Origin of the sequence: Mammaliicoccus sp. F-M27, assembly GCF_022387115.1 — a bacterium.
In the GTDB taxonomy this organism is placed as follows: Bacteria; Bacillota; Bacilli; order Staphylococcales; family Staphylococcaceae; genus Mammaliicoccus; species Mammaliicoccus vitulinus.
Window position 1 is genome coordinate 56,659 of record NZ_JAJNIE010000006.1, and the last position, 57,671, is coordinate 114,329.

General features: G+C 32.0%; 57 protein-coding genes and 2 pseudogenes (2 of these 59 only partly in view). 17 read left to right on the top strand and 42 right to left on the bottom strand.

Translation table 11 applies throughout. The annotated features are described in order from the left end of the window. On the top strand, positions 1–805 hold the 3' portion of the coding sequence (locus LQ598_RS07730) for an SDR family oxidoreductase (protein WP_119596035.1). Its footprint begins 236 nt before the window's first position; the window shows 805 of its 1,041 coding nt (coding positions 237–1,041); its start codon lies off the left edge, out of view; the stop codon is at positions 803–805. Between the two features lie 94 nt (positions 806–899). Here the strand turns inward: LQ598_RS07730 and moaA are convergent, their stop codons facing one another. Genes moaA through LQ598_RS07760 form a run of 6 tightly spaced genes read right to left on the bottom strand, consistent with a single transcriptional unit; the run spans position 900 to position 4,956 of the window. Next, positions 900–1,922, bottom strand: coding sequence for a GTP 3',8-cyclase MoaA (gene moaA / locus LQ598_RS07735; protein ID WP_107556952.1), 1,023 nt, complete (start codon positions 1,920–1,922; stop codon positions 900–902). A 27-nt stretch (positions 1,923–1,949) separates the two neighbouring features. Next, complete coding sequence (mobA, locus tag LQ598_RS07740; protein WP_107536408.1) at positions 1,950–2,540, bottom strand: molybdenum cofactor guanylyltransferase MobA; 591 nt, start codon at positions 2,538–2,540, stop codon at positions 1,950–1,952. Between the two features lie 7 nt (positions 2,541–2,547). Continuing rightward, positions 2,548–2,781 (bottom strand): molybdopterin converting factor subunit 1, encoded by a 234-nt coding sequence (moaD, locus tag LQ598_RS07745; protein WP_239745406.1) that lies wholly within the window; start codon positions 2,779–2,781, stop codon positions 2,548–2,550. Further along, positions 2,781–3,230, bottom strand: a complete 450-nt coding sequence (locus LQ598_RS07750; RefSeq protein ID WP_016911495.1) for a molybdenum cofactor biosynthesis protein MoaE — start codon at positions 3,228–3,230, stop codon at positions 2,781–2,783. The genes moaD and LQ598_RS07750 overlap by 1 nt, the downstream gene beginning before the upstream one ends. 8 nt (positions 3,231–3,238) lie before the next feature. Continuing rightward, entirely contained in the window at positions 3,239–3,700 is a 462-nt protein-coding gene (gene mobB, locus LQ598_RS07755) for a molybdopterin-guanine dinucleotide biosynthesis protein B (protein WP_239745407.1), read from the bottom strand. Continuing rightward, positions 3,697–4,956 (bottom strand): molybdopterin molybdotransferase MoeA, encoded by a 1,260-nt coding sequence (locus tag LQ598_RS07760; RefSeq protein ID WP_239745408.1) that lies wholly within the window; start codon positions 4,954–4,956, stop codon positions 3,697–3,699. The genes mobB and LQ598_RS07760 overlap by 4 nt, the downstream gene beginning before the upstream one ends. A 68-nt stretch (positions 4,957–5,024) precedes the next feature. Here LQ598_RS07760 and moaC point away from each other — a divergent pair, with 68 nt between their 5' ends. After that, on the top strand, positions 5,025–5,504 hold the full coding sequence (gene moaC, locus LQ598_RS07765) for a cyclic pyranopterin monophosphate synthase MoaC (RefSeq protein WP_016911492.1): 480 nt from the start codon (positions 5,025–5,027) through the stop codon (positions 5,502–5,504). On the opposite strand, the gene LQ598_RS07770 is transcribed toward moaC, so the two are convergent. The 6 genes and pseudogenes from LQ598_RS07770 to modA all read right to left on the bottom strand — a co-directional run bounded on the left by LQ598_RS07770 (position 5,505) and on the right by modA (position 11,547). After that, positions 5,505–6,005: a MogA/MoaB family molybdenum cofactor biosynthesis protein gene (locus tag LQ598_RS07770; protein ID WP_016911491.1), complete on the bottom strand. Its 501-nt coding sequence runs from the start codon at positions 6,003–6,005 to the stop codon at positions 5,505–5,507. Between the two features lie 11 nt (positions 6,006–6,016). Then, complete coding sequence (locus tag LQ598_RS07775) at positions 6,017–7,018, bottom strand: ThiF family adenylyltransferase (RefSeq protein WP_107536404.1); 1,002 nt, start codon at positions 7,016–7,018, stop codon at positions 6,017–6,019. 285 nt (positions 7,019–7,303) lie between these two features. Continuing rightward, positions 7,304–9,289, bottom strand: a pseudogene (locus LQ598_RS07780) (molybdopterin-dependent oxidoreductase); the annotation flags it as partial. A gap of 204 nt (positions 9,290–9,493) precedes the next feature. Then, the gene (locus tag LQ598_RS07785) at positions 9,494–10,093 is read right to left on the bottom strand and encodes an ATP-binding cassette domain-containing protein (RefSeq protein ID WP_107536399.1); all 600 of its coding nucleotides are present in this window, start codon (positions 10,091–10,093) and stop codon (positions 9,494–9,496) included. A gap of 6 nt (positions 10,094–10,099) precedes the next feature. Further along, positions 10,100–10,768 (bottom strand): molybdate ABC transporter permease subunit, encoded by a 669-nt coding sequence (gene modB / locus LQ598_RS07790; protein ID WP_107556943.1) that lies wholly within the window; start codon positions 10,766–10,768, stop codon positions 10,100–10,102. Positions 10,769–10,779: 11 nt separating this feature from the next. Beyond that, positions 10,780–11,547, bottom strand: a complete 768-nt coding sequence (gene modA / locus LQ598_RS07795; RefSeq protein ID WP_107556942.1) for a molybdate ABC transporter substrate-binding protein — start codon at positions 11,545–11,547, stop codon at positions 10,780–10,782. A 242-nt stretch (positions 11,548–11,789) separates the two neighbouring features. Here modA and fdhD point away from each other — a divergent pair, with 242 nt between their 5' ends. Further along, a complete protein-coding gene (gene fdhD / locus LQ598_RS07800) occupies positions 11,790–12,584 on the top strand; it encodes a formate dehydrogenase accessory sulfurtransferase FdhD (RefSeq protein ID WP_107556941.1) in 795 nt (264 codons plus the stop codon). 59 nt (positions 12,585–12,643) lie between these two features. Here fdhD and LQ598_RS07805 read toward each other — a convergent pair whose 3' ends face one another. The 5 genes from LQ598_RS07805 to LQ598_RS07825 form a co-directional block, all read right to left on the bottom strand. Then, positions 12,644–13,390 carry a GNAT family N-acetyltransferase gene (locus tag LQ598_RS07805; RefSeq protein ID WP_107556940.1) on the bottom strand — a complete coding sequence of 249 codons (747 nt, stop codon included), beginning with the start codon at positions 13,388–13,390 and terminating at the stop codon, positions 12,644–12,646. A gap of 14 nt (positions 13,391–13,404) precedes the next feature. Beyond that, entirely contained in the window at positions 13,405–13,956 is a 552-nt protein-coding gene (locus tag LQ598_RS07810) for a biotin transporter BioY (RefSeq protein ID WP_016911814.1), read from the bottom strand. Positions 13,957–14,029: 73 nt separating this feature from the next. After that, the gene (locus LQ598_RS07815) at positions 14,030–14,890 is read right to left on the bottom strand and encodes an ROK family protein (RefSeq protein ID WP_107556939.1); all 861 of its coding nucleotides are present in this window, start codon (positions 14,888–14,890) and stop codon (positions 14,030–14,032) included. 9 nt (positions 14,891–14,899) lie between these two features. Beyond that, positions 14,900–15,538: a FadR/GntR family transcriptional regulator gene (locus LQ598_RS07820; RefSeq protein WP_107556938.1), complete on the bottom strand. Its 639-nt coding sequence runs from the start codon at positions 15,536–15,538 to the stop codon at positions 14,900–14,902. Continuing rightward, positions 15,538–16,221: a FadR/GntR family transcriptional regulator gene (locus LQ598_RS07825; RefSeq protein ID WP_016911817.1), complete on the bottom strand. Its 684-nt coding sequence runs from the start codon at positions 16,219–16,221 to the stop codon at positions 15,538–15,540. The genes LQ598_RS07820 and LQ598_RS07825 overlap by 1 nt, the downstream gene beginning before the upstream one ends. Positions 16,222–16,372: 151 nt before the next feature. Between LQ598_RS07825 and LQ598_RS07830 the strand changes: the two genes are divergently transcribed. Both LQ598_RS07830 and LQ598_RS07835 read left to right on the top strand, forming a co-directional pair. Next, entirely contained in the window at positions 16,373–17,242 is an 870-nt protein-coding gene (locus LQ598_RS07830; RefSeq protein ID WP_103323552.1) for an N-acetylneuraminate lyase, read from the top strand. Between the two features lie 30 nt (positions 17,243–17,272). Next, complete coding sequence (locus LQ598_RS07835; protein ID WP_103323551.1) at positions 17,273–18,781, top strand: sodium:solute symporter family protein; 1,509 nt, start codon at positions 17,273–17,275, stop codon at positions 18,779–18,781. Positions 18,782–18,888: 107 nt separating this feature from the next. Here LQ598_RS07835 and LQ598_RS07840 read toward each other — a convergent pair whose 3' ends face one another. Continuing rightward, positions 18,889–19,824, bottom strand: coding sequence for an ABC transporter substrate-binding protein (locus LQ598_RS07840; RefSeq protein ID WP_107556936.1), 936 nt, complete (start codon positions 19,822–19,824; stop codon positions 18,889–18,891). A gap of 196 nt (positions 19,825–20,020) precedes the next feature. Next, complete coding sequence (locus LQ598_RS07845) at positions 20,021–20,392, bottom strand: YbaN family protein (protein WP_016911821.1); 372 nt, start codon at positions 20,390–20,392, stop codon at positions 20,021–20,023. Between the two features lie 143 nt (positions 20,393–20,535). Between LQ598_RS07845 and LQ598_RS07850 the strand changes: the two genes are divergently transcribed. Continuing rightward, on the top strand, positions 20,536–21,474 hold the full coding sequence (locus LQ598_RS07850) for a DMT family transporter (protein ID WP_107556935.1): 939 nt from the start codon (positions 20,536–20,538) through the stop codon (positions 21,472–21,474). Between the two features lie 50 nt (positions 21,475–21,524). Here LQ598_RS07850 and LQ598_RS07855 read toward each other — a convergent pair whose 3' ends face one another. The 14 genes from LQ598_RS07855 to LQ598_RS07920 all read right to left on the bottom strand — a co-directional run bounded on the left by LQ598_RS07855 (position 21,525) and on the right by LQ598_RS07920 (position 35,619). Beyond that, positions 21,525–22,694, bottom strand: coding sequence for an acyl-CoA dehydrogenase family protein (locus tag LQ598_RS07855; protein ID WP_107536388.1), 1,170 nt, complete (start codon positions 22,692–22,694; stop codon positions 21,525–21,527). A gap of 151 nt (positions 22,695–22,845) precedes the next feature. Continuing rightward, positions 22,846–24,237: an L-cystine transporter gene (locus LQ598_RS07860; RefSeq protein WP_103323548.1), complete on the bottom strand. Its 1,392-nt coding sequence runs from the start codon at positions 24,235–24,237 to the stop codon at positions 22,846–22,848. A gap of 167 nt (positions 24,238–24,404) precedes the next feature. Then, positions 24,405–25,073, bottom strand: coding sequence for an ABC transporter ATP-binding protein (locus tag LQ598_RS07865; RefSeq protein ID WP_107556933.1), 669 nt, complete (start codon positions 25,071–25,073; stop codon positions 24,405–24,407). An 11-nt stretch (positions 25,074–25,084) separates the two neighbouring features. Then, complete coding sequence (locus LQ598_RS07870) at positions 25,085–26,005, bottom strand: ABC transporter permease (protein WP_107556932.1); 921 nt, start codon at positions 26,003–26,005, stop codon at positions 25,085–25,087. Then, complete coding sequence (locus tag LQ598_RS07875) at positions 26,002–27,168, bottom strand: ABC transporter permease (protein WP_107556931.1); 1,167 nt, start codon at positions 27,166–27,168, stop codon at positions 26,002–26,004. Before LQ598_RS07875 ends, LQ598_RS07870 begins: the two co-directional genes overlap by 4 nt. Positions 27,169–27,187: 19 nt before the next feature. Continuing rightward, the gene (locus LQ598_RS07880) at positions 27,188–28,687 is read right to left on the bottom strand and encodes a DUF6583 family protein (RefSeq protein WP_239745409.1); all 1,500 of its coding nucleotides are present in this window, start codon (positions 28,685–28,687) and stop codon (positions 27,188–27,190) included. A gap of 77 nt (positions 28,688–28,764) precedes the next feature. Further along, complete coding sequence (locus LQ598_RS07885; protein WP_107557282.1) at positions 28,765–29,373, bottom strand: C39 family peptidase; 609 nt, start codon at positions 29,371–29,373, stop codon at positions 28,765–28,767. 91 nt (positions 29,374–29,464) lie between these two features. Beyond that, a complete protein-coding gene (locus tag LQ598_RS07890; RefSeq protein ID WP_016911830.1) occupies positions 29,465–29,821 on the bottom strand; it encodes a transcriptional regulator, SarA/Rot family in 357 nt (118 codons plus the stop codon). Positions 29,822–30,162: 341 nt separating this feature from the next. Beyond that, positions 30,163–30,516, bottom strand: a complete 354-nt coding sequence (locus LQ598_RS07895; RefSeq protein ID WP_016911831.1) for a DoxX family protein — start codon at positions 30,514–30,516, stop codon at positions 30,163–30,165. Beyond that, positions 30,516–31,568, bottom strand: coding sequence for an LLM class flavin-dependent oxidoreductase (locus LQ598_RS07900; RefSeq protein WP_016911832.1), 1,053 nt, complete (start codon positions 31,566–31,568; stop codon positions 30,516–30,518). Before LQ598_RS07900 ends, LQ598_RS07895 begins: the two co-directional genes overlap by 1 nt. 304 nt (positions 31,569–31,872) lie before the next feature. Next, on the bottom strand, positions 31,873–32,238 hold the full coding sequence (locus LQ598_RS07905) for a hypothetical protein (protein ID WP_107557280.1): 366 nt from the start codon (positions 32,236–32,238) through the stop codon (positions 31,873–31,875). Between the two features lie 29 nt (positions 32,239–32,267). Further along, positions 32,268–32,816: a tubby C-terminal domain-like protein gene (locus LQ598_RS07910; RefSeq protein WP_107557279.1), complete on the bottom strand. Its 549-nt coding sequence runs from the start codon at positions 32,814–32,816 to the stop codon at positions 32,268–32,270. 33 nt (positions 32,817–32,849) lie between these two features. Next, positions 32,850–33,596 carry a transcriptional regulator, SarA/Rot family gene (locus LQ598_RS07915; protein WP_107557278.1) on the bottom strand — a complete coding sequence of 249 codons (747 nt, stop codon included), beginning with the start codon at positions 33,594–33,596 and terminating at the stop codon, positions 32,850–32,852. 13 nt (positions 33,597–33,609) lie between these two features. Continuing rightward, on the bottom strand, positions 33,610–35,619 hold the full coding sequence (locus tag LQ598_RS07920) for a helix-turn-helix transcriptional regulator (RefSeq protein ID WP_239745412.1): 2,010 nt from the start codon (positions 35,617–35,619) through the stop codon (positions 33,610–33,612). 489 nt (positions 35,620–36,108) lie between these two features. Between LQ598_RS07920 and LQ598_RS07925 the strand changes: the two genes are divergently transcribed. Then, entirely contained in the window at positions 36,109–36,900 is a 792-nt protein-coding gene (locus tag LQ598_RS07925; RefSeq protein ID WP_016912152.1) for a CHAP domain-containing protein, read from the top strand. Between the two features lie 54 nt (positions 36,901–36,954). Here LQ598_RS07925 and nhaC read toward each other — a convergent pair whose 3' ends face one another. Continuing rightward, positions 36,955–38,349, bottom strand: coding sequence for a Na+/H+ antiporter NhaC (gene nhaC / locus LQ598_RS07930; protein ID WP_239745413.1), 1,395 nt, complete (start codon positions 38,347–38,349; stop codon positions 36,955–36,957). Positions 38,350–38,709: 360 nt separating this feature from the next. On the opposite strand from nhaC, the gene LQ598_RS07935 reads away from it, so the two are divergent. The 3 genes from LQ598_RS07935 to LQ598_RS07945 all read left to right on the top strand — a co-directional run bounded on the left by LQ598_RS07935 (position 38,710) and on the right by LQ598_RS07945 (position 41,306). Beyond that, entirely contained in the window at positions 38,710–39,261 is a 552-nt protein-coding gene (locus LQ598_RS07935) for a CHAP domain-containing protein (RefSeq protein ID WP_107557276.1), read from the top strand. A 117-nt stretch (positions 39,262–39,378) separates the two neighbouring features. Further along, positions 39,379–39,777: a DUF4870 domain-containing protein gene (locus tag LQ598_RS07940; RefSeq protein WP_199183085.1), complete on the top strand. Its 399-nt coding sequence runs from the start codon at positions 39,379–39,381 to the stop codon at positions 39,775–39,777. A gap of 227 nt (positions 39,778–40,004) precedes the next feature. After that, on the top strand, positions 40,005–41,306 hold the full coding sequence (locus LQ598_RS07945) for a cation:dicarboxylate symporter family transporter (protein ID WP_016912156.1): 1,302 nt from the start codon (positions 40,005–40,007) through the stop codon (positions 41,304–41,306). 41 nt (positions 41,307–41,347) lie between these two features. Here LQ598_RS07945 and gmpC read toward each other — a convergent pair whose 3' ends face one another. Genes gmpC through LQ598_RS07960 form a run of 3 tightly spaced genes read right to left on the bottom strand, consistent with a single transcriptional unit; the run spans position 41,348 to position 43,906 of the window. Beyond that, positions 41,348–42,190: a dipeptide ABC transporter glycylmethionine-binding lipoprotein gene (gene gmpC / locus LQ598_RS07950; protein WP_016912157.1), complete on the bottom strand. Its 843-nt coding sequence runs from the start codon at positions 42,188–42,190 to the stop codon at positions 41,348–41,350. Positions 42,191–42,227: 37 nt separating this feature from the next. Further along, complete coding sequence (locus tag LQ598_RS07955; protein WP_016912158.1) at positions 42,228–42,887, bottom strand: methionine ABC transporter permease; 660 nt, start codon at positions 42,885–42,887, stop codon at positions 42,228–42,230. After that, positions 42,887–43,906 (bottom strand): methionine ABC transporter ATP-binding protein, encoded by a 1,020-nt coding sequence (locus LQ598_RS07960; protein ID WP_103322665.1) that lies wholly within the window; start codon positions 43,904–43,906, stop codon positions 42,887–42,889. Before LQ598_RS07960 ends, LQ598_RS07955 begins: the two co-directional genes overlap by 1 nt. A gap of 260 nt (positions 43,907–44,166) precedes the next feature. Between LQ598_RS07960 and LQ598_RS07965 the strand changes: the two genes are divergently transcribed. After that, entirely contained in the window at positions 44,167–44,478 is a 312-nt protein-coding gene (locus LQ598_RS07965) for a DUF485 domain-containing protein (RefSeq protein ID WP_103322664.1), read from the top strand. Further along, positions 44,475–46,022: a solute symporter family protein gene (locus LQ598_RS07970; protein ID WP_107557275.1), complete on the top strand. Its 1,548-nt coding sequence runs from the start codon at positions 44,475–44,477 to the stop codon at positions 46,020–46,022. The genes LQ598_RS07965 and LQ598_RS07970 overlap by 4 nt, the downstream gene beginning before the upstream one ends. Before the next feature lie 67 nt (positions 46,023–46,089). Here the strand turns inward: LQ598_RS07970 and LQ598_RS07975 are convergent, their stop codons facing one another. The 4 genes from LQ598_RS07975 to fdhF all read right to left on the bottom strand — a co-directional run bounded on the left by LQ598_RS07975 (position 46,090) and on the right by fdhF (position 51,674). Next, positions 46,090–47,217: an FAD-dependent monooxygenase gene (locus LQ598_RS07975; RefSeq protein ID WP_107557274.1), complete on the bottom strand. Its 1,128-nt coding sequence runs from the start codon at positions 47,215–47,217 to the stop codon at positions 46,090–46,092. A gap of 109 nt (positions 47,218–47,326) precedes the next feature. After that, entirely contained in the window at positions 47,327–48,094 is a 768-nt protein-coding gene (locus LQ598_RS07980) for an N-acetylglucosaminidase (protein ID WP_016912163.1), read from the bottom strand. A gap of 170 nt (positions 48,095–48,264) precedes the next feature. Then, positions 48,265–48,735 (bottom strand): helical membrane plugin domain-containing protein, encoded by a 471-nt coding sequence (locus LQ598_RS07985; protein WP_016912890.1) that lies wholly within the window; start codon positions 48,733–48,735, stop codon positions 48,265–48,267. Next, entirely contained in the window at positions 48,735–51,674 is a 2,940-nt protein-coding gene (gene fdhF, locus LQ598_RS07990; RefSeq protein WP_107557273.1) for a formate dehydrogenase subunit alpha, read from the bottom strand. The genes LQ598_RS07985 and fdhF overlap by 1 nt, the downstream gene beginning before the upstream one ends. A gap of 221 nt (positions 51,675–51,895) precedes the next feature. On the opposite strand from fdhF, the pseudogene LQ598_RS07995 reads away from it, so the two are divergent. After that, positions 51,896–53,343: pseudogene (locus LQ598_RS07995) on the top strand (carbon starvation CstA family protein). Between the two features lie 214 nt (positions 53,344–53,557). On the opposite strand, the gene LQ598_RS08000 reads toward LQ598_RS07995, so the two are convergent. Then, entirely contained in the window at positions 53,558–54,091 is a 534-nt protein-coding gene (locus LQ598_RS08000; RefSeq protein WP_107557271.1) for a PadR family transcriptional regulator, read from the bottom strand. Between the two features lie 118 nt (positions 54,092–54,209). Between LQ598_RS08000 and LQ598_RS08005 the strand changes: the two genes are divergently transcribed. The 4 genes from LQ598_RS08005 to LQ598_RS08020 form a co-directional block, all read left to right on the top strand. Then, the gene (locus LQ598_RS08005) at positions 54,210–54,725 is read left to right on the top strand and encodes a phenolic acid decarboxylase (RefSeq protein WP_239745415.1); all 516 of its coding nucleotides are present in this window, start codon (positions 54,210–54,212) and stop codon (positions 54,723–54,725) included. 302 nt (positions 54,726–55,027) lie between these two features. Then, complete coding sequence (locus LQ598_RS08010) at positions 55,028–56,326, top strand: D-serine ammonia-lyase (protein ID WP_107557270.1); 1,299 nt, start codon at positions 55,028–55,030, stop codon at positions 56,324–56,326. Beyond that, positions 56,323–57,255: a DMT family transporter gene (locus LQ598_RS08015; protein WP_016913084.1), complete on the top strand. Its 933-nt coding sequence runs from the start codon at positions 56,323–56,325 to the stop codon at positions 57,253–57,255. Before LQ598_RS08010 ends, LQ598_RS08015 begins: the two co-directional genes overlap by 4 nt. Positions 57,256–57,279: 24 nt before the next feature. Further along, positions 57,280–57,671, top strand: partial view of an NUDIX hydrolase gene (locus LQ598_RS08020; protein ID WP_016913085.1) — the 5' portion only. The gene runs 70 nt beyond the window's last position; the window shows 392 of its 462 coding nt (coding positions 1–392); it begins with the start codon at positions 57,280–57,282; its stop codon lies off the right edge, out of view.

Here is a 57,671-nt window from a genome sequence, read left to right on the forward strand (position 1 = left end):
TAAATTTTATCATTTAGCTGCATTAGTGAAATTCAACTTTGAATTAGCAGATGAGCTATACCACATTAATTATATTGGAACAAAACATGCTTTGGATTTAGCTGAACGATTACAAACGAAACATTTCCTTTATGTCTCAACCGCTTATACAGTTGGCAAAAAAGACAAAGCTGAAGAAACATTACATTCACTTGAGTCGCCAACACATAACCCTTATGAAGCAACAAAAATAAAAGCAGAACACATCGTGGCACAGTGCACAACTATGGCAACTTCAATCATTAGGCCAGCAATTATTATAGGAGATTCTAAAACTGGAGAAGCGGATTCTAACTTTACTTTATATGGTTTTATGAAAGCATTAAAAGTATTTAAACGTAGAGTTCAAAGACAACAAGACAATAATTCTTATAGATTATTTGGAGATGCGAGCCATTCATCCAATTTCGTTCCAGTTGATTACGTTGTTGACGTACTGACTGTAGCGTGTGATTATGCTGAAAATCATAAAATATATCATGCAACCAATAACAATCCGCCATCGAATGATTTTATATTCCAAACAATTAAGCATCATTTAGACTTTCATCAATTAGAAGTTGCGCCTCTTACAGAGATTAATACAATTACAGATGATGAAAGAGTTCTTAATAGTTTTATCGATGTATTCGCACCATACTTCTCAAAGTCCATTGAGTTTAATGATGACAATACAGCAGCAATGATGGAAAAAGCAGGACAAAGCACATTGAACCTTACAGATGATACTTTAGATATGATAATTGGAATGTATTTCAAAAAATAATACAATAAACAACAAACCTAAGATGGGCTACATCTTAGGTTTGTTGTTTATTGTGTCAGTCGTTTAGAAAATAATATTACTTGAAATACATTTCTTATCCGCCTATATAATTCATATTAATTTTATTGTTTTTTCGTCTCGCTACGGTAGCTTCTGTACGTTCATCTGAATATTTATCATCTCTAATGTTCCATAAATGTTTCAATATAGATAATATTTCATCGTCTGTTTTACCGCTTCTTAATTCGGACTTAATGTCATATCCATTTTTCTCAGCAAATAAGCATCCGTAAAATTTACCGTCTGATGAAATTCTTGCTCGCGTACATGATGAACAAAATGAAGCAGACACACTCGTAATGAGTCCAAACTGTGCACCGTTATCTTTATGACGATAATACGTTGCAACTTCGCCAAAATAATTAGCATCTACTGGCTCTATTTCAAATGTTGACGCTATTTCATCCAGCATTTCTTTTTTAGTTACTACTTTATCAAAGTTCCATCCATTATCATTTCCTACATCCATAAATTCAATGAATCTCACAATAATATTTTTATCTTTAAAATATTGAACGAGTGGCAATATTTCTTGATCATTGATCCCTTTTTGAATGACAACATTAACTTTAACTTTCAAACCAATAGAGACAGCATAATCAATTTGTTCAAGTATTTGAGATGCCGATATATTTCGATTATTAATAGATTTAAACAACTCATTATCAAGCGCGTCTATACTGACATTGACTCTTCTTAACCCAGCTTGATATAAATTCAAACCATGCTTTTTTAATAAAAGGCCATTTGTTGTTAAACCTATATCTTCAATACCTTCGATGTTGTTTAACTCTTGAATCAATTTATATAAGTTACGTCTTAATAGTGGCTCTCCACCCGTAATTCTTATTTTTTCAACACCTAAAGTGCTATACAATTTAGAAAGCCTTACAATCTCTTCAAAGCTGAGCAATTCTTGTTTAGGTAAAAATACAAAATCGTCTCCAAATATTTCTTTTGGCATACAATAATCACAGCGAAAATTACAACGATCAGTAACAGATATTCTTAAATCTCTAATCGGTCTTCCTAATTTATCTTTGATAGGTTGATTCATCGTAACGCCTCCTTACCTAAACAATAGCTAAAGTTCTGTTGTTTCTAGGTCTTCAATGTAATTAATATTTTGATACCAATTCGTTGGATCATTAATAAAGTCTACATTTAACCACTGTGAAGGTTTCTTTTGATATATCTCTTTCATTCTATACTCTTCTTGATCTAGAGCATCTTTAATATCCTCTACTACACGATGACTGTAAAAAGCTAATGTCGGCATCTTCTTACCATCAGCTTCATATCCAGCAATATCTAGCTGTTCTTCCATTACGCGTGATATGAAAAATTGATACAGATGACTAATTGCTTTTTCTGTTATCTTCGGTGTATCACAAGCGATAACAAAGTAGCATTCTGTATCATATTGTTGCATCACGCTGTATATACCGCCTAAAGGTCCATTGTTCTCATATTCAGGAAGATCTACAACAATGTCTTGATAATCAAACGAATCTTTCATCTCTTCACTGGAACTAATAACGATTTTTTCGAATAAATTCGTTTGATTTAAAGTTCGAATGATTTTTTCATAAAATACTTCCCCGCTTATTGTTGCTAATGCTTTTGGTGAACCAAATCTACTGGATTTTCCTCCAGCTAGAATTATTGCTATCATTTTCTCTTTACCCTCCACTAACTGGTGGAATAAGTGCAACGACGTCTTGATCTGATACAACATTTGTATCTTGCACAAATTCCTCATTTACAGCAATTTGAAAAGCTTCATCCTTTAATTCAGGATGCTTTTCAAATAAATATTGCTTAAATTTTAACACAGAGTATGCCTCGTTAAGAGAGATTTGCTCTTCATTTATGTTCATTATTTCTTTTAAATGAGCAAAATACAATACTTTCATCATTCACCCTCCATTTTAATCGAAGAATGGTACCTTTTTTGACTGCCTTGCCATTCTTCTCCATCTTCCCATATTTCTTTTTTCCATATAGGGACTATTTCTTTAATTCTTTCAATTGCATATTCATTAGCTTCATACGCATCATGTCTATGAGGTGATGAAACACTAATAACAACGGCAATATCAGAAATTTGTAATTCACCAATTCGGTGCGCAATTGCCACAATAGTTCCTGGCCATCTCTCGCATATTTCATCACCTATTTGTGACAATTTTTTCTCTGCCATTGGTACATATGCTTCATAAGCTAAATATTCAGTTTTAATACCTTGCGTCCATTCTCGAACATGACCTGTGAATACAACAATTGCACCTTGTTTTTCATTTAATGTCCATTCTCTATATTCTTCTGGATTTATAGGAGCGTGAACAACTTCAAACTGTTTCATATCGTCACCTACTCTTTTTCTAACCAATTTTGAAACCATTTTATAAATATTTTGTTTTCCTCAATATCAAACGCATTTAATGAATATATAACATTTTCCAATTCTTTTTCTAAAGTATCCGCTTCTTTTGTTAATAATACTTTTGGATACTGCTCATGTTTAAATCCTTCAATTAGAAGTATATCTGGTATCACAGATAAATCTTCAGCTATTATTTTTTCTAATGATTTATCTACTTTAGTGACTCTCTCCATTAATTGTTTTCCGAGAACTATACTTTCCTGTGCACCATTTTTTATAAAAGATAAACTATCTACTTCTTTATGGTCCATTGAAATATCTTCAACGCCATGTCCATGATGTTTGATGGTCGTTACCGTTAGTTGGTTATCATGGCATACTTTAATTAATTTATTAATTAAAGTTGTTTTACCACTATTCTTATACCCTACTATTTGTAAACATTTCATAGATTCAATGCTCTTTCATATGATTGATGATCGGTTAATAATACTTTTACTTTATCACCTTTAGCATATCCTCTAGTCCCACTCGGTAATATAATCATGCCGTTACTTTTTGCAATTGCAACGACTGCATTTGATTTGTTAAAACCAGACGGTTCCGCATATACACCATCGTTAGAGAATGAGATTTTTGCTCTTATAAATCTCGTGAAAGGGTTAGCTTTCTTAAAATCCTCATTAAGAGTCGCTTCTATTATGACTGGATAAATTTCTTGAGCTGCCATCATTTTTTGTATAGCCGGCTTCGTAAATAAATGAAATCCTGAATAGCATGCAGATGGATTACCAGATAAACCAAATAATATATGATTATCTTTATACGCTACCGTCGTTACACTACCTGGTCTCATTTGTACTTTATTAAATAACACTTCTGCATCGATTGCTTCATAAACTTTCGGCAAATAATCAAAGTCACCTACAGATACACCGCCAGTTGTTATTACAATGTCATGCTGCATCATTGCCTTTTTCACGATATCTATACACCCTTGAAGATTATCTTCTTGAATTTCATATGTAGTTGTTTCAATATTTATATCACGACATAAGGCTTCTATCATTGGACCATTAGAATTTCTAATCTTTCCTGGTTCTAGTGGGTCTTTTGGACCTACTAACTCGCTTCCTGTTGCAATGATAGCTACTGTAGGCTTTTGAAAGACTTTAACATGTTGGTATCCAAAAGTTGCTAATATAGCAATAACGCCACTATTGATTTGTTGTCCTTTATCCAAGACAATATCCTGTTCTCTACATTCTTCACCTTTAAATGAAATGTTTTCACCTTGTTCAAAAGACTTACGAATGGTAAAACCATGTTCATTTTCAACCGTTTGTTCAAACATGACAACTGCATCAGCGCTATCTGGTATAGGCGCACCAGTCATAATTCGAACAGCTTCCCCATTTTTCAGTTTTACATTTGATCGTGTGCCAGCTCCAATATGGTCAACAACTTTAAACGCAATTCTGTTATCTCCAGTGGCCCCTTGTGAGTCTTGACTATTTATAGCGAATCCATCATAAGGTGATTTATTAAACCTTGGAATATCATATGTTGCTTTTACATCTTCAGCTAATATATAATTCAAGCTTTCTTCTACAGGTAGCGTAAAGGGTTCTTTATGTTTTACGACTTGAATGACGCTTTCTATTGCTTCTTTAACAGGTATTGGTGTTCGCATTTCAACTGACATTTATTAACGCTCCTTGTCATTTTATCTTTGCTTACATGTTATAATATTTTTTAGAAAGGATGATCATAATGTCTGATTTCACACATTTTAATGAGCAAGGCCATGCAAAAATGGTCGATGTTTCAGATAAAGAAACAAGTACACGCATTGCAATCGCAAACTCTAGTATTAAAGTTAATCAAACCATTTATAACCAAATAAAAAATGCAACTAATAAAAAGGGAGATGTACTTGGTACAGCTCAAATTGCAGGTATTATGGCTGCTAAAAATACGAGCCAACTCATACCAATGTGCCATCCTCTCCAATTAACAGGTATTGATATCGAATTTGACTGGGATAATGAACATTCATACACATTAAACATCGCTGCCACTGTTAAGACAAAAGGTCAGACAGGTGTAGAAATGGAAGCATTAACTGCAGCAAGTGTAACAGCTTTAACGATTTATGATATGTGTAAGGCTGTAGATAAAGGCATGATCATCGGTGAAACGTATTTATCACATAAATCCGGTGGGATAAACGGTGATTTCAATCGACAATAATTATTTATTAAGCTCATGTACTAAATGATTGATTTCTTTAGTGATGAGCTTTTCCATTGCCAATTTAACAGCACCGGTTGATCCTGGAATAGAAATGATGACTTGTTTACCTTTAGTTCCAGCAATTGCTCTAGAAAGCAAAGCTCTAGAACCTACATCTTCTGTGTAACTTAAATACCTGAATAATTCACCAAAACCTTCAATTTCTTTCTCTAATAAAGGTTTAATTGCTTCAATCGTTACATCTCTCTGACTTATGCCAGTTCCACCTGTCGTGATGATGACATCAAGTTCTGCATTTAACCACTTCGTAACTTGAGATTGAATTGATGCGATATCATCTTTAACAATTTGATAATTTTCATCAGAGAGGTTAACGTTTAAAGGCTTTAAATAGTCTTGAACAAGTTGACCACCTTTATCCGTTTCTTTCGTTCTCGTATCACTTACAGTCAATATTGCGACTTTAATATCTCGCTCTATTCTATCAACGACACTCATCCCAACAGCTCCTATCCAAACATATTCTCAACAAATTGTCTTCCTTCTTCAACAGATTCAATATCATGAATTAATAATCTTCCATTACTAAAAGCGACAACTCTATGATCATCATATAAATATTGAATCATATAAGCATTGGATCTATGTAACAATCCATTTTGCGCAACAAACTTTTCAATTGCTGGGCGATTTAATTTTTCATTTATATATTGGACAGTATGACGACCACATAATTCTGTAATTTGTTGATCTGACGCAGCAAGTTTTGAATATGTTGGATGCTCTCCACACGTTTCACAATCTTTTCGTCTCATTTGTTCAAAACCAAATGTTTGATGTTCACCATCCCAAACATCACCATAAGTGATTTTAGGCGTAAATTTATAACCAGATAATATTTTTAATGCGTCTGCAACTTGTAAACTTGTTGCCATCGTTACAGCTGGATTGATGACACCAACTGTGTCACACGTTCGATTGATAACGGGTAACTGAGGTAGTACACAATCAAAACAAGGTGTTTCGCCTGGTATAAATGTAGCTTGAACATAAGTAGATTCTAAGCAAGCACCATAAATCCAAGGTATGTTCATTTTAAAAGCAAAGTCGTTGATCACAAGCCTTGTATTAAAATTATCCGTTGCATCTATAATAATGTCAGAATAACTCGCTACTTCTTGTAATAACTTTGCATCACACTGCGCTATATATGTTTTTATTTGGATATCTTCGCGTATCTTTTTTAAATGTCTTTCTGCTGCCACGACTTTTGGCAACATTTCTTTAATATCTTTTTCTACAAATAATGTCTGTCTTTGTAGATTAGAAGATTCTACATAATCTCTATCAATAATGTTAAGTCTACTTACACCTGATCTTGCAAGCTGTTCTGCAACGTGAGTACCTAATGCACCCATTCCCACTATAGTGACGTTGCTCTTTTCAATTCTTTCTTGTCCTTGTTCTCCAATTTTATCGAATAAAATTTGACGAGAATAACGTTCGTTCATTTTTATCAACCTTTCACGAATCTCTTTAACTCTATTATAGATTGAAAGCACTTTATCCTCAATTAATAGATAACCTACTCTTCCTTAAAAGAGCAGATTATACTATTATAATATCTTTTTTTCTAGTTTTGTCATATGCATCATCGTAATAAGTGCAATAATTCCAAATAAAGCTAACAAGAAAAATGCTAAATGATTTGAACCTGTTAAACTCGTCACGAATGTAATGATTAGAGGTGGGAAAAATCCTCCTAGTCCACCCATCATAGAAACAATGCCATTCACAACACCTGCTTCTTTCGCTTCTTCGCCAAATAATAAACTATTACAATCAAATTGTGGATATGATGGTAACCAGCCTAATCTCGCTGCCAACACATTGTAATCTGCAGGATGCTGATGCTTTAATTCATTTGATAACGGTGATTGTAATTTATCGACACCCGATTCTTCGTATTTCCATTGGTCAGTAGCAAAATAAAACCAACTTGTTGCATTCTGTAATCTTGGTGGACCTTGCCAATCTTTTGCGAAGGCAATTGTTGACCAACCTTCTATAGGTCTACACTTTTCTTGTCCTACATAGTACGCCCATCCACCACCATTTACACCTTGGCAACCACACAGCATAACGAGGTTTAAAATCGAACGATATATTGTATCTGAGTTAAACCAATGATTGATGCCAGCTCCCATAATAATCATTGAACGCCCTTGTGTATCAATTGCATTTTGAGCAAACTCTCTTGCAACTTGAGTGACAACAGAAGATTTAACACCTGTTATTTTTTCTTGCCATTTAGGTGAATAGAATGAATTTTCATCTTCATAACTTGAAGCTTCAAGAGGATGATTAAATCTTTTTACACCGTATTAGCTTGTCATTAAATCATATATCGTTGCTATATAAATTTTTTCACCGTGTTGATTTTCAATTTCTTTAGCTAAAATCGGTCTTTCAAAAATACCATTTCCTGTATTATCAAAATAAGGAAATTGAATCGTCATCAATTTTGAATTGTGTTCTTTCAACGTTAATGCTGGATCAATCTTTGAACCATCTTCGTTTTCTAAGTTAAGATTCCACTTAACGCCTTCTTCATATCGTTGTCCCATTGTGCCATTAGGTATCACAAGCTTTTCAGTGTTTTGATCATATACAACAGGTTTCCATTCAGCATGTTCAGTTTCCATACCTAAATCACTGGATCTTAAAAATCTGCCTGCTTTATATCCTTCTCCATGCTTTTCTAATTGAATAACGAAAGGCATATCTGTATATTGTTTCGAATAATTTATAAACATTTCTTCTTGCTTATCTTCATAATATTCTTGAAGTATGACGTGTGTCATCGCTTGAGCCAATGCTGCATCAGTACCTGGATTTGGAGCTAACCAATTATCAGCGAATTTCACATTTTCAGCATAATCCGGTGCTACTGATACAACTTTTGTACCTTTATAACGAACTTCAGTCATAAAATGCGCATCAGGTGTTCTTGTAAGTGGCACGTTTGAGCCCCACATAATAATATAACCAGCGTTATACCAATCACTAGATTCAGGTACGTCTGTTTGTTCACCCCATATTTGTGGAGATGCTGGTGGCAAATCGGCATACCAATCATAAAAGCTCAACATTTCTCCACCTAATAAAGAGATAAAGCGAGCACCAGAAGCATAACTGATCATAGACATCGCAGGTATAGGCGTAAATCCAGCTATTCTATCAGGACCAAACTTTTTAACCGTATAAATAATTTGTGCGGCGATGAGTTGTGTAACGTCTCTCCAATTAACTCTTACGTGCCCACCTTTACCTCTAGCGCTTTTGTATATTTCCGCTTTGCTTTCATCTTCTACAATGGAAGCCCAAGCAACAACAGGATCACCGAATTCACTTAAAGCAGCTTTCCATAATTTCCAAAGTTTCCCTCTAACATAAGGGAATTTCACACGTAACGGGCTATATTCATACCATGAAAAAGAAGCACCACGAGGACATCCTCTCGGTTCAAATTCAGGCATGTCAGGTCCACATGAAGGATAATCAACCTGTTGATTTTCCCATGTTATAACACCATTTTTCACGAAGACTTTCCACGAACATGATCCGGTACAGTTAACACCATGTGTAGTCCTAACCACTTTGTCATGACTCCATCGCTCTCTATACATCTTTTCCCATTCTCTACTTTTCTCTTCTAAAATTGACCAGTTACCATTAAACCTTTCAGTTGGCTTAAAGAATTTCAAACCTAATTTAGACATCGATAGAACCTCCTAATAATTGCCCTTTATTATCTAAATTAATTGTAATTTTTTTCACAAACTTATTATATTAGGGGATTACCTATAGTTCCTTATGAAATCCCTATTCTCATGATTTTGTATAATGCTGTCTGAGGAATACGTGCGCAAAAAAGACTGCCAACAAGTTCACTTTAAGTGACTTTGTCGACAGTCTGAGGTTTTTTATTTTATTTCTATTATTTCATCTGCTAATGTTTGAACTTCTTTTTTAGAATGAGATACAAGAATAATTGGAATTTGCCACGTTCTAAATATAGATTTTATAAGTGCCATTCCTTCTTCTTTAGTCTCATCATCCAAACTCGAAAATGGCTCATCTAATAACAGCAAGTTCGGCTTTACGCTTAATACCCTACATAATGCCACTCTTTGGGATTCTCCACCCGATAACGTTGAAGGGTATTGATTTAAACAATTACTGATTCGTAACTGATTGATCAACTGTTCCGTTTCTTTGTTTGCTGGCTTCATATAATGAATATTTTCTTGAACGGTCATATGTGGAAATAGTTGATAGTCTTGAAATAAATATCCAATTTTTCTTTCTTGAACTTTTATAAGATGGTTACCATCACTTAATGTTTTGTTCTGTATAATAATTTTACATTCATCTGCTTCTGTCAGACCTGCAATGATATTTAACAAAGTAGATTTGCCAATACCAGATTTACCTACAACTGCATAAATTTTAGGTTGTGAAGACTCGATATTTAATTTGATTGTTCTATCTTTAATGGATTTTTTTATAGAAATATTAATCATAAATATCTACTCCCACTTATGATGCTTTTGATTTAATAAATTAATCGTACTTATTACACATATAGCAAAAGTTATCAATACAATTACCCACAACCATGCCTTATGTTCTTCGCCTGACTGCACTAAGAAATATATTTCTAAAGGAAGCGTGTTCGTTAATCCTGGAATGTATCCAGCAATCATAAGTGTAGCGCCAAATTCTCCGAGTCCTCTAGCAAAACTCATGACAACACCTGAGAATATAGACCGCTTCGCCAAAGGTAATACAATCGTTCTAAATATCTTTCCTTCACTCGCTCCCATAGTTCTAGCTGAATTGAGCATTTTTGGATTTATCGCTTGAAAACCATTGATAACATGTTGATACATTAAAGGTAAGCTCACAATAATGGCTGCAATGACAGCACCAATCCACGAAAAAATGACATTAATATGAAATACATTATCTAACAGTTGTCCGAAAAATTGATTTTTTGAAAATATAATAAGTAATATAAAACCCATAACAGTTGGTGGCAATACAATTGGTAACATGATGATACTTTCAATAATGGGCTTTAATTTACCTTTATAGTTAAACATCAGTTTAGCCAGAGTGATACCTAGGATACATACGATGATCGTACTAATTAATGTTACTTTAACGGATATCCATAATGGTGTTAAGTCTGGCATAGCTTTATCTCCTAACCTTCAAAGTGATATTCTTTTAAAATTTCTTTCGCTTCTTTAGATTTTAAGAAATCAAACCATTCTTTCGCTTCTTTATTATCTGTAACGAGTCCTGCTCTATATATAATTGGTTCATTTAAAGGTGCATCTGATAATTTAACAACATTATCTGCTTTTTTATCTTTTCCTTTATATAAATCAGTTTCATATACAAAACCAGCTTCGGCATTTTCTTTTTGAACGTAATTCAATACTTGTTTCACGTCTTTAGCAAATACAAATGTACTCGTCATACCTTCATACAAATCTTCTTTTTTCATATACTCAAGAGCATAATGGCCTGCTGGCACACTTTTTTCTTCTCCAAGAGCCACTTTTTTAGGTGAAGTAATATCTCTCAATTCTTTTATATCAGAATTTTTATATTTTATAATAATTAATTTGTTTTTAGCATAATCATAAACTTCAGATACTTTATCATTATCTTGTAGTTTATCGACATCTGATGTATTTGCTGACATTATAACGTCTACATCTGCTCCAGCCTCTACTTGTTTACGTAAACTTCCTGAACCACCATAATTAAATTTAATATGCGTATTAGGATGCTTTTTATTGAATTCCTTTTCTAGCGCTTTCGATACACCTGTTAAACTTGCTGCTGCCGAAACTGTTAAAGTCTTACTTTCAGTTTCTTTTTTAGCTTTATCCTGATTAGATTCCGTACTACAACCAGCTAATACAAGAAGTAATGCTACGGCAAATATTAATAACTTTTTCATTTTCTCGTTCCTCTCTCATGTAAAATATGTATAAACTTAATTTACACCTTTCAATATATTAATGAAAGCCTTGTGTTTATTTTTTCACAAATACTCCTTAATTGATATAGCTTATTTATAAAACAAGGGATATCCCCTACACATTTATTGCATGGTTCGTTCGAAAGTGCTTTCACTTTATATATGCTTCTTTTAACAGTAAAATTAATATATATTAATTAATGACTAAGTGAGGAATTCTTATGAAGCATAATATGGCTTACAATCAACCTATTTTAAAATATCAAAACAATAAGTTTATAGAAACAACCGATTGCTACGTTACAGAATTCCCTCTCACAATCATGATAAACGGTGAAGAGTTTGCGACAATCATATGTTCTCCAAATAATTTAAGAGAACTCGTTATAGGTTTTATAGCATCAGAAGGCGTCATCATGAAAAAAGATGAAATCAAAAGGATCACAATAGACGATTCAAAAGGATTTGCTCATATAGAATTAAGTAAAATAATAGATCCTAATTATAAAAAGTACACGCAAAGAATGATTTCATCATGTTGCGGAAAAAGTAGAGAATTCTATTTTAATAACGATGCCGCTACAGCCAAAATTTCTCATTCAAAGTTAAAAATAAATCCACAACAAATTATCTCAATGATGGATAAACTGCATACAGAAAGCAAAACATTCAAAGAAACTGGTGGATTACACAATGCAGCAATCAGTGATGGTGATAACTTTTATGAACATCGCTCAGATATCGGCAGACACAACGCTCTCGATAAATTGTATGGACACTGTATAGAATACAATATTCCAATTCGAAATAAAGTGCTCATTTTTAGTGGTCGTATTTCCTCGGAAATATTGATTAAAGCTGCGAAAATTGGTGTAGGCATTATTCTGTCTAAATCCGCACCAACTAACTTAGCAATTGACTTAGCAGACGATTTAAATATCACATCTGTCGGTTTTATTAGAGACGGTAGCTTCAACGTTTATAGTCATTCAGAAAGAATCATTAGAAGTCGTTAAATGAATCAAACAACTAAGCGCCTACTAAACCCTATAAAGGTAAAGTAGGCGCTTATTTATTATTCATATTCTTTTAAAGCTTCGTATTGATAGCCACTATATACATAACCTTGTTTCTTGTACATATCTTTTGCAGTATCTTCTCCGTCTGCTACTAATATAATCAGCTTGTCTTGAGCAAAATCCGCAACGAAAGCTTGCATCTTAGTACCGATACCGAGCTTTCTATAAGGTTCTCTTACTGCGAAACTATCTAATTCTACATATTTCTCATGGTTCCAAATGAGTAATGTACCAACTGGCTTGCCTTGATAATATGATAATACTTGTACAGGATTATCTTCATATAATTGATTTTTACTCACTTCAATTTTAAGTTCTGCATAATCTGTACCGTACTTCTTATCATATTCATAAGATACATTTAAAAAATCTACAAGATTATCTTCATTAGTTGTCACAACATCTATATTGTCATTATCTTTACTCACAAAATCTTTATCTACATTAATATATAATTCAATCCAACTATATTCATAACCATTTTCTTTTAAGTATCGTTCTAATTCAGAATCTATTGAATGATTTTCAGGAAACACAAATTTTAGAAAAGGTTGTTTATGTTGCTCATGTAACGTTTTCAACATCTGTTCGTCTTTTTTAAAAGTATTTAAATCAGGCATAACTTTGTACACTATTTTATTAGAGTCATACTGAATACGTTTATTCAAAGTATGATATTGGATATATCGATCTGTCTCATTCAATATGTCTCCATCTGTTACTATGTCTATAAATGAAACCATGTTAAGTCACCTCATTAAGTATTTCTTAACCTTTTAATTTCAGGTATGTTCTTCAAACTAAATAATAACATAGTTGCCAATATTGCTTTAACAATATCCCCAGGAAGGAAAGTGGCAGCTAGTATATATCTTTTAGAAATTGATATATTCATGAATTCTCCCATGAAATAACCACCAACTAAGTTGAGTAATAACACACCAATAATGATATTAACGGTTAATGCATATGTAAATGTTAGCTTATTCCATTTTTTATCTATCAATAAACCTATTAAAAATGCCACAACTGGATACCCAAATATATAACCTGCAGAAGGTCCAAAGAATACACCTAAGCCGCCTCTTCCTCCAGATAATAACGGTAGACCAGTAGCTACAAGTAGTAAAAATATAACAACGCTCAATGTACCTCTCTTATAGCCTAGTAAACAGCCAGCCAATATAATTCCAAGATTTTGTAATACAATTGGCACTGGCATAAATGGTAATGGTATCGGTGGTATGAATGCCATTACTGCAATAAAAGCTGTAAACATTGCTATCATAACGATATCTTTAGTCTTCACTTTCTTCACTCCTAATATTAAGATATCGTAAATTATACCATATTGTTAACCTATTAGTAATATAAGTTAACAATTAATCGAAAAATGTTGAGACTGCTCCATAGAGTGCCGAATCATTACCTTTAGAAGTTGTTTCTATTTTTGCATGCCCATATGCTTCTGGAAGAAAATTATCGATAAATGGTTCAATTAAACTTATTAATTTCCCTTCCTGTTTAGAAATACCACCACCAATTAATATGACTTCTGGATCAAACATTATTTGAACTTGAGCAATACCTTCAGCAACATATTTAGCCCATTCGTTTAATATTTTCAGCGCTTTGTCATCTTGTTCATATGCTCTATCAAATAAATTTTCAACCGTGACAACTTCTTTATAATGCTCTTGAATTAATGCTTTCAAAGCGGTAGTTGATCCTCTATCTTCATATGTCTTATCAGTTTGTTCATCATATAATAAGTATCCAATTTCACACGCTCTATATTGTTTGCCTTCTAGTAATTTATCTTCGTAATAAGCGCCCCCAATACCAGTACCTATTGTCATTAAAAATATAGATTTTACATCTGTACGATATTCTAATAATTCACCTAGCAATGCACTAGAAACATCATTATTTATCACAACATTTCCTGCTATATCTGCTAACGCTTCTTTGAAATTTGTGCCATTATAATATGGAATTGTAGGTCCTGCATATGTAATTTCACCTTTTTCAGAATCAACCACACCTGCTGTAGAAATACCAACATCTGGGTTATTTAAGTGAAAGGTTTCTTTATAATCTTGAATGATGCGTATAACCTCTTGAAGAATACCACCATTTTTATTGTGAGGTGTCTTTACTTTCTGATAACCATGTAAGCTTTGAGATTTATCTATAACACCAGACTTTATAAAAGTGCCTCCAATATCAATTGCAATTTTCATAATATCCTCCTATTTAGACAAGTGCTGTGTCATGAGTTCTTTCGCTAATTTAACATCTTTATTCGATATGGCATCTACAATTTGTTTATGTGTTTCGTTTGTTTGAATATAATCTATATCCTGTCCTTCTTCTTCAATATGATAAAAATATGAATGAATAACTGAACTTAATTGTTCAAACAATACATTGCCAGTCGAATGCAAAATAGATTGGTGGAATGCTTTATCGTTCTCATAATGATTTGTAACATCTTCGCTAACGATAGCTTTCATCTGACTGATGTCTTTATTTAATTTTACGATTTCTTCGATAGCAGCACATTCAAAAATAATTCTTAGCGAGAGCAAATCTTTTTTCGATCCATTCGCAACTTGGAAACTAAATAAGAAACCTTCTACTAAACTGGAAACATCAGGCGCTTTAATTAACGTGCCTCTACCTTGTACCGTCTCGATAACACCAGTATGTTCAAGATAACTCAACGCTTCCCTTACAACCGATCGACTGACGCCATACATTTCCGTAAATGCCCTTTCTGTCGGTAATCTATCCCCTTCAGTTAAACCTTGATCTAAAATATATTGTTTGATTTCTTGTAAAACTTGAGTCTTTAAACTTTGAACTTCAATTTTATTTAATTTTCCCATCATTTTTGCTCCAATTCTTCTATCCATTCAATAACTCGAGACAGATGTTTATTAATAATTGTATGTGCTAAAGACAAATCTCTCGATTCTATTGCTTGTATAATATCCCTATGTTCTTTATAAGATTTTTTGATATCTTCTTTATCAACCACTTGATTGAATTGATTTTTTACAAAGTACTCTTTGATAACTTTACTCATTGTAATTAACGTTTGATTTTCCGTGAATAATATAATCGTTTCATGAAAAGCTGAATCATATTGAGCTAATTTTTGAGAATGCTCTATAGATTTATAATAAACTTCATTTATTTCTTTTAACTTATTGGCATCTATCGGAATTGCATTTTCGATGAGTAGACGTATCGCACCTAGCTCTAATATTTTACGAACTTCTAACAACTCTTTTATTTTGAAGCCGTGTACTTTCATATGTGACTCAAATAACATAGATAAATGTTTATTTTTCTCTGTAATAAACATACCACTTCCTGACTTAACTTGAATAAGTCCACTTTGTTGCAAACGACTAATAGCTTCTCTTACTACAGTTCTACTAACACCTAATTGGTCTATAAGCATTTTCTCTGAAGGCAGTTTATCCCCATTTTCAAATTGATGTTCAGCTATATATTCTTTTAAATTTTCTACTGCTACATCAACTAACGATGTTCGTTTCATCATGATTTTCTACCTCCCTTTAATAATGTATTTTATCATAATTGCCATGACAAATAATAAAAACGATTGACATAGACAAATGTATTCGCTTACAATATGATTATAAATTGGTCTGACAATATTATCAATATATAAATAAAAAGGAGTTTTTTAAATGAAAGGTTTATATTCAGCGTTATTAGTACCATTTGATGAAGAGGGAAATATTTTAGAATCAGGATTAAGACAAATCATTCGTCAAAATATCGAAGAACAAAAAATTGATGGCTTATATGTAAACGGTAGTTCTGGAGAAAATTTCTTAATGAACACTATTCAAAAGAAAAAAGTATTTGAAATTGTTAAAGATGAAGCTGGCAATGAAATAAAACTTATTGCACAAGTTGGTGCCTTGGATTTAAAAGAAGCCATTGAATTAGGTCAATATGCGACTGAATTAGGTTATGATGCTTTATCAGCTGTTACACCTTTCTACTATCCATTCAACTTTGAAGAAATCAAATATTATTACGATGCAATAATTGAAGCAACTGGTAACGATATGATTATCTATTCTATACCTGCTTTAACAGGTGTTAACTTATCTATTCAGCAGTTTGATGAATTGTTTAAAAATGAGAAAGTTATTGGAATTAAATACACTGCAGCTGACTTCTTCTTATTAGAAAGAATTAGAAAAGCATTCCCAGATAAACTTATACTTTCTGGATTTGATGAAATGCTCATACAAGCAGCTGTTTCAGGTGTAGATGGTGCAATTGGATCTACTTATAACATTAACGGTCGTCGCGCTAGACAAATTTTTAACTTAGCAAAAGAAGGAAACATTCAAGAAGCATATGAACGCCAACACGAAACAAACGATATCATCGAGCAAGTCCTAGCTTTAGGTATCTATCCAACATTAAAAGCTGTTCTATCAACTAAAGGTATTGAAGCTGGCTCTGTAAAACGCCCATTAGCACCATTAGACGATGATTCATTAGAAAAAGTTAAAGAACTCGTTTCTAAATACAACTTATAATTTATTGATGAACGAAGGGGATGTCATACTATGAATGAAGTAGGTTTTGGTACAGGAAACTGGATAGCGTTATGCATCTATTTATTAATAACGTTATTCATCGGTGTATATTTCTCGAAAAGAGCCGGGCAAGATACAGAAGCATTTTTCAAGGCAAAAGGGAGAGTCCCAGCTTGGGCAGTAGGTTTCTCTATATATGCGACAACTTTAAGTGCTATTACATATATGGGAACACCTGAAAGAGCATTTAATACGGATTGGTCATATGCGGCAGGTAATATAGCAATCATAGCTATTATACCTTTACTTATATACTTCTATATTCCGTTCTTTAGAAAGTTGGATGTTACAACTGCTTACGAATATTTAGAAGAAAGATTTGGCATCGTTATGCGTGTCATCGGTTCACTCGCATTTACTTTATTCCACATTGGTCGTGTTGCAATCGTTATTTATTTACCAACACTCGCCATTACATCAGTTTCAGATATTAATCCATATTTAATCGCTGCATTAGTAGGATTACTTTGTATGATTTATACATTTATGGGTGGTATCGAAGGGGTTATCTGGAGTGATGTTATTCAAGGGATTATTTTAATCGGTGGTGCCGTTGCCGTGATTTTCTTAGGCGCATTTCAAATCGACGGAAATTTTGCAACGATCGCACAAGAAGCTATGCAAGATAAGAAATTGATATCAGTAGAGAATTGGAAATTTGGAACAGCTGCAGCTGCCATTCCAATTATATTCATAGGCTCTATCTTTAATAACTTACATCAATATACAGCCAGTCAAGATATCGTTCAACGTTATCAAACAACTGGTTCTATATCATCAACAAATAAATCATTATGGACTAACGGATTTCTAGCTCTTATTACAATTCCAATTTTCTATGGAATGGGAACAGTACTGTATTCTTTTTATAATAATGTTTCTTCATTACCAGAAGGATTTAACACTTCAGCAATCGTACCGTATTTCATTTTGACACAAATACCACCATTTGTTGGAGGATTATTAATAGCAGCAATATTCGCGGCAGCACAATCTACAATTTCATCAAGCTTGAACTCAATTTCAGCTTGTGTTGTAGTAGACTTGAAACAAAGATTTTCTAAAAATAACAACTCTAAAAATGATGTGCTATTAGCTAGAATCATCATCATTATCGCAGGCATTTTTGGTACGTTAGCATCATTATACTTAATCAATCAAGAAACAAACGAGACATGGGATTTATTCTTACTTGTAACCGGATTATTCGGAGTACCAATTGCCGGAGTATTTGCAGTAGGTATCTTTACTAAGAGAGCAAATACGTATGGTGTTATAATCGGATTAATCGTAGCAGCAATCGTATCTTACTTTATTGGAAAAACTGAAATCACACCATTTACAGTATCCGTGATCGGTTTCTTCATAGCATTTATCGTAGGATATTTAGCAAGCTTACCATTCTCAAAACACAATAAAAATATCGTAGGTTTAACTATTTATACAATTAATGATCAATACGTAAAAGAAACTAAATAGCTTTGATTATACCGAAAGAAAAAACAGAGAAAATCCTTGTTCTCCCAGGATTTTCTCTGTTTTTGTATATTTATATTTGAGACTGGATTGTTCAACCTCATAACACTTTATTTATCAGCGTTTTTAAGTAATTGTTCTTTTAAGTATTTACGTTGCATTTCTAATGAGTACGGATCATTGTACCAGAATGTTTGTGCATCTAATTCTATTACTTTGTCATTCTTAACTGCAGGTATAGATTTCCAAGATTCTGTCTTAGTGAATTCTGGTTTAGCTTTTCCTTTAGTTAATGGTAAGAATAAATAGTCTCCTGAGTATTTTTCAATTTCTTCTTGAGATATTTTTTTCCAACCATCTTTCTTAACGTCTTTTTCTACACTTTCAGGCATTTTCAAATCAAATGCTTGGTATAAAATTTCTGTTCCTCTACCCCAGTTTTCACCATAGCTGTAAATATCTTTTTCGAATGCTTCAATAACTGAAACTGTTGTATCTTCACCGATTTTTTCTCTAATTTCTTTACCGTCTTTAGCTGTTTCTTTTTTCCATTTTTCTACCCATTTTTTGGCTTGATCTTCTTTACCTACTAATTTACCAAGTTCTACTTGCATATCTAAGTAGTTATGTTTTACGTAATCATATGGAATGGTTGGTGCTATTTTTTCATATTTTTTTAAGTTTTTATCTGCATTATATGTAATGATTAAATCTGGTTTTAATTCTGCAACTTGCTCAACATTATCTTCACTGACTTTCTTAATGTCTTTAATTTTATCTTTAAGAATCGGTGTTTGCTCTGTTGAAGCTGGAACCCCTATTGGTTTAACGCCTAAATGTAATAATCCACCAACATATGATGGTGCTAAAACAACAATACGTTTAGGTTTCTTCGGTATATCTATTTTTTTCCCGTCATCTAATTTATAGCTCACTGTTTCTTTGCTTGATTTAGTCTTGCTATTGCTATCTTTATCTTCTGATTTGTTCCCGCATGCAGCAACCATCAAAGCTAAAGCCATAACTAGCATTAAAAGTTTTCTCATAATTGTCCTCCCAATTGATAATGACTCTCATTTTCATCTCTGTTTATTATATAACCCTTAATCACTTATAGCAATAACATTTTTTAATTTACATTTTATTTTAACGATTCATTTATTTTACAATCTGCTTCTCGCAAAATAATCCATAAAAAAAACTGTCCACAAAGTTATAAACTTCATCGACAGAATATGAAAACTATTTATTTTTGGCAGGCAATGTTTTAACAAAAGTAAATAAGACGACTGTTTGGAAAAATAGCATAATGCATAATCCAATTCTAATATAAAAATGATCGATCATCCAAATTGAAAAACCTACTACGATATATACACTTATTAACAATTCGAATTTCTTCTTTAACGTATAACCTCTATATTTTTGAAAATCTTCTACATATTCTTTATACACTTTAGTACTTACAAGCCAACTATGAAATCTATCAGAACTTTTTGCGAAACAAAATACTGCCAATAATATGAATGGCGTTGTTGGTAGTAAAGGCAACACTGCGCCTATAAAACCTAGAACAGTTGCAAGTATACCTACCGATATTAACATGAATTTCATGTAGTAACCTCTCTTCAAACTCATTATGTTCATTATAAGAACGCGTAATATGAAATTGCAAGCAAAAGAATTTCAACTTATTGTTTCTTAATATTTCCAATGCTAAAATTAATTAACATCATTTAGAATTGGGGGGACTATCATTGCAAAATAATCACTTGAAAGGTACCTTGCTCGTTATGCTTGGTGCTACATTTTGGGGATTAGGTGGCACTGTTACAGAGAAGCTTTTTACCGAATATAGTTTGCCTGTTTCTTTATTTGTAGCTGTACGATTAATTTTAAGTGGATTTTTCTTATTATTAATTGCTAAGTTCATCCAGAAACAATCTTTATTACATATTTTCAAAGTTAAACATGCCTTATTACAACTTATCATTTATGCCTTATTTGGTATGTTAGGTGTGCAATATACTTTTATGGCTACGATTGATAAAGGAAATGTTGCGATTGCCACGCTCCTACAATTTTTGGCACCTGTCGTAATATTGATTTATTTACTTTTGGCTAGAAAAAGTAAATTTAGATGGACAGATATTATGATTATTTTATGTTCATTATTCGGTACAAGCTTACTTTTAACAAATGGTGACTATTCAACTTTATCAGTTCCTCCAAACGCGATTTTTTGGGGATTATTAACAGCTTGTGCAGCTGCTTTTTACACAGTTTACGCAGTGAAATTATTTTTAAATTGGCCGTCGCTCGTTGTAATAGGATGGTCCATGTTTATAGGTGGCATCGCATTGTCTATAATCAATTTAGATTTCTCATTCCCATGGTATTTGCTTGATTTAAAAGGGGCTATTTACTTTAGTTTTGTCATTACCTTTGGAACGATGTTCGCATTTTGGATGTATTTAGAAAGTGTGAAATATATAAGCCCTCAAACAACTGCATTATTTGGTGTACTTGAACCTGTTACGGCTGTTATTTCTTCAGTTCTATGGTTGAAAGTTCCTTTTGGTATTTGGCAACTCATCGGCATGATCGTGATACTCATTGTCGTACTTTACATGTCGATTGGTATGAAACCTAGACGTAAAAAACGATTAAAGGCTACGCAAAACACCGGATTATAATAATAAAAAAGACGAAAAATTATTTCATGTTAATTTTTCGTCTTTTATGATTATTGAGCATTGCTTCTTTCTTCTCTAGCTTTCTTAGCTAATTTCGTAATGGTTACATCATCCATAGGTGGGTTATGTAAGCCAGCACGAATATCTCTATAATACCTTTGTAAAGGTCTTTCCATTTGCAAACTTTTCGCGCCTACGATTCTCATTGCAATATCGATTATTTTAATCGAATGATTCACGACAACATGTTTAGCAGCTCCAAGTTCAACATCTATTTGTGCATCCGTTATTGAAGGATTTAAATACTTATCAATCACGCTATAAATATAATGTCTTGCTGTCGTTAACTCTAATTCCATATTACCTATATTTTGTTGTACTGCTGGAATATCAGCTATAACACCTTCAACACTTCCTGGGCTATATTCATTCGCAAAATCTATTGCATAGTCACGTGCTGCTTGACCTATCCCTAAATAAACTGCAGGTATGTGAAGATTCCAAGGATTTATATTGTTTCCTCTTGGTCCATTAGCAACTTCTACTAAATATTTTTCATGAACTTTAACATCATTTAATACTAAATCATGACTTTCAGTAGCGCGCATGCCAACCATATTCCAATTTTCAGCAATTGATAAGCCTTCTGCATCTCTAGGAATTAAAAAGAATCCTAACGCTTCTTTTTCAGGAACATATGCTCCTACTAAAAAGTGCGTTAATCTTTGACTCATTGTCGTAAATGTTTTCACACCATTGATTATATAGTGTTCTCCTTCTCGATCAGCGTGTGTACTTGGTCTTGCACCTCTCGTCGGACTACCAGTGTCCGCTTCACTTACAGCTCTATTAACAATTGCTCCATTCATAACTTCTTGAGCAAATTCATCTAATAATGCTTTAGTCCATAATTTTTCTTGATAAATTTGTCCGACTACACCCATGTGCCAACCTATTGCTAAAGCTGTAGCACCATCCATTTTACCTAATGTTTCTTGAAATAAAATGACATCTTCTGGTGTTGCGCCTTCTCCACCATATGCTTTTGGAAGTACAATTTTTGTGTATCCTTCTTCTATTAGCCAATTAATATTTTCATATGGAAATTCTGAATTCAAATCATTTTTCTCTGCATGTTTCTGTAATGCTTCTTTATGATTTTCTATTTTGTCGATCCATTTTTTCTGGAATTCATTTTTAATAAATAAATCTCTACTCATCGTGTCCACACTCCTTAATAACACTTTATCATTGTACTTATTTGCTTTCAATATTATTCCGACTGTATTAATAAGTTTTTTAATAAATAAAGGCAAACTTGATAATGCTTATGATTATCGCAGTTTGCCTTTTATATACAGTATTTAAATATTAATAAGACTCTCCTAATTCATTGAAGTCTTCTTCATTATATTTTTCTTCATCTAATTGTCCAGTGATTTTAGCAGTAGCTGTTCCAGCTAACATTGAATCATTAACATTTAATGCTGTTCTACCCATATCAATAAGTGGTTCAACTGATATTAATACACCAGCTAAAGCAATTGGTAAATTCAATGTAGAAAGAACAAGTATAGCAGCAAATGTTGCACCGCCACCTACACCGGCTACACCAAATGAACTAATGACAACGACACCTATTACAGATAAGATAAATGGCAAGTCAATATCGATACCTACACTTGGCGCAATCATCATAGCTAGCATAGCAGGATAAATACCCGCACAACCATTTTGTCCAATAGATAATCCGAATGAACCAGCAAAGTTAGCAATACCTTCTGGAACACCTAAACGGCCTGTTTGCGTTTGAACATTTAACGGTAATGTTCCCGCACTTGATCGAGATGTGAAAGCAAATAACATTGCTTCACCTGTCTTTTTAACGTAAGTCACAGGGTTTAAGCCCACTACTGAAACTAAAATTAAATGGATGATGTACATCGTAATTAACGCTGCATAAGAAGCTAAAACGAATTTACCTAATGTCCAGACAGCCGCAAAGTTACTTGTCATAACCGTTTTAGTCATAATCGCTAAAATACCATAAGGTGTTAATCTTAGTACAAATGTTACGATCCCCATAACTAATGCATATATTGCATCAACACCTCTTTTAAGCAAGTTGCCTTTTTCAGGCTCTTTTCTCATAACACGTAAGAAGCTAAATCCTACAAAACCGGCGAAAATAACGACAGCTATTGTAGACGTACCTCTAGCTCCAGTGAAATCTAAGAATGGATTTGCAGGTAACAATTCTATAATTTGTGTTGGTAAATTGTTTGCTTCCATATCTTTAGATGTTTGTTCAATTTCTTGACCACGATTATTTTCAACACTTCCTAAATCAATTTGTGAAGCATCCAAATTGAATAACATAGCATATATAATACCTACTAAAGCAGCAACTGCTACAGTGCCTATTAAGAAAGTGAATATCCATGCACCAACTTTAGCAAAATTTTGTCCAATCGTAATTTTTGTAAAAGCTGATACGATTGATATGAATATAAGTGGCATTACAATCATTTGTAAAAGTTTGACATATCCTGTACCAACGACATCAAACCATGATGCTGTCGTTTCGGTTATTTTAGAATCAACACCATAAATAAGGTGTAACACTAAACCAAATACAATCCCGATACCTAGACCAATAAGAACTCGTTTAGAGAACTTCACATGTTTTTTTGTTAAATATCCTAATAAACCTATAAATAATAAGAAAACAATAATATTAATGACAATCCATAGTGTTTCCATTAACAATCCTCCCAAAACATTTAATTCCGATACATTAAATAAGAATACACTTTAAAAATATCATTTGCAATACGTTTTTATATTTCTAAATTTTTAGATAAATCAAGAAATATAAAAAACAAACACCTGTTAAATTATCGTTAACAAGTGTTTGTTTTAACTAGTTTTTAGTTTGTTAAACTATCCTCAAATGCCCATCCTTTTTCCGATAATATATTACGATAAAAAGGATCTTTACCAATTAGCTTGATTTCATCTGCTAAACTTTCAACTTCATCTAAATGATGTGTCGTTAATATAATGAGTCTCGACCGCTTTAAACTATTTAATAACTGATGAATATCATATCTAGATTTCAAATCAATTCCAACAGTCGGTTCATCTAAAATTAAAATACTCGGGTTACCTAGCAAACCAATTAATAAGTTTACTTTTCTTTTAGTCCCACCAGATAAGGCAGAGACTTTTGCTTTTCTTTCGAATAGATTAAGCTTTTCACAGTAGTCTTCTATTAACTCTGACGAAATGGGATGTTTATTAAGCGCTTTGAAAAAATTAATGTTTTCATTTACTGTCATATGTTCGAACAAAGCGATATCTTGTGGAATATATCCGATTTTACCTTTAATATCTCTGTTGCTTAATACCTCTCCAAAGTACCGAATCGTACCACTATCAGCTGTTTCAAGTGCCGTTATAATTCTTAGCAATGTTGATTTACCCGCACCATTTTCGCCTAGCAAAATAGTAAGTGTCTTGTCCTTAAATGTCGTATTAAAATTCTGGAATATTTGCTTATCTTTATACTTTTTATTTAAATTTTCTATTGTAATCATCAAGACACCTCCTAAATTTGAGTATATAAATACAAACAACTCACCGCAATTGACCATATGATAGCCATAAACAGTTTATGACTGAGTGTATTGATTTTAAATAATAATATACTTAAACCAAGTTCATATATGATTAGAACGATTACTGTTGTGATATAAAATATCATGCTGAGCGACCATGCTAATATTAAGTTTAAAGATAAGATGACTAATAACAATAACAGAACATGAATAAAGATGTACAAGGTGTATAGCTTTAATTTTGTTCCATTAAACATCAACATTCTTTCTAATGCAGCATTTTGCTTAAGACGTTGATGAAATACGATTTGACTACAACTCACTAATAATAAGAGTGCAATAATAAGCCCAACACTTATGGAAACATCCGCATTTTTTTTGAGTGCATGGTGCGCCATTTTTGAGTGTGGTGTATCTTTATTGTATTCTTCTTTAATTTCATCCAAACTCACTTCTTGGTTGGATTTTTCTAAGTGACTATGAATGATAATTGGTATTTGCTGTTGATACAATGCTTTACTAGTAACTTCTAAAGCAATTTCACCAATAAAGTCATCTTTATAATAGACTGGTATTGCATCTCTTAAATGATTCTCTTTTAATTTCTTACTAAAATTTTCTGGGATTTGCAAACTTACGATTGCTTGTTTTTTTTGAATAACATCTTCAATATATGGTTCTTCTTTAGGAATATGAATCACTTCTAAATACTTCGTTTGTTCTAAGTTATGGATCAATTCTTTCGAAGATTGAGACTGATCCATATCCTTTACGGCAACTGGCATTTTAAATATTTTGTTTGTCGTTGCTTGAGTCATCAAGATAACTAGGATTGTGATAACTAATATTAAAAGTAAAGCCATATATTGTTTCCATTGCTTCAAAACAACTAAATTGAATATCGATTTCATTGGCGATACCTCCAATATACAGAAGCAATGAGTAAAACAACGATTATAACAATATCCCAATAGAACATTGGATGTGTATCTATAATGTAATTATTGAGAAGTAGCTCAATTAACTGATTATAAACGATTGAAAATGGTAATCCTTCAATCAATCCCCCACTCAAACCTTTTAAATAAATTATAGGAATAACTGCACCTGAGAAGAGCAATATAACTAATGTTAATAATATTTTCAATATATAATTAATCGCTGTCCTAAAAGTAATATCTATTAAAACAAATATGCTTGTTAAAAAGAATAAATAGTATGATAAGCACACTAATAGCCCAGGTAAATTATACATCTCAAACTCAGGCTTGAGATACTTTAATATCATCCATAACCCTAATGCACTCCATAACATTGTATACAGTAAACTAAATAGACCTCGTACAATCGTCAGTTTTTCATATGAGAAATGAAACATGCTTAATCTTTCTTTTAAAGCATCTTTTTGGTTCATTTTTAAAATACTAAAAATAGAAAAGAAGAAGAAAAAGATAGAAACGAAATAAATAGAAATCGTATAATAGCTTGTTGTGTCAAATACTTTTATTGCGTGTTCATCAAATGAACCGCCTCTATTTAATCCCGTGAATAACATATCGGTCATCATGGTTAATAGTTCGTTTTCTGTAGCATTAGGATAAAGAGATGCATAAGACATTGCCCCTCCCATAGATAACATTAAACGACTATATACCGAATCAGTTAGCTGTAAAATAATAATACTTTCCACTGATTGTGCGTCATATGTATTAACAACGATTGGTAATTCTCCATTTTTATAAAATGCTTTCGTCATACCATCTTTAAACAGAAAATAACCATCGATTTTCTTACTTTTTAATAATTCACTCGCCCTTTTTTCATTATAATGATTAATCGATAAATCATTACCTAACGATTGACCGTCTCCAATAGCATTTAAAATCAATTTCGTTTCTGTAGAATGATCTTTATCAACTATTCCAATTGTAAAGTTATCTTCATCCTGATTCATTTGGTTAACACCAATAATAATGCCTAATACTGCTATAAATAATAATAAAATATATGCAATCAAATACCACTTTTTAATTAAAAAAGAGTGGTATATGTTGAACAATTTGATTGTCGACATACTACCACTCCTCTCTTATCTATTTAAGATTTTCAACAAGGTCTTCACCAATTTTTTCTCCACTATCTTCAATTTCTTTAGTTAAATCATCAATTTCTGATTCTGATAAACTATTAAAATCAATAGCGCCATCTTTTTTGAACTTAATGTCTTTCTTAAGTTCAGATTTTCCATCCATTATTAATTTAATCTTTTCTCCAGATACATCGAAATCAACATTTAATTTTTGTTTTTGTTGATTATTTTTAGTATCAGTCGTTAAATTATGATCATAATTTAAGTCAAAGTTTTGACCGTAAGACTGTCCAAAAGTAACTTTACCTTTATCAGTACGTTTATCGCCATCAACTTTAGATTTGTTATCTAATTTAAGTGTTGTTTTAGAATATTCATTCTCTTCAAATCCTAATTCATATTTATCACTAATTTCATCACCGTTAGTAGATTTACCTTTTAATGTGAATCCACCTTCTTCACCAGGTGCTGAAACTTTGTAATCTACTTGAACACCGTCATCGATAACATTTGTACCTTCGATTTTAACTTTTTCATCATCTTTATCTGTGATTGTTAAATCACGTTTTAATATTTCTTTACCATCTACATAAATAATAGATTTTACTTTAGGATATTCTGATGCATTTTCATCTTTTGCATCTTTCAGTAAATCTTTAATTTCTTTATCATACTCTTTTACATTACCTTGTTTTTCAACAATGTTCTTTAAGTCTTCGTCTTTTTTAGCTTCTTCAAGCATCGCTACAACGATTTTCTTAGTATCTTTTGAACTTAAGTTCATTGTTACTTTTTTCAATTCTTTTTCATCATCAAAGATTTTAACTTTTTCTTTATCTTTTTTAAAGTTGTCATCATCTAATTGATCTACAAACAAATCACTATATTTTTTAGATATTTTATCAATATCATCTTGTGAAATTTGTGAACTTGATAAAATTGTATTTAAGTTTAATGAATCATTTGTGATGTCTTGTCCATCAGCTGTATCTAAAGACTCACCTGAAGCTTTTTCAACACCTTTTTTAATTTCATTATTTTTCACTTTATAAATATCTTTAAATAATGGTGTTTCTATGTATTGATTATTTTTATCTGCACTCCATTGGAAATTACCAATTTTATTATCCGCAATGGTTGGTTCAATACCTAATTTCGAATTTTTCTTCTTAGGATCGTGCCCTACATTAAGCACTAGATTTGTAGAATCTACTACTGATTTTGGGATACCCATTTGAGAAAGTAAAGTATCTGGTACTTCTGCTCCAAATTTCAATGAAGACTCATATGATTCATCTTTCATTTTCTCTTGAAATTCTGCTTCGTTTTTAAATCTATCATTGAAATACTCTTTCCATGATTTTGCTGATTCTTGTTCACTTAATAAATATGTATTTTTAGGAGTGTTTGTTAAAAAGTAATATGTTGCTGCTCCACCAATTCCTACTACTGCTAAAAATAATACTACGATTCCTACAATAAGTAATTTTACCTTATTAGACATTCAAGCACCTCTTTTTCAAATTTATATTAATATCATAACAAATGTTACAAGATTATGACATAATATTTAAGAAATAATTATATTTTTTTGGAAATGCACATTTTCCCCGGTTTATTATAACTTTCTTGCATTTTATTTTTTTGAATTTTAATAACTTGGGAATTAGATGGCCAAAGTGCTGGAAATATCATTTTACCCTTAAACTGTTTCCATAAAGGATCTATATAATAATAGTAATGTTCGTCAAAACCAATTAATAAAGTGACATGTATATTTGTTACAAACTCTTTCTTTTTATTCCCTATTTTGAACATTTTCTTAACCGGGGACTGACCTAACGTAGTATGATAAATAACTACAGGATGACCACTTTCGATGATCTTTTCTAAATCCTTTAGTTCTGTACCCGTACCATCAACTATATCATTATCATATTTATTCAAAAATAATGCTAATACATTTGGGAATATTGTTTGATGATAACCAAACTTAATTAAAAAGTGATTTCCAACATAACCTTTTTGAGGATTATCTGAATGAGTTGGCCAGTTACGCATAATTGTTGTCGCATCAACTTTTTTATTATAGTAATTTAGTAACATTGAACATGAAGTACCTTCACATCCCATTACCATTGGAATAGGAAACAACTGGCTTTTTGGTTTAACATTTAATAATACGCGCATAAAAGTTCTCCTTAATTTTTTACGACATGATATATGAAAGTAAGTTAACATAATTAAAGTACACCACAATGATGCACTTTACTCAATACTATTATAATATTTCTGCTTCAATTTCCATCAATAAATGCTTTATCTTTTTATGTTGTAGTTTTGAGACTTGAATGGCTACTGTACGTTCATCTTTATCATTTCTTTTTTTAGAAATTAAACCTTTCTCTTTCAAGTGTTGTACTGCTTTTGAAATATAATATGGTTTAAATTTAGATTGTTTAATAATGTCTTTAACATTATAACAATCCTTCTCTCCTTTATATATATACACCAGTATATACAACTCTTCAAAAGACAACACAAACTCACTTTTTATTTTAGAGAGATGATCTTTCGCCTTTTTACTAACAGATACTAACTCAACGATATTTCTAATTGGTACTGATACTGTTTCCATTGCAAACAACTCCTCAAGTTAAAATAGCTAGTTGTTGAATTGGTTTATTGTGCAATCTTTAGTATCTATAGCATATTTTTCCTTTTCAACACAATGAATTAATAATATTTATTATTTTATAATGAGTTTTAAAAACATTCAATAAATTTTCAAAAATCGACTTTTCAATATTCACATTTTTTATGTAAAAGCTTTAATACCAACGCTTACCACGTTCAACCCTTAAAATTATCACCTATGTTCAATATTTGTATTTTTTATATTTTAAAAGTTAATTACTTTTAAAATATAAAAAAGAGCCAACAAAGTCCATGACTTTGTTGGCAGTTTTAAAAAATATATTATTTTTTCTTACCTAATGTATCAATAAAGCTTAATGCTGATAAACCTAACAATGTTAATGCATTTTTAGCACCTTTAAAACCATGACCAGCTTCATAATGTTTATATGCTGCGACTGTCATAACTGAACCTACAAGAACTGAACCTAATCTTGATAAAGATTTATTACAAGCACTTAAGAATAAGAAAATCGATCCTATTAATTCTAATCCGCCTGCTAATTTCATTGAATTTCTTGAAAGACCGAATCCTTCTTCAAATTGTTGAGCCATACCGTCGTCATCTTTCACTTTTGGTTGACTTGATTCAAAAATTTGTTTACCTACATATACATTTAATAAATATCTTAACATTACTTCATTTCCTCCTTGTTTTTCATATATTCATCTATTATTGGTTTTACTTTTTCACCTAATAGTTGAATAGACTTTAATACTTTTTCATGTGGCATAGAGCCTACTGGTAAATGTAACATAAATCTATTAATACCTAGATCTTCATGAATTTTAATAATTTTTGATGCAACTGTTTCTGGACTACCAACAAACAATGCACCATGAACAATTTCTTGTTCAAATTTTTCAATTGAATACTGTGGCCATCCACGTTCTTGACCTAATTGATTAATGACATAAGCACTAGATGGATAATATTCTTTTTTAGCTAATTCATCAGTATCGGCAACATAGCCCCATGAGTGAGTCGCAATAGGTAATTGTGACGTATCAAAACCGTTAGATTCTGCTACTGCTTTATACATCGCGATATTACGCTTAAAGCGACTCGGCGCACCACCTATAATAGCATAAGTAATTGGCAATCCCAATTTTCCTGCTCTCATAGAAGATTCAGGGTTACCACCTGTAGCTAACCAAATTGGTAATTTATCCTGAACAGCTCTTGGAAATACCTTTAAATTATCAATCGAAGCTCTCGTTTCCCCTTGCCAATTCACTGTTTCATTTTCATTGATTTGTAATAATAAATCCAATTTTTCTTTATAAAGTAAATCATAGTCTTTCAAGTCATAACCAAACAATGGGAATGATTCTATGAACGAACCTCTGCCCGCCATGATTTCTGCTCTACCATTACTGATTGCATCTAATGTGGCAAATCTTTGATAAACTCTTACAGGATCGTCTGAAGATAGAACAGTTACAGCAGAAGACAATCTAATATTTTCAGTTTGACTAGCTGCAGCAGCTAATACTGTAACTGGATCAGATACTGCATAATCTTCTCTATGATGCTCTCCTAATCCATATATATCTAAACCGACTTGATCTGCTAATTTAATTTCTTCTACGATTTGATTGATTCTTTCATGAGCAGAAAATGGTTCTTCTACACCATTAATAGGAGAGATTTCAGCAAATGAGGATAATCCTAGTTCGAATTTCATGTTCTCACCTCGATATAATTATTATACTAGATGTAATTATAATACTAAAATGAAAATTGTCAATATTTATATATCAAAATCTTACGATTTTGAAAGTGCATGCTTGCCTGGGGGTATGGTTCGAGCCTGTAGTCTCTCTCTCATACTATTCCCCCGGGCGTCAGCACTTCACAAAATCGTGAGTAATATCTAAGTGAAATTAGGATTAGTGAAATTAGGATTACGGTGTTCAGTGAGTGCTCTAGATAAATCGCACGCTTGCCTCGGGATACGATTCCCTCAATTTAATAAAGACTAATATTTATTAATCTTCATTTTCCAATTCACAAATTTTTAAAATTGCCTGTTTCAAAGGCATTTCTTGTTCATATATTCTCAACTGATCAATCGTTTCTGGATTTAAATAAATACATTTAACGGGTTCATCATTATGAAAAGCAACTACAGCTTCACCGTCATCTGTTCCTTCAAACATTCTATCTACATCTGTAAAATACTGTTTTAAAACATATATTAATGCATCACTATATCTTTCTCTATCTGTTTTATATGCTTCAATCTGACTATTTTCAATGTAATACGCATCTACAATGCTCATGCCATCTATATTAAGTGGTTCTTTATTATTAACAGTCCCTAAATGTTGTTTCTTTTTTAAAAATTTAAACATTTCCAACAACTCCACCCTCATTACACAAATTAATTTGATTTACTTCTTTGATATTCTTGATATTCAAAGAATACTTGAAATAACATAATCAACATTGCAGGATGATATTGGTCGCTCATGACATTAATATCATGATTAGAAGCAATCTTAAACCTTTCAGATTTTGTTTCCATAATAACTGCATCTTGTTGATCCGTAACTTTAACTGATCTAGAAATAAACCCAGACTCAAATTGTAAAGAATCGTTTTTAACACCATTAAAAACAATTTTAGGCTTAAGGCCAAATCTCGTTTCAAACGTACCTATTTTAGTATCATTTTTATAAACTTCCCAAACCGTTTTAAATGGTGTCTTAAGTTTACCTTCTATTGAGCGTTCTTGTATAACTTTGTATGATCCACCATCAAATTCGATTTTGAAATTATGCTTTTTTCGTCCTAGCAATGCAAATGTTTCTTGCTTACTAGATGTATAGTATAAACTCATCATATAAACTGGATTGTTTTGTTCATCATATATTTCAATAGGTTTAGTTGATGCTCCAAAAAAGTTCTCCTTAAAATGAAACAGTGCCATAATAGCCTCCACAAAATTACTTATTTAATAAGCTCATTTTACCATAGCTAAATTTTGTGCACCATAATTATCCTTGTACTGAAGTATAATGTCTTCAATCATATGATTGACTTCTGACTCAACGTTTTTATGAATAGATACTAACACTATCCTTTCATCATGTTCATCTCTTTTTTTATTTACATATTTTAATTGAACTAGTGTCTTTATCGATTTATTTATTTTAACTAAATACCAACCAAATTTGTTTTTTATATCCTTTAATGTACATGGTTGTTGTTTAGCGTGCTGAATAAACAACAATACCATAAAGTGATCTATATTTAATTTATAGTTGTTAGTAATGCTATTGTGTATATTTGAAATACAAGAATTTATTTTCACAATATAATCAATTACGCTATGTTCTTTACTATTTAAGTTAAAAGCATTTAATTTATTATGCATGCTTCTTTCAATGCGATTAATTAACTGTGTAATTTTTGTTTTGTGACGAGTTTCTACTATTATAATTATTTTTCTCTCATCTTTCTTAGATCTCTCTTTTTTATAATAATTCAAGTTATGTAAATATGAAATAACATGCGTTAACATTGTTTGATTAATCTCAAGTACATGTTTAAATTCCGATGCCGTAAAAACTTCTTTATCGCTATAGTCATTGATGTATTTTAAAACCTTTAAATGATAGATATTTAATGAGTACTCATTTTTCAAAACTTTCTTTGCTTGTATATTTAAATAATGCAATTCTAATAAATGATTAATTTGATTTTCCATTGATCATACCACCTTAGTTTATTTTTTGTTTTATATAAATATGCTTTATAGCATATGGAGAAGTATAAAATTGAACAATCAACTTTCCGATTTCTCTTTTAAAACTTACTTCAGCCATGTTCTTATGATTATCCCCATCACTATTAATGATGAGTTGATTATTTTTGATGAGAATATCATGGTGTCTATATTCTATTTCTCCTAGTTTAAAGCCATTGATGTTAATTCTTTGATGCAACCTATTAAAAATCTTCATATTCGGAAAAATTATAATCTGATACTCATTGAGATAATGTGTCATAAGTATCAAGCCATTAAAATACACAATATCTCCTCTTAAACGTTTTAAAGTTAATATCAATTCAAATAATTGATAATGACTTTCCTTATTTAATTGTAGTTCTTTAATCATGAGATGGCTGCTTTGCGAAGGAATCATACTATCTAACCATGTGTCATCAATAATCATAGAAATATTTTGGTTAAACGCTATACTCCATTTAAAAATTGATATGAGTGATTCTATTCGGTTAGGGATGTTAGGCTGATATAAGATGTTTAAAGAGGGATTATTTTTCAAGATAGATGTTATATCTTTGTCGGAGTCTATTTCATGATGCACTTTACATGCTATTTGTTTATTGTCATTCACCTTATGAGACATGCGTTTTGCTAAATAATTGTTTTGCTTATTAAGTACTAATATTACCTTAGATTCTTTTAAGTTATCTTGGATGATTTTAGAAATACGATTAAATTGATAATATGATGCATCAATATAAAATTGAAAACTACGTTGTCCATAAAAATATGTGCAATCTGTTAAATAATTTAATAACCTCTTAAAAATTAGAGTGAACTCTTCTATATTTTGATTTTTTCCTAACTTCACTTCGAAAGAAATATCAAACTGATGTTCCAATGAAAAAGAGAACATTTGATGCACAAGCTTATTATTTTCAAAATTCGACTGGTATAGCTCATAAAATAATTGGTGTGAAAATAATAATCCAAATAAACCAATTTCCCTTCTCATCGATAACAACTTAGACTGTTGAAAATTATTCGTCAGTGTTTCTATATCCCTAATATATATTAATAAGTTTGGTGTCGAAATCTTTGAACGTATTTTATTTTTCATATTTATATCAATACTTACATAATCTACATCACGATCTGTTAAGTATTTGATTTGATCATTAATATGTTCAAAGCTTCTGAGTAACGTTGTATTTTTATTATGAAAAGGATAATAATGGTCATTTTCAAGTTGTTTTCTAAACTTTGCTGGTGTTATATGATATTTATCTCTGAAATGCGTTATAAATCCTGATTCATTAGTAAAGCCATTATCGTTCGCAATTTGTGATATTAATTTTTTAGTATACATTAAATCAAATGCACTATACGATAATCGAATGTTCCTTAACAATTCATTAAATCTCATACCCGTCACTTCTTCGAGCTTATTAGAAAACCTTCTAACGGATAACAGGCACTGTGTCGCTACTTTCCCGATATATAATTTTTCTTTGTAATGCTCGTACATATAATTAATGCCGCTATAGACATCAATATTATTGGAAATTATTGTTCCATCTAACTTTCTGTATAAATGGAGTGTCATCACGAGCTGGTTAATATATTCCAAGATTTTATTTTGCTTTTCATTTTCACTTTGATCATTCACGTAATTAACGATCAATTTATTCATGTAAAATTTAAGCACACTCAAATCTAACTTATCTTTATTAATGTAATACTTCTTATTAAATCGAAAAAATTTATCAAGTTCTACTCTTGATAAAAATAGACATGCAATAACACTTTTCTTACTTGATAATATTCGATAATGATCTAAGTCATTAATAACGATCATATCATTCGATTTGTACATGTTAGTTTTACCATTAATAGAAATATTACTACTTCCTTCTATTATATATAGTAAAAGCAAACCTATATTAAATTCTGATTGAACATTTAAAGTTTGGTATATTTTTAAATTACAATCATACATCATATTGAACACCTCTAATCAACTTGAAACATCTTTATTTATAAGTAAGGATAATTATAATTCAATAAATATTATTAAAAATACTTTATTCTTGACTTTTTATAATGAAATTTTGTACTTATTTTAATTCCTTAAAAGCTATAACTTTTTTGTTAATCGATAATGATGATAAATATTAATTAGCAAAGTCAAATATTTGATTATGTCTTAAATATTACAAACGTGTAACAAAGAAATTTATTTAATAACTGAATAGCTTTAAAAACACCGTTGTTACAACGTTTTTCATTCCGTGTGAAATGTTCGGAATTATTACATGAATTCATTAGATATTTAAATTAAATTACAAAGCTTTAACATTCAACACAAAGCAATCTATTTCTGATAAAGTAGATTTTGTTGATTAACAGCGAAGAAAAAAACTTATGAGAAAAAAAACATAAAACATATACGAAAAAATATTTTTAAATTATCTAGGAGGATTTACAAATTATGAAAAAATTAGCAACAGCAGCAATCGCTACGGCAGGAATTGCAACATTTATGGCACATGACGCAGACGCAGCAGAAAACAATCAAGGATATAATCCAAACGATCCATATTCTTATTCTTACAATTACACAATCGATCAAGAAGGTAATTACAATTACACTTGGGAAGGTAACTGGAATCCTTCATCTCAATATGGTAACCAAGCTCAACAACAAGTAGCTAACACTACACCATCAAATAATACAGCTTCTTCAAATAACGAAGCAGCTTCAAATACAAATTATTCACAACCAGCATTCAATGCTGCACCAAATGGTGGTGGTTCAGGAGAATCAAGTAATGCTTCTTCAAACCAAAATAACGTTCGTGTAACAACTACACAAGCACCTACATCAAGTAACCAAGCAACTACATCAAACTCAAGTTCAAACGTTAGCACTACAACTACATCAACTTCTCGCCCATCAACTGGCGGAGGCGCTAACTTATACACTTCTGGACAATGTACTTATTATGCATTCAGCAAACGTCCTGATTTAGGTAGCACTTGGGGTAACGCAAATAACTGGGCTAGCGCAGCAGCTCAATCTGGTTACACTGTAAATAACAATCCATCATCAGGAGCTGTTTTACAATCTACAGCTGGTGGATATGGTCACGTAGCATACGTTGACAAAGTAAACTCTGACGGTTCTATCCAAGTTTCTGAAATGAACTACCAAGGTGTAGGTGTTGTATCAACTCGTACTATCTCAGCTTCAGCAGCTGGTTCTTACAACTACATTCACTAAGAACAATATAAATGCAAAAAGAGCAATCATATGATTGCTCTTTTTTTTGCTTTCTTATGCTTTTACCTTTTTTATACCTATACCTGTCATACCATAAAATGCTACGAAAAATACACATAAGTAGCATGGTACTGCCCACCAGAAAAAATCTCCTAATGAAACATGTAATAAATCTCGGTAATAAATACCTGAAGTTCCCCATGGAATAAATGGTAATACCATTGTCCCACAATCTTCTAGTGTTCTAGATAAATTTACGCGATCTAACTTTCTTTCATTATACATATCCATTAGCAAGACACCAATCATGATAATGACAACTGAAGCAACGCCAGCTGCAAATACAAGTATTAAACTTCCTGCTATTGTCACTAATATAAGATGTGAGTCTTTTGAAACTTTACTAGATATGGTCGTTAATATCACTTTCAAACTCCCCGATGCTTCAACTATTCCTGCAAAAGCATATCCACAAAAAATAGTAACAACTATTTCAGTCATACTCATAATGCCACCACGTTTAACAAGATCTACCATTGAATTTGATGCATCACTACTTGCTAAATTAGTCATGCTTATGTCAAAGCCATTCATCGTTACATTAAATGCATCTACAATATCGAAGCCATTATTGATAACACCGACCAACATGGCTACTAAACTTGATAACAACATCATTGGTACTGTTGGTTTTCCTATACTAATGCCTGCAACAATAACAATTACAGGTAGCCATACCCAAAAATTTAAATTAAAAGCTGTATCGATATTATTTAATAATGTATTAATGCGTTTACTTTCAACATTATCAGAATTAAATTGTAATCCAGCAATAAACCATACAATCAATCCGATTATTGATGCTGGTATAGTCGTCCACATCATATGCTGAATATGCTTAAAAATATTAACTTTCGTTACTAATGCAGCTAAATTTGTCGTATCAGATAATGGTGACATTTTATCACCAAACACGCCACCTGCAATTACAACACCTGCAACCATACCTAATGGAATATTCATTTCAGTGGCAATAGCCAGTAAAGCAATCCCTGCAGTTCCAACTGATCCCCATGCAGTACCAGTTGCTACAGATGTAACTGCTGTAATGATAAATGCTGTTACTAAAAAATATGTCGGATTAATCATTTCTAATCCATAGTAAATTAATGCAGGAACAGTTCCTGAAAACATCCACGTCCCGATTAAAATACCTACTGAAAAAATTATGTATATAGCTGGCATAGCAGTTGCAAGTCTTTTAGTAATACCGTCTTGTAAATCTTCCCACGATAAACCCACTCTAATCGCTATGAAACTGGCATATACGGCAGCAATGATTAATAATGGCTGAATTGGATAATGCAATATACCAAAACCAATCAATACAACTAGCCCCATTACGAATATAGTAGAAATAGCTTCCAATAAAGTTGGTAATCTTTTCATAAAAATCCCCCTCTACATATAAAATCCATTAATAAAAAAGTAGTTGCAAATTTTGCTAACTACTCATTTTCTTATTATTAATAACGTAAATGAAATATTACAAGAAAATGACAATCATTTTCTCACAATTAACCGTAAAATCCCATAGTGGTACGATTAACCTTATATTACTAGATGTCATAATATCCCGTAAATATTACTAAATGATTGTATAGCATTATGATTACGTAACAACTGTATGAAATTGAACACAAACATAAAATCATCTGTTAAAGTAATGTTTGTCGTCGGAAAACGACACACTTAAAAACTTAAATTATAAATTAAAACATATACGAAATTTACGGAGGAATATTTAAAATGAAAAAATTAACAACATTAGCAGTATTAACTACGGGATTAGCAACAACAATTATAGGGAATGGAGAAGAGGCTTCTGCAGATACTTTCAATAACACACAAGCCCCTCAACAAACTCAAACACAAAACTATAATAATAACTATAACCAAAACTACAATACTTCAAACATGAGCCAATCATTTAGTTCATCAGTAACACAAACAGCAACTCAAAGCACGAGTTCATCAGCTAACTTATATACAGCTGGTCAATGTACTTATTATGTATTTGACAAAAAACAAGCTGACGGAGACCCAATAAGCTCAACTTGGGGTAATGCTAACCAATGGGCAGCAAATGCAGCAGCTGACGGTCACACTGTAAACAACACACCTAAACAAGGTTCAATCTTACAATCAAATTCAGGTGCAATGGGTCACGTAGCTTACGTTGAAAATGTAAACTCTGACGGAAGCATTGAAGTTTCAGAAATGAACTACCAAGGTGAAGGCGTAGTATCATCTCGTACAATCTCAGCTTCAGAAGCTGGATCATACAACTACATTCACTAAGAAAATGATATTTCAAAGCAGCTATTATTAACGTAATAGCTGCTTTTTTTGTAATGATTTATCATTGCTATTTAGTAAGAAGATTGTATACTTAAATAGTTAAGGAGGGATAATATTATGACTAATACTGAACAAAATCCATTTCAACATTCTACTTTAGATGATGATAATGCTCAATTGAATGAAAATACAAATACGAGTGATGATGATCGATTATTTGGTATGCTTATATACCTTACGAGTTTCTTTGGTAGTTTTTTCGCACCACTTATCATTTGGCTAATTAAACGAGATAACTCGCCTTTTATAGATAAGATTGGCAAAGATTATTTGAATTTCTTTATTTCGTATACTATTTGGATCTTCGTTTCAGGTCTCTTATGTATCATTTTAATTGGCTTGATTTTAATACCTATTTTGTTTGTTTTACTATTTGTATTTACGATTATAGGTGCTATCAAAGCATATAAAGGTGAAACATATTTACCACCACTATCCATTCAATTCATAAAGTAATATTTTATTGAACACTTTTTCTATAAAAGTGTTCTTTTTCCATTTTAGTGAAAAACTGGATAATTACTTCAATTTCAAAAGATGCTAAAATTACGTATACTCTTATACTTGTAAGAGTTGCTTCTTTTATGAATCCCCTTTTTAAACGTTACTTGTGCACTTCCATAAATGGAAAGGCATAATTTTTTTTGTGTTTTATACTACAGTGCTTTAAAGGAGGAATTTTTATGGATCAAAAATTAAAAAAACCGAGAAAGAGATATATAAGCTTACCTACACAAATATTAATTGCTTTAATATTAGGTGTTGTTGTAGGCTATTTTTTAAATGGTCAGGATCATCTGATTAAATTTATAAAACCTGTTGGCGACATATTTTTAAATCTTATCAAAATGATTGTTATACCAATCGTTTTCTGTTCATTGGCATTATCAATATCTAATGTTGGTGATATGCACACTGTCGGAAGATATGGTTGGAAGACACTTTTGTACTTTGAAATTATTACAACAATCGCAATTGGTTTAGGAATCATATTCGGAAACTTATTTAAACCTGGTCTAGGTATAGATGCGACTAAGCTTCCTAAAGGTGATATTTCCAAATATGAACAAACTGCTGATGCAGCAGAAAAATCTACATATGGAAATCATATGATAGATACGATCGTTGGTATTATTCCAACTAATATCTTTGAAGCGTTGACTTCCGGAGCATTACTTCCGATTATTTTCTTTGCTGTATTCTTCGGTTTAGCGATAGCTGCAATAGGAGAAAAAGGTCAACCTGTTAAAGATGTTCTAAATGGTACTTTAGAAGCTGTATTCTGGATGATACATAGAATTTTAAGATTAGCGCCTTATGGTGTATTTGCTTTTATCTGTGTAACAATCATGACATTCGGATTATCTGCTTTAATACCATTAATGAAATTAATGGCTGTCGTAGTTGGTGCTATGGCCTTCTTTATTATTGTAGTGTTAGGAATAGTTGCTAAAATTTGTGGCATTAATATATTCTCTATCATTCGTATCTTAAAGGATGAATTGCTATTGGCATTCTCTACTTCAAGTTCAGAAACAGTATTGCCATCTGTAATGGAAAAAATGGAAAAGTTCGGTGCTCCTAAAGATGTCGTATCTTTTGTTGTACCAACTGGTTATACATTTAACCTTGATGGCTCTGCTTTATACCAATCAATTGCAGCGTTGTTTGTAGCACAAATGTATGGTGTTCACTTAACGCTTGTAGAACAATTGATATTAATGTTTACATTGATGATTACATCTAAGGGGATGGCTGCTGTACCTGGTACTTCAATCGTTGTTCTAATTACAACTTTAGGTTCTATGGGACTTAACCCAGAAGGATTAGCATTAATTATAGGTATAGATAGACTGCTAGATATGATGAGAACATGTGTGAATGTTGTAGGTAACGCACTTTCAACAGTTGTTATATCTAAGTGGGAAAATAAATACGATCACGAAAAAGGTCAAGCATACCTTAAAACATATAAAAAAGCATAACAAAAAAGATTCGGCTAAGGGGAGCCGAATCTTTTTTTGTATTATTTTAAGGAATCTTGAATTTTTTTGATTTCATCTTCTTTTAAGTCAACAACCATTTCTCCGTCTTTAGTATCTTCTTTCAAAGCTTTTTTAGCTTCTTCTGAATGATACAAGTCTGCTACTTTTTTATAAGTCTTATTGTCTTTATCTTTTGTATTTGCAGCAATGAAATTAATATATGGTTTAGCTGCGTTAGCATTAGGATCTTCTAAATAGATTGGATCTTTCTTAGGATCTAAACCAGCTTTAGAAGCAACGCCATTGTTAATAATAGAAATGTCTACCTCGTCTATTGCTCTAGCAGTTTGTTGCGCATCTACAGCTTTAATATTTAAGTTCTTTTTATTTTCAACGATATCTTTAGGACCACCATCTAAACCGAAATTCTTATCAAGTTTAATGTATCCTGCTTTTTCAAGTAATTTAAGTGCTCTAGCTTGGTTAGAAACATCATTAGGAATCACGACTTTAGCACCGTTTTTCAACTTTTTGATATCTTTAACTTCTTTAGAATAAATGCCTAATGGTGCAAATACTGTTGTTCTAATTGGTGTAATATCTGTATCTTTATTTGCTTTTTCAAATTGATCTAAGAAAGCAAAGTGCTGGAATGAGTTTAAATCAATGTCTCCATCAGATAACGCTTTATTTGGAACGTTATAATCAGAGAATTGTTTGACTTCAATATCTATCCCATCTTCTTTAGCAAGTTCTTTTACTTTATCCCAGACCGCAGTATCATTTGAAGCAATACCAATTGTTACTTTTTTATCATCTTTTTTATCTCCACATGCTGCCAATAATAAGACTAATGCAGCTAATAATGCTAAAACCTTTTTCATTCAAAGCACTCCTTTATATTTGAGTATCATATTCTCTTTAGCTTCTTCTAACAATTCTAGATAATACATTACCTAGCGATTGGATGAGCTGTACCATAATAACTAATATAACAACCGTAATAATGATAACGATCGTATCAAACCTTTGATAACCGTATGCAAGTGCTAAATCACCTATACCGCCACCACCAACAGCTCCAGCCATTGCAGTAGCACCAATCAATCCTATTATTGAAGTCGTTAAAGCTAAAATTAATGAGCCTAATGCTTCAGGTAATAAGAAATGGCGAATAATTTGAAACGGTGATGCCCCCATTGAATGTGCTGCTTCAATGACACCTGAATTGACTTCTAATAATGAATTTTCTACTAATCTTGCTATATAAGGTGCAACATACACTGTTAATGGCACAATTGCTGCTGATGTACCGATTGATGTACCGACAATTAATTTAGTGAATGGTACGATTGCAATTAATAAAATAATGAAAGGTAAAGATCTAAAAATATTAATAATTGGATTCAGTATGTAATATATAATTCTATTCTCCCAAATACCATTCTTTCTTGTGATAACAAGAAATATACCTAATGGAATACCTATTAATGCACCGAGCACTAAAGATACTGTTACCATATATAATGTTTGATATATCGAATCAAATAATTGAGATGAATCTAATGATGATCCAAACATTATGCATCAACCTCCTCAAACTCAATATTTAATTCATTTAAATATTGGTAACTATTTTGAATTGCTTGTTGCTCACCTTTTAAACGTAATGTTAAATATCCTACTGGTGTACCTTGGATATCAGACATTGAGGCAAATAAGACATTAATTTGAACTTGGTATTTAGTAATTAAATCATTGATAATAGATTGTGTAACTTGCTCACCATCAATATAAAGTTTAATATCTGTCGCATTTTGCTCTTCTGGAATTAATTTACGTAAATTTGGCGATATATCTGTTGTAATGACAGTTGAGACAAAGTTCTTTGCTGTAGCAGTCTCTGGATGACTGAAGACGTCTAATACTGGCCCAATTTCTATCACTTTACCATTTTCCATTACAGCAACTTTATTACAGATTTTTTGAATCACACTCATTTCGTGTGTAATTAATAAGATTGTAACGCCGAACTGTTCATTAATTCTTTTTAATAACTTTAATATTGAATCTGTTGTTGCAGGATCAAGTGCACTTGTAGCTTCATCACACAATAAAATTTCAGGATCAGTTACAAGTGCTCGAGCGATTGCTACTCTTTGCTTTTGCCCTCCTGATAATTCGTTTGGGTATTGTTTACCTTTATCTTCTAACCCTACGAATGCTAACAATTCATCAACTTTTGCTTTAATTTTATTTTTACTTATTCCTTGTAAAATTAAAGGCATTGCAACATTATTAAATACAGTTTTTGAATTCAATAAATTGAAATGTTGAAAGATCATACCTATATTCTTTTTAACACTTTGTAATTCTTTTTTAGAATATTGATTTATGTCATGGCCATTAACGATGACCTCTCCCGATGTCTTTTCCTCCAACACATTTACAAGTCTTATTAAAGTGCTTTTCCCGGCACCACTATATCCTATAACACCGAATATATCTTGTTCTTCTACTTTGAAACTTACATCTTCTAAAGCTTGTATTTCAGAATTCTTTTGTTGGAAAATCTTATTAACATTTTTAAACTCTATCATATTCATTATCCCTTCCGAATTCTTATTAATATGATAAGAATTATATTGGTGTTTACGTTTATCGTCAACACTAAATATCAAATTTTTCTAAATATTCAATCTCAAATATTGTATTTTTGCACATAAATAATTTATTAACAATATAAAAATACATTCTTAACATATGAAAGCGTTACCAAATATTTATTGACAATTTTGTGACATATCAATAAAATGAAACTTAAGATGTATATTTACAATAATCAAAGGGGGTTATTTTAATGGCAGATCATGATTTTAAACGTATTGCCGCAGATCCAAAGTTTAAAGAACTCGTTAAAAAGAGAAATAGCTTTATTTTTCCTATTTCTATATTTTTTATTTTTGCTACACTTCTTTTTCCAGTCTTAACTGGATATACAACAATTTTAAATAATATTGCGTTTTGGAATATATCATGGGCATGGATATACGCATTGTTACTATTTATTATGGTATGGACACTCGTAACCATATATATGCGTAAAGCCAAATCTTTTGATAAAGATGCTGAAGCATTATTAAAAACTTATAGAGAGGAGCAGCAAAGATGAATCCAATCGTTGTTATAATGTTTTTAATATTTGTCAGCATTACATTATTAATTACATATTTCGCATCTAAAAGAACACAATCAACTAATGACTTTTATACAGCCGGTGGAGGACTTACAGGTTGGCAAAACGGTTTAGCTATTGCTGGAGATTATTTATCAGCCGCTTCATTTTTAGGAATTGCAGGCGCTATCGCTTTATGGGGTTTTGACGGTTTCTTCTATAGTATAGGTTATTTAACAGCTTATCTTATCGTGCTATATATTGTTGCAGAGCCATTAAGAAATCTTGGTAAATACACGTTAGCTGATATGATCGCTGCAAGGTTTGAACTAAAAAAAGTGAGAGCCATGGCAGCAGTATCATCAATCACAATCGTTATATTTTATATGTTGGCACAACTAGTTGGTGCCGGTGCTCTTATCCAATTACTCTTTGGTATTCCTTATACACTTGCTGTTATTTTAGTGGGGATTATGATGACAATTTATGTGTTATTCGGTGGTATGACGGCTACAAGTTGGGTACAAATGGTTAAAGCCGTCTTGCTTATGATTGGTACAGTTATCATAACGTTTTTAGTATTGTTACACTTCAATTTCAACATTGCTACTATGTTTGGAGAAATGCAAAACATTAAATCAGCTGACTTTAAAGGTGAGTTCATTAACCCTGGGTCACAAGGCAAACCTCCATTAGATAATATATCGTTGATTATAGCGTTATTATTTGGTACAGCAGGACTACCACATATCCTTATGCGCTTCTTTACAGTTAAAGATGCAAAAACTGCAAGATCTTCTGTAATGTGGGCAACTTGGATTATCGGTATTTTTTATATTTTAACAATTTTCTTAGGATTTGGTGCAGCAGCCTTATTAACTCGCGAAGAAATTATTTCTGCTAACCCAGCAGGTAATATGGCCGCACCTTTATTAGCTGCTAAATTAGGGGGAGACTTCTTAATGTCATTCGTTTCTGCGGTCGCATTTGCTACTATCTTAGCTGTAGTTGCTGGTCTTGTATTGACGGGTGCATCTGCTTTTGCACATGATATTTATGGAGAAGTTATTAAAAAAGGGAAAATAACTGAACGAGAACAAATGAAAGCAGCTAAATTAGCTTCTTTAGCTGTTGCTGTAATTTCAATTGTATTAGCATTATTTGCTCAAAACTTAAATGTCGCATTTTTAGTATCTTTAGCTTTCTGTGTTGCTGCGAGTGCAAATCTACCTGTTATCGTATTTACGATATTCTGGAAAAGATTTAATACGCAAGGTGCAATTATTGGAATAGCAGTCGGATTAATTGTTTCTTTAGTACTCGTTATTTTAAGTCCAAATGTAATGAATCCAAACGGTACTGCCTTTATAAAGATGTCACCGTTATTCCCATTATCCAATCCTGCTATTATTTCAGTGCCAGCAGGTTTCTTAGCAGCATTTTTAGGTACATTCTTAGGTAAAACTGAATCTCAAGATAAATTCCGAGAAGTACAAGTTAAATCTGCTACAGGCATATCAACATCAGACACTACACATTAATATCGTATTTATTTAAAACAAAAACTGGTGAGCAATCATTTTCTACAATGATCACTCACCAGTTTTTTTATTTTAATTTAGCTTTCTGTAAAAATCTCACTTTTCTACTTAATGATTTTGATGACAATTTCTTCAACATTTTATTTCTTATTTTGATCTTCAACGTGCTTGAAGTTTGTGCAGATTTGCCAATCTTTCTTGATTTCAAAATCACCTTTTTAGTATGTTTCGTTCTGATTTTATCATAACGTGTTAAAGCAGATTCAATATCTCTATCACTTATTAAGTTTGTTAAAGTTACAGCATCTTCTATAGCTTGTCCTGCACCTTGCCCCATATTTGGAGTCGTAGCATGAGCTGCGTCGCCTAACAAGACAACTCTACCTGATACAAATGATTTTAAAGGTACTAAATCATACATATCATGTTGCAGTATACCTGTTTCTTCTTGAGCGTCTAATACTTTTCTCACTTCATTAGGAAATTGATTAAAGTATGCTTGCAAATGTGGTTTTTCAAATGATTTAAATTGCAGATCATTTTCTTTAGCATTCATCGTGCAGAACCAATATAATTCGTTATCTTTTAAAGGTACAATTCCAAATCTACCTTTATGCCCCCAATATTCTAAAGCTTCATCTTGTTCAAGATTTAATTTTTCATTTACGACACCTCTAAAGCAAGTGTATCCTGCATATTTAGCGGTGGATTTAGGATAAATATTCGTTCTAACAACTGAATGAATACCGTCAGCTGCAATAACTAAATCGAATTGTTCTTCAACACCATTTTCAAAATAAAGACGTACAGAGTCTGGCGTTTGTTTAAACTCTGTTAATTTATGATTTAATAAAATACGCTCTTTAGGCACGTGTGTTTTTAAAATCTCATGAAGTACATTTCTATGAATTGTTACATTTAGATTGTCGTCTTGATTCATCATTAAGGCATTTAGAAATTCATCTAAATCAGATTTGATTTCTATTTTTCGTAACGATTGACCTTCTTGTTCAATAGCATAAGCCATTTTGTATTGTTTCAGTGCTTTTAACACATTGCTTCCAATGCCTACACCAGCACCTACTTGATCTAAATTATTACGCTTTTCATATACATAAACATCATGCCCAGTTTGGCAAAGTAATCCAGCAGCAGTTAAGCCACCTATGCCCGCACCAATTACAGCAATTTTCATTTTTGTTCACTACTTTCTTTGAAATAAAAGTTAATTATATAACTACATTTTAACACGAACAAGTATATATAAATAACCCCAGTTCTATTTACAGAACTAGGGTTAAAAGTTATTTGTAATAATCTTTATATATTTTCGATTTTTTTAAATCATGTTTATCGTAATAACTTTCCATTATCTGACCTATACTTGTTGCCCAATTGACATCAGTTGCATAAAGATGTTGTCCAGGATTATACGGATTCCATCTCATTTTGTATAACGTATTTTGTTCGTTATTTAGATACTCTTTCTTTACAAACTCTGCTCCCCCATGTATTGCTTTCTCTGGAGAAGTCCAACCTTTCTTACGTGCGTAACTGCTACCTGTCTCAACTGCATCTTGGTCGAAAGCACCTATACCATAAAAATTATAAAATTTCTTACCGTTGGACATTTTCACGCCACTTGCTAATTCAGAATTACCGTTACCAGTTTCTATAAATGCATGACTCATCAAATAAATTACGTTCACATCATATTTTTCTTGAGCGTTTATAAAAGCTTTTTCTTTTCCTTTGAGGACACCTTTATCTTTCAAAATATCTTTAACTTGTTTTTCGGAAATATCAACTTTCTTAGAAAGGTCCATGAATTGTAGATCTGTTTTGCTTTTTTCAATATCCATGTATTTATCTATATCTTTTTTATCAGCGTACACAAACTTATTATCCTTTTGTGTCACAGCAGGAGAGTCACTCTGCGTATGAATTTCAAGCGCTTCTTTATAAGTATGTGTTTGATGTTCCTTAAAAAATGGAGACTCAAAAATAAATAGTAAAACAATAAAAATAATAATAATAACGAGTCCTAATATTAAAGAAAACCTATCTTTCAAAAAGTTAATAACACTCACACCTTTTCTATTTATATAAGCAATGTTACTGTTTAAACTTATCTTATATTTTCTCACATTTCAATAAAATAATATATGAGACTATAAATATCCTCACGAAAGTATAAAAACTGCCACCAAAGTCTATGACTTTAGTGGCAGTTTAAAATTGTTTATTCTGTTCTACTCATACCCTTTAAGAAATTAAGCAGTAACGTGACACTTTGATTAATTTCTGGGTCTTTCAATGCGCCTAACAAATCTGTTACTGACGTTTTTTTGTTCGGATTTGCTCGGTTGGCAACTTTCATGCCATTGTTTATTCTTTTCACAAATGTTGAAGTTTCTTCTATATCTAATTCTCCTAGTAAAAATAACACTTGTCCAAGATTGCTCAAAATGCCTTCATATTGTTCTTTATTGAGTTCTGTTACTAAATTTCCAGTTATGACTTTTCTTTGTACAATTGCTGCATGAACTGCATCTAATGCTTGGGCTTCTTCGAGTGCATCTAGAATATCAATCCCTTTTTCTATCGCCAATTTACGTTCAGCTAATTGTTCTTTTATTTCATTAATGTTCTCTTCGACTTTATATGCTTTACTTTTATTAATACGTTTAATGACTTTAACTCTTTCAGCCATTACGCATCGCCACCTTTACCTGGGAATGTGTAGCTTGATTGATTCCATTTATCTTGAACCCTCACGCTAATTTGTGGCTGTCTAGTTCCAAAACGCGAGTTATGTTTAGGTATTGGAGACTCACCTTTTTTGCTGATCACTTCTAATTTAGCGTAATTATCTTTATATGCAGGTGTGTTCGTATCTTTATCTACATCACTATCGGTAATAAAGTTTGGCGCCCCTTCATTTTGGTCATTTAGTGGGATATAAATATAATTGCCTGTTACTCTATCTGTTACTTGTACATTCACTTCCGTAGTGCCTACTTTAGATGTTATTTTCACTCTCGCACCATTTTCTATTCCATGTTCTTTAGCAAGTTCTTCTGAAATTTCACAGAAGTTTCTTGGTAATTTGTATTTTAAACCTGGCACTTGATAAGTCATATTACCTTCATGAAAATGTTCTAACACACGTCCATTATTGACATGTAATGACATTTCCTCTGTCTGTTTAGATTCAATATTGAATTCTAATGGGTAAAGTTTAGCTTTGCCATCAGGGAAATTAAACCTTTCAGTATATAATAACGGTGTATCCGAACCGTCATCGTTCATAGGCCATTGTAAGCTGTCGAAACCTTCTAATCGATCATACGTAACACCTTTTACTAATGGCATTAATTCCTGAGCTTCAAACCAAATTTCACTTGGATGTTTATAATCCCAATCTGCACCTAGAGACTGAGCGATTAATTGTATGATTTCCCAATCTGGTTTAGAATCACCAAGTGGTTCTAATGCTTTGTTGATTCTCTGAATACGGCGTTCTGTATTTGTAAACGTACCGTCTTTTTCTAATGATGGTGATGCTGGTAACACGACATCAGCATATTCTGCCGTTTTTGATAAGAATAGATCTTGTACAACTAAGAAATCAATCTTCTCAAATGCTGCTCTAACATAATTTATATTGGCATCTACCACACCTGTATCTTCGCCTTTAATATATAGTGAGTGTAATTTACCTTCATGAATGCTATCGATCATTTCATGGTTATCTAATCCTCTTTCAGAGTCTAGTGAAACGTTCCATGCCTTTTCAAACTTATGTCTAATTTCATCATCTGATACATCTTGATATCCAGGGAATGTATTTGGCATACTTCCCATATCGCTACATCCTTGAACATTATTATGTCCTCTTAATGGGTATGCACCCGTACCTGGTCTCATATAGTTTCCTGTTATTAGTAACAAGTTAGAGATAGCTGTACTCGTATCACTACCGATACGATGTTGCGTCACACCCATTGCCCAACAAATGGAGAGCGTATTAACTTCTGTAATTTGTTTAGCGATATGTTTCAATTCAGCCTGACTTATACCCGTTTTGTTTTCTGCATATTCTAAAGTAAATGGCTCTAAACTTTCATAATATGTTTCAAAGTCATTAACCCATTCTGAAATAAATGCTTTATTATGCCAATCTTGGTCGATAATATATTTTGTCACTGCAGATAACCAAACTAAATCTGTTCCTGGATTAGGTTTGTAAAATTTATCTGCACGTTCTGCCATTTCATGTTTTCTAATATCAAATACATATAATTTTTGTCCCAACAGTTTATGCGCTCGCTTAATTTTACTTGCTATTACTGGATGTGCTTCTGCAGTATTTGTACCTATAGTAATGACCATCTCTGCTTTTTCAAGATCTTCTATTGAGCCTGAATCTCCACCATAACCTACAGTTCTGAACAATCCTTGTGTCGCTGGAGCTTGGCAATATCTAGAACAATTATCTACATTATGCGTACCGATAACTTGTCTCGATAACTTCTGCATTAAATAAGATTCTTCATTTGTACATTTCGACGAAGATATAAATGCTAAAGCATCTTTGCCATATTGATTTTTAATTTCAGAGAACCTATTGCTGATTACGCTTAATGCTTCATCCCATTCAACTTCTTGGAAATATCCATCTTTTCTCACAAGAGGTTTTTGCAATCTTTCTTCAGAATTCACATAATCCCATGCAAATTTCCCTTTAACACATGTTGAAATGTGATTGGCAGGAGAATCTTCATGAGGTAAGACTCTTAATATTTCTCTATCTTTCGTCCACACATCAAACGAGCAACCTACACCACAGTATGTACACACTGTTTTCGTTTTCTCAATCGTTTCTTCTCTCATAGCTGCTTCCGAATCAGATATCGCAAATAAAGGTCCATAACCTGTTTCAGCTTTTTTAGTTAACTCAATCATTGATCTTAATAAGCCTGGTTCTTGGTTGGTCATATATCCTGCTTTACCTAACATATTATTTTCCATTAATGCATTACAAGGACATACTGTTACACATTGACCACAATTGACACAACTTGATTCATCAATTGCTTTATCATTATCCCAAATTACCCTTGGTTCATTTCTTTTCCAGTCAATTGTTAAAGTTTCATTAACTTGAACATCTTGGCATACTTCAACACATCTACCACATAAAATACATTGATCAGGATCATATCTATAAAAAGCACCATAATCCTTTTCATAGCCTTTTGATTTAAATGGATTTGATTGATGTTCTAAACCAAATTCACCCATTGTATTATGAATCTCGCAATTTCCATTATTATAATCGCAAACTGTACAATATAATTCATGATGCTCAAGCACTCTGTCCAGTGCTTGCTTTTGAGCTGACTTTACTTTCTCAACTTGAGTATTTACAACCATTCCATTTTCAATCATTGTGCTACACGCACGTTGAAGTTGTCCATTGACTTCAACAATACAAGAATCACATGTTTCTATTGGTCCGAGAGATTCGTTATAACAAATCGAAGGGACAAAGGATAATTTTTGCGCTTTTATAAAATCTAAAAGTCTCATTCCTTCTTCTATAAGAAAATCTTTACCATCAATTGTTAACACTTGATGTGCTTGCATGGTGATTCCCCCTTTATTAAATTATGCCTATAAAAGCCATATTTTATAAAAAGCTTATTTATACGACTTACTTTTGATTATAATTTTGTGATTTTACAATTGCAAATAATACTCGAGAAACCTACCTTTTATAAATTATCAGAAATTTCAAAATTCTTATTGCTAGATTGCTTATTTTTTGCTAATCTATTTTTATTCTCATCTGAAAGAAGGTTTTACTAATGATTACATTTATCTCTAGTATTATAATTTTAATTTTGGGATATGTTTTTTACGGTAAATACATAGAACGTGTCTTCGAAATATATCCAGACAAAAAAACACCTGCATATTGTATGCAAGACAATATGGATTTCGTTCCATTGCCTGCTTGGAAAGGTTGGATGATTCAGCTCCTTAATATAGCTGGACTTGGGCCGGTCTTTGGCGCAGTAGCTGGCGCTTTATACGGGCCGGTCGCATTCATATGGATTGTAATAGGATGTATTGTTGCAGGTGGTGTTCATGATTACTTCTCAGGAATGTTAAGTTTACGTCATGGAGGCGCACAGTTCCCTATGCTCGTGCAACATTATTTAGGAAAGGTTATAAGAGAGTATTTACAGATGTTGTTTCGGTAGTATTAATGATGCTAGTTGCTGCTGCATTCGTTGCTGGACCAGCACAATTATTATCGAGTAAAACACCGATATCTTTCTTTGTAGCATTGATTATCATATTTACTTACTTTATACTTGCAGCAATTTTACCTATAAATAAAATTATTGGCAGAATTTATCCTGTTTTTGGGGTTATTCTAATCGTTATGGCTGTTAGTATCGCAGCTGCACTCATATTCAGTGGAAAGCATATTCCAGAAATTACTGTTCATAATCTACATCCAAAGGGTCTTCCAGTGTGGCCGTTACTAATGGTAACAATATCATGTGGTGCAATCTCCGGATTCCATTGTACTCAAAGTCCTATTATTTCTAGAACGGTTAAAAATGAATCAGAAGGTAGAAAAGTATTTTATGGCGCTATGATTTCAGAAGGTATTATCGCATTAATATGGGCAGCAGCAGGCATGACATTTTTTGGTGGTACAGAAGGTTTAGCTGCTAAATTACAATCAGTAGGACCAGCTGGTGTTGTAGATCAAATATCAATCGAGTTGTTAGGTCCATTTGGAAGCATTCTTGCCCTATTAGGTGTTATTATTCTTCCTATTACAACTGGTGATACAGCACTAAGAAGTGCAAGAATGATTATAGAAGACTTCATGAAAGGTAAAGTAAACATCAAACCAAAAGCATTAATGATTGCAGCAAGCTTTGCTGTAGGTTTACCAGCATTTATACTTTCAATGATAGATTATTCATTTCTATGGAGATATGTAGGATTTACAAATCAAATAGTAGCAACAGTCATGCTATGGGTTAGCGTTTGTTACTTATTGAGATATAGTAAGAAACATTTAGTAGCAGGCATACCAGCATTATTTATGACAGCTTCTATAAGTGTATATGTATTATATGCACCAGAAGGACTAGCTCTCCCTTATCAAACTGCATTAATCGGTGGATCAATTGTATTTCTAATAGTCTCATCATTATACGTACGCACTATATTAAAATACGCAAAACCAAATTCAATGCCAGCACCTGCAAGAGACTTATACACATCATAAAAATTAAAACTTCCGATAGAGTTTATAACAACTTTGTCGGAAGTTTTATTGTATGTTTAGGTTATACTATTTTCTATTATATTTATTATTGGTTATAAAGGTAGAATAGTTAGCGTACTTAATTATATTTTCACTATATCATTTGTAAATAAAAATTATTCATTAAGTGATGGTGGTGATAACTTAATGATTTTATTACTTCTCTATCTACTGTTTAATGATAATGGTGATTCAACCAAGCTATATGATGTTCTTCTCTTTGAATCGCATAATCTAAAACAAGATAGTGACCATAATTATTTTCACGATTTTTTTGATTTTCAAACAATATAACACGTCGTTCTTTTAAATTCATTAACTTAGTTTTATGCAAATGAATTTGCTCTTGGAGCATGATAGGTAATATGGGATCATCTTTATCAGAAACAAAATATAGTTTTAAGTGAAATTCATTTTTATTGATTGACAGTTCAGGTGTTGGAGAAATTAGCCATTCATTTAGCGATTGAAGACCTTTATGAGTGATAAAGTACACCTTTTTTTCTAACTTTTCTCCTGCTATCACTATTTTTTTATCAATTAAAGCACGTTCATTTAGTTTTTTAAGTTGGGGATAAATTTGGCTGTGATTTGCTTGCCAGAATTCTCCAATATCTTTTTCAAATGCCTTTTTAATATCATATCCAGACAAACTTTCATTTTTTAAAAGCCCTAGTAATACGTACTGCAAAATATTTTTTTGAGCCATAATACTCCCTCCTTGACGATTTTTCAAAATAAGTATAACATTTGTATGTAAATAATAACATGTAATTAATTACATGATTTCTAAAGGAGAGTTTTTAATGACTAATAATTTTAATAAATTGAATGATTTTTTAGGTACACATTTAATTTATACTTATGATAATGGTTGGGAATACGAGATGTATGTAAAAAATGAAAATACAATTGATTATCGTATACATGGTGGTATGGTTGCAGGAAGATGGGTAAGAGATCAAGAAGTGAATATTGTTAGGTTAACTGATGGAGTTTTCAAAATCACATGGACTGAACCAACGGGGACAGATGTTGCTTTGGATTTTTTACCTAATGAAGGTATTATGCATGGTACAATTTTCTTCCCAAAATGGGTCGAAGAACATCCAGAAATAACAGTTACTTATCAAAATGATCATATTGAACTCATGAAAGAGTCTCGTGAAAAATACGATACTTATCCTAAATTGGTAGTACCTGAATTTGCAAAAATTTTATATGTCGCTAATGCTGGACAGAATAATGAAGACGTAGTTAGTGAAAAACCATATGATGGTATTTTAGAAGAAATAAGAAACGGTAGTTATTTTAACGAAAATTACAAACGAAATAATAAATAGAGTCATTGAATTTATCAAGTGAAGGCCCACATGATAAATAGCAAACAATCTTTATAATTTGTCCTTTACGATTTTGCAAAGTGCTGACGCCCGGGGGAATAGTATGCGTGAGAGACTACAGGCTCGAGCCATACCCCAGGCAAGCATGCACTTTCAAAATCGTAAGATTTTAAAATAAACTCAAAAAATGTTCGTTTATAAAGCACACCCTCTTAATTTATTAATAGGGTGTGTTTTATTGTATGATTAGGTTATACAATAAAACACACATAACAAAATATTTTAATAAGGAGAGATGAATCATGTCTATTGACATTCAGTCATTAAAAAATAAATTCCCTATTATTTCTAATATAGTTCGTGGAGAACAAATATTTTGGGAAAACCCAGACTATTTAAACAAACATGCTCTACCATTTACATTAGATGATGTAGTTGATGCTGAACAAAGATTATCACGTTTCGCACCATATATTGAAGAAGTTTTTCCAGAAACTCACAATAACAACGGCAAAATCGAATCACCCATTTTACAATTAGAACAATTCAAAGAGACTTGTTTCCCCCATTTAAAAGGTCAACTTTTATTAAAAGGTGATCATGCGCTACCTATTTCAGGTTCTATTAAAGCGCGTGGTGGAATTTATGAAGTGTTAAAATTTGCTGAAGAAACTGCTATTAAAGAAACAGATTTTACTAAAGATAGCGACTATCGCCTTTTAGCGACTGATTCATATAAAGAACTGTTTTCAAAATATCGTATTGCAGTTGGTTCAACTGGCAACTTAGGCTTAAGTATAGGTATTATGAGCGCTCAATTAGGCTTCAAAGTTACCGTTCATATGTCTCAAGATGCGAAAGAATGGAAAAAAGACCTTCTCAAATCTAAAGGTGTAGAAGTTGTAGAGCATGTACAAGATTATGGTTATGCGGTGAAAGAAGGTAGAAAAGTCGCATTAAATGATTCATATTGTCACTTTGTTGATGATGAAGCTTCTAAAGATTTGTTTTTAGGTTATTCTGTAAGTGCCTTACGATTAAAAGAACAACTTAAAGCGATCAATATTCAGGTTGATCAGAACCATCCTCTCTATATATATTTACCATGTGGTGTTGGTGGCGGACCTGGCGGTGTCGCATTCGGTTTAAAACTAATCTTTGGTGATCATGTTCACCCTATCTTTATAGAACCAACAGAAGCACCATGTATGACTTTAGGCATGATTACAAAGTTACACGATGACATATCCGTTCAAGATATCGGACTATCTGGCAAGACGATTGCAGACGGTTTAGCAGTTAGTCGTCCATCAAAACTAGTAGGAAACATCATGACGTCTCTTCTATTTGGTTCTTGCACAGTTGAAGATAATCAATTATATCGTTATTTAAAAGCTTTAAAAGATACCGAAAATATATTTATCGAACCTTCAGCCACTTCAGGTTTTCAAGGTTTAACATATATTCATGATTTAAATTATGATACACCAAATGCTACACATATCGTTTGGTCTACTGGAGGTAATATGGTTCCTGAAAAAGAGCAATCTATTTATTACCAACAAGCTACAGATATAGAAAAAAGGAGTTATAAAGATTGATATTATTAATTATATTAGGTGTTCTTGCTGGATTATGTGTTCCACTACAAACATCAATCAACACAAAACTAGGTGGCTATACTAAATCGCCTATACTTGCATCGTTTTACTCATTTTTGATTGGGACAATCGTGCTTATCGTTATAAATTTAATCATGAATCCACAAAAGTTAACCCCTTCATTTATGATGAACCAAGAATATTCATATGTATGGTTTACAGGTGGCTTACTTGGAGTCATATTCTTAACAGGTAATTTACTCCTTTTACCGAGAATTGGTGCAGCATTAACCGTCGTCATGACTGTATCAGGACAAATTATTATGGGAATCATAATAGACCAATTCGGATTATTTAATGCTGATGTTCATACAATAAACTTAGGTAGAATTTTTGGCGTAATGATTATGTTAATGGGTATATTATTAATGAATTACAAAAAGAAATCTGCTCGAATCATTACAACAAAGTCTCAACATACAAATTATTGGATGATACTAGGTATATTTACTGGTTGTCTGCCACCTATTCAAACTGCAATAAATAGTGCACTAAGATATGAAGTTCAGTCATTTTATTTATCTGCATTAATTTCATTTGCTATAGGTACTATCGCATTGTTCGTTCTTTCACTCGTACTTGTTAGAAGAATTAGCTTTAGTCTTACACATCCTGAACAAGGTAAAATTAAACCTATTTACTTTATAGGTGGCGCATTAGGCGTAGTATTCGTTACGACAAACATTCTATTAATGCCTGAGCTTGGTGCAGCATTAACACTTATGGTAGTTATTTTTGGTCAAATGTTAATGGGATTATTAATCGATCACTTTGGGTTATTTAATACACCTATATTCAAAGTGACTTCAAGACGTTTAATTGGTGCAATTTTAGTTTTCGTTGGGATTGTCATACTTAAGTTATTCTAATCTTTTTATAAAGGAGGACTATAAATGGATCTTTCAATAAAATCAGGAGAAGGCATGCTGAACATTCGAGTCGGTGCTATCATCAAAGACAAATATGGTTATTGCTTTCATTACGATAAGAAACGCGACTATTATGCCTTAATTGGCGGTAGAGTTAAATATTATGAAAGTTCTGATTCTGCTATTAAACGTGAAATTAAAGAAGAGCTTGGCATTCAATGTGACGATATTCATTTTTTATCCACGATTCAAAACTTTTTTGAATATGAAAGTACGTCATATCATGAAATTTTATTTATTTATGACGTAACGATAGAAGAATCTTTAAATGATTTAAACATTCCTCACAATCAAAAAATTGATTATGTCTCTGTCAAACTTTCAGATATTCCTGAAATTAATCTTTTACCTGAAAA

Excerpts from the sequence above, each read along its gene's own strand:
- moaA (WP_107556952.1), bottom strand. The coding sequence starts at position 1,922 with ATGAATCAACCTATCAAAGATAAATTAGGAAGACCGATTAGAGATTTA.
- mobA (WP_107536408.1), bottom strand. The coding sequence starts at position 2,540 with ATGATAGCAATAATTCTAGCTGGAGGAAAATCCAGTAGATTTGGTTCA.
- moaD (WP_239745406.1), bottom strand. The coding sequence starts at position 2,781 with ATGAAAGTATTGTATTTTGCTCATTTAAAAGAAATAATGAACATAAAT.
- LQ598_RS07750 (WP_016911495.1), bottom strand. The coding sequence starts at position 3,230 with ATGAAACAGTTTGAAGTTGTTCACGCTCCTATAAATCCAGAAGAATAT.
- mobB (WP_239745407.1), bottom strand. The coding sequence starts at position 3,700 with ATGAAATGTTTACAAATAGTAGGGTATAAGAATAGTGGTAAAACAACT.
- LQ598_RS07760 (WP_239745408.1), bottom strand. The coding sequence starts at position 4,956 with ATGTCAGTTGAAATGCGAACACCAATACCTGTTAAAGAAGCAATAGAA.
- moaC (WP_016911492.1), top strand. The coding sequence starts at position 5,025 with ATGTCTGATTTCACACATTTTAATGAGCAAGGCCATGCAAAAATGGTC.
- LQ598_RS07770 (WP_016911491.1), bottom strand. The coding sequence starts at position 6,005 with ATGAGTGTCGTTGATAGAATAGAGCGAGATATTAAAGTCGCAATATTG.
- LQ598_RS07775 (WP_107536404.1), bottom strand. The coding sequence starts at position 7,018 with ATGAACGAACGTTATTCTCGTCAAATTTTATTCGATAAAATTGGAGAA.
- LQ598_RS07785 (WP_107536399.1), bottom strand. The coding sequence starts at position 10,093 with ATGATTAATATTTCTATAAAAAAATCCATTAAAGATAGAACAATCAAA.
- modB (WP_107556943.1), bottom strand. The coding sequence starts at position 10,768 with ATGCCAGACTTAACACCATTATGGATATCCGTTAAAGTAACATTAATT.
- modA (WP_107556942.1), bottom strand. The coding sequence starts at position 11,547 with ATGAAAAAGTTATTAATATTTGCCGTAGCATTACTTCTTGTATTAGCT.
- fdhD (WP_107556941.1), top strand. The coding sequence starts at position 11,790 with ATGAAGCATAATATGGCTTACAATCAACCTATTTTAAAATATCAAAAC.
- LQ598_RS07805 (WP_107556940.1), bottom strand. The coding sequence starts at position 13,390 with ATGGTTTCATTTATAGACATAGTAACAGATGGAGACATATTGAATGAG.
- LQ598_RS07815 (WP_107556939.1), bottom strand. The coding sequence starts at position 14,890 with ATGAAAATTGCAATTGATATTGGAGGCACTTTTATAAAGTCTGGTGTT.
- LQ598_RS07820 (WP_107556938.1), bottom strand. The coding sequence starts at position 15,538 with ATGGGAAAATTAAATAAAATTGAAGTTCAAAGTTTAAAGACTCAAGTT.
- LQ598_RS07825 (WP_016911817.1), bottom strand. The coding sequence starts at position 16,221 with ATGATGAAACGAACATCGTTAGTTGATGTAGCAGTAGAAAATTTAAAA.
- LQ598_RS07830 (WP_103323552.1), top strand. The coding sequence starts at position 16,373 with ATGAAAGGTTTATATTCAGCGTTATTAGTACCATTTGATGAAGAGGGA.
- LQ598_RS07835 (WP_103323551.1), top strand. The coding sequence starts at position 17,273 with ATGAATGAAGTAGGTTTTGGTACAGGAAACTGGATAGCGTTATGCATC.
- LQ598_RS07840 (WP_107556936.1), bottom strand. The coding sequence starts at position 19,824 with ATGAGAAAACTTTTAATGCTAGTTATGGCTTTAGCTTTGATGGTTGCT.
- LQ598_RS07845 (WP_016911821.1), bottom strand. The coding sequence starts at position 20,392 with ATGAAATTCATGTTAATATCGGTAGGTATACTTGCAACTGTTCTAGGT.
- LQ598_RS07855 (WP_107536388.1), bottom strand. The coding sequence starts at position 22,694 with ATGAGTAGAGATTTATTTATTAAAAATGAATTCCAGAAAAAATGGATC.
- LQ598_RS07860 (WP_103323548.1), bottom strand. The coding sequence starts at position 24,237 with ATGGAAACACTATGGATTGTCATTAATATTATTGTTTTCTTATTATTT.
- LQ598_RS07865 (WP_107556933.1), bottom strand. The coding sequence starts at position 25,073 with ATGATTACAATAGAAAATTTAAATAAAAAGTATAAAGATAAGCAAATA.
- LQ598_RS07870 (WP_107556932.1), bottom strand. The coding sequence starts at position 26,005 with ATGAAATCGATATTCAATTTAGTTGTTTTGAAGCAATGGAAACAATAT.
- LQ598_RS07875 (WP_107556931.1), bottom strand. The coding sequence starts at position 27,168 with ATGTCGACAATCAAATTGTTCAACATATACCACTCTTTTTTAATTAAA.
- LQ598_RS07880 (WP_239745409.1), bottom strand. The coding sequence starts at position 28,687 with ATGTCTAATAAGGTAAAATTACTTATTGTAGGAATCGTAGTATTATTT.
- LQ598_RS07885 (WP_107557282.1), bottom strand. The coding sequence starts at position 29,373 with ATGCGCGTATTATTAAATGTTAAACCAAAAAGCCAGTTGTTTCCTATT.
- LQ598_RS07890 (WP_016911830.1), bottom strand. The coding sequence starts at position 29,821 with ATGGAAACAGTATCAGTACCAATTAGAAATATCGTTGAGTTAGTATCT.
- LQ598_RS07895 (WP_016911831.1), bottom strand. The coding sequence starts at position 30,516 with ATGTTAAGATATTTATTAAATGTATATGTAGGTAAACAAATTTTTGAA.
- LQ598_RS07900 (WP_016911832.1), bottom strand. The coding sequence starts at position 31,568 with ATGAAATTCGAACTAGGATTATCCTCATTTGCTGAAATCTCTCCTATT.
- LQ598_RS07905 (WP_107557280.1), bottom strand. The coding sequence starts at position 32,238 with ATGTTTAAATTTTTAAAAAAGAAACAACATTTAGGGACTGTTAATAAT.
- LQ598_RS07910 (WP_107557279.1), bottom strand. The coding sequence starts at position 32,816 with ATGGCACTGTTTCATTTTAAGGAGAACTTTTTTGGAGCATCAACTAAA.
- LQ598_RS07915 (WP_107557278.1), bottom strand. The coding sequence starts at position 33,596 with ATGGAAAATCAAATTAATCATTTATTAGAATTGCATTATTTAAATATA.
- LQ598_RS07920 (WP_239745412.1), bottom strand. The coding sequence starts at position 35,619 with ATGATGTATGATTGTAATTTAAAAATATACCAAACTTTAAATGTTCAA.
- LQ598_RS07925 (WP_016912152.1), top strand. The coding sequence starts at position 36,109 with ATGAAAAAATTAGCAACAGCAGCAATCGCTACGGCAGGAATTGCAACA.
- nhaC (WP_239745413.1), bottom strand. The coding sequence starts at position 38,349 with ATGAAAAGATTACCAACTTTATTGGAAGCTATTTCTACTATATTCGTA.
- LQ598_RS07935 (WP_107557276.1), top strand. The coding sequence starts at position 38,710 with ATGAAAAAATTAACAACATTAGCAGTATTAACTACGGGATTAGCAACA.
- LQ598_RS07940 (WP_199183085.1), top strand. The coding sequence starts at position 39,379 with ATGACTAATACTGAACAAAATCCATTTCAACATTCTACTTTAGATGAT.
- LQ598_RS07945 (WP_016912156.1), top strand. The coding sequence starts at position 40,005 with ATGGATCAAAAATTAAAAAAACCGAGAAAGAGATATATAAGCTTACCT.
- gmpC (WP_016912157.1), bottom strand. The coding sequence starts at position 42,190 with ATGAAAAAGGTTTTAGCATTATTAGCTGCATTAGTCTTATTATTGGCA.
- LQ598_RS07955 (WP_016912158.1), bottom strand. The coding sequence starts at position 42,887 with ATGTTTGGATCATCATTAGATTCATCTCAATTATTTGATTCGATATAT.
- LQ598_RS07960 (WP_103322665.1), bottom strand. The coding sequence starts at position 43,906 with ATGATAGAGTTTAAAAATGTTAATAAGATTTTCCAACAAAAGAATTCT.
- LQ598_RS07965 (WP_103322664.1), top strand. The coding sequence starts at position 44,167 with ATGGCAGATCATGATTTTAAACGTATTGCCGCAGATCCAAAGTTTAAA.
- LQ598_RS07970 (WP_107557275.1), top strand. The coding sequence starts at position 44,475 with ATGAATCCAATCGTTGTTATAATGTTTTTAATATTTGTCAGCATTACA.
- LQ598_RS07975 (WP_107557274.1), bottom strand. The coding sequence starts at position 47,217 with ATGAAAATTGCTGTAATTGGTGCGGGCATAGGTGGCTTAACTGCTGCT.
- LQ598_RS07985 (WP_016912890.1), bottom strand. The coding sequence starts at position 48,735 with ATGGCTGAAAGAGTTAAAGTCATTAAACGTATTAATAAAAGTAAAGCA.
- fdhF (WP_107557273.1), bottom strand. The coding sequence starts at position 51,674 with ATGCAAGCACATCAAGTGTTAACAATTGATGGTAAAGATTTTCTTATA.
- LQ598_RS08000 (WP_107557271.1), bottom strand. The coding sequence starts at position 54,091 with ATGGCTCAAAAAAATATTTTGCAGTACGTATTACTAGGGCTTTTAAAA.
- LQ598_RS08010 (WP_107557270.1), top strand. The coding sequence starts at position 55,028 with ATGTCTATTGACATTCAGTCATTAAAAAATAAATTCCCTATTATTTCT.